The sequence below is a fragment of the Enterobacter sp. 186315 genome (assembly GCF_053290175.1).
In genome coordinates, this window is the sequence record NZ_JBPTTK010000023.1 from 1 (window position 1) to 55,853 (window position 55,853).

At 59.2% G+C, this 55,853-nt stretch carries 53 protein-coding genes and 1 riboswitch (1 of these 54 running past the window's edge); of the genes, 27 read left to right on the forward strand and 26 right to left on the reverse strand.

Annotated features, from left to right (window positions below; translation table 11 throughout):
• Positions 1–249 precede the first annotated feature (249 nt).
• On the forward strand, positions 250–1,293 hold the full coding sequence (nadA, locus tag ACSVHP_RS19460; protein WP_447552760.1) for a quinolinate synthase NadA: 1,044 nt from the start codon (positions 250–252) through the stop codon (positions 1,291–1,293).
• A 22-nt stretch (positions 1,294–1,315) separates the two neighbouring features.
• Positions 1,316–2,035 (forward strand): nicotinamide riboside transporter PnuC, encoded by a 720-nt coding sequence (pnuC, locus tag ACSVHP_RS19465; RefSeq protein WP_234676461.1) that lies wholly within the window; start codon positions 1,316–1,318, stop codon positions 2,033–2,035.
• Here the strand turns inward: pnuC and zitB are convergent.
• Positions 2,032–2,964, reverse strand: coding sequence for a CDF family zinc transporter ZitB (gene zitB, locus ACSVHP_RS19470; RefSeq protein ID WP_447552761.1), 933 nt, complete (start codon positions 2,962–2,964; stop codon positions 2,032–2,034). The two genes, pnuC and zitB, sit on opposite strands and share 4 nt — an antisense overlap.
• A gap of 107 nt (positions 2,965–3,071) precedes the next feature.
• Positions 3,072–3,461 (reverse strand): YbgS-like family protein, encoded by a 390-nt coding sequence (locus ACSVHP_RS19475; protein ID WP_234676457.1) that lies wholly within the window; start codon positions 3,459–3,461, stop codon positions 3,072–3,074.
• A gap of 302 nt (positions 3,462–3,763) precedes the next feature.
• On the opposite strand from ACSVHP_RS19475, the gene aroG reads away from it, so the two are divergent.
• Positions 3,764–4,816 (forward strand): 3-deoxy-7-phosphoheptulonate synthase AroG, encoded by a 1,053-nt coding sequence (aroG, locus tag ACSVHP_RS19480; protein ID WP_234676455.1) that lies wholly within the window; start codon positions 3,764–3,766, stop codon positions 4,814–4,816.
• A gap of 61 nt (positions 4,817–4,877) precedes the next feature.
• Here aroG and gpmA read toward each other — a convergent pair whose 3' ends face one another.
• The 7 genes from gpmA to modE all read right to left on the reverse strand — a co-directional run bounded on the left by gpmA (position 4,878) and on the right by modE (position 12,621).
• The gene (gene gpmA / locus ACSVHP_RS19485) at positions 4,878–5,630 is read right to left on the reverse strand and encodes a 2,3-diphosphoglycerate-dependent phosphoglycerate mutase (protein WP_234676453.1); all 753 of its coding nucleotides are present in this window, start codon (positions 5,628–5,630) and stop codon (positions 4,878–4,880) included.
• A gap of 205 nt (positions 5,631–5,835) precedes the next feature.
• The gene (gene galM, locus ACSVHP_RS19490; protein ID WP_447552762.1) at positions 5,836–6,876 is read right to left on the reverse strand and encodes a galactose-1-epimerase; all 1,041 of its coding nucleotides are present in this window, start codon (positions 6,874–6,876) and stop codon (positions 5,836–5,838) included.
• Positions 6,870–8,018 carry a galactokinase gene (gene galK, locus ACSVHP_RS19495; protein WP_234676448.1) on the reverse strand — a complete coding sequence of 383 codons (1,149 nt, stop codon included), beginning with the start codon at positions 8,016–8,018 and terminating at the stop codon, positions 6,870–6,872. Before galK ends, galM begins: the two co-directional genes overlap by 7 nt.
• A 3-nt stretch (positions 8,019–8,021) precedes the next feature.
• Positions 8,022–9,068, reverse strand: coding sequence for a galactose-1-phosphate uridylyltransferase (gene galT, locus ACSVHP_RS19500; protein WP_447552763.1), 1,047 nt, complete (start codon positions 9,066–9,068; stop codon positions 8,022–8,024).
• A gap of 9 nt (positions 9,069–9,077) precedes the next feature.
• On the reverse strand, positions 9,078–10,094 hold the full coding sequence (gene galE, locus ACSVHP_RS19505) for a UDP-glucose 4-epimerase GalE (protein ID WP_234676444.1): 1,017 nt from the start codon (positions 10,092–10,094) through the stop codon (positions 9,078–9,080).
• A gap of 198 nt (positions 10,095–10,292) precedes the next feature.
• Entirely contained in the window at positions 10,293–11,765 is a 1,473-nt protein-coding gene (gene modF / locus ACSVHP_RS19510; protein WP_447552764.1) for a molybdate ABC transporter ATP-binding protein ModF, read from the reverse strand.
• A gap of 67 nt (positions 11,766–11,832) precedes the next feature.
• Complete coding sequence (gene modE, locus ACSVHP_RS19515) at positions 11,833–12,621, reverse strand: molybdenum-dependent transcriptional regulator (RefSeq protein WP_447552765.1); 789 nt, start codon at positions 12,619–12,621, stop codon at positions 11,833–11,835.
• A 127-nt stretch (positions 12,622–12,748) separates the two neighbouring features.
• On the opposite strand from modE, the gene ACSVHP_RS19520 reads away from it, so the two are divergent.
• The 4 genes from ACSVHP_RS19520 to modC all read left to right on the forward strand — a co-directional run bounded on the left by ACSVHP_RS19520 (position 12,749) and on the right by modC (position 15,600).
• Entirely contained in the window at positions 12,749–12,898 is a 150-nt protein-coding gene (locus ACSVHP_RS19520; protein WP_072241805.1) for an AcrZ family multidrug efflux pump-associated protein, read from the forward strand.
• A gap of 179 nt (positions 12,899–13,077) precedes the next feature.
• On the forward strand, positions 13,078–13,854 hold the full coding sequence (gene modA, locus ACSVHP_RS19525) for a molybdate ABC transporter substrate-binding protein (protein ID WP_234676438.1): 777 nt from the start codon (positions 13,078–13,080) through the stop codon (positions 13,852–13,854).
• Positions 13,851–14,540, forward strand: a complete 690-nt coding sequence (gene modB / locus ACSVHP_RS19530) for a molybdate ABC transporter permease subunit (RefSeq protein WP_234676436.1) — start codon at positions 13,851–13,853, stop codon at positions 14,538–14,540. Before modA ends, modB begins: the two co-directional genes overlap by 4 nt.
• A gap of 1 nt (position 14,541) precedes the next feature.
• Positions 14,542–15,600 carry a molybdenum ABC transporter ATP-binding protein ModC gene (gene modC / locus ACSVHP_RS19535; RefSeq protein WP_417316457.1) on the forward strand — a complete coding sequence of 353 codons (1,059 nt, stop codon included), beginning with the start codon at positions 14,542–14,544 and terminating at the stop codon, positions 15,598–15,600.
• Here the strand turns inward: modC and ACSVHP_RS19540 are convergent, their stop codons facing one another.
• Positions 15,601–16,419 (reverse strand): pyridoxal phosphatase, encoded by an 819-nt coding sequence (locus ACSVHP_RS19540; protein WP_447552766.1) that lies wholly within the window; start codon positions 16,417–16,419, stop codon positions 15,601–15,603.
• Between the two features lie 140 nt (positions 16,420–16,559).
• Here ACSVHP_RS19540 and pgl point away from each other — a divergent pair, with 140 nt between their 5' ends.
• Positions 16,560–17,555, forward strand: a complete 996-nt coding sequence (gene pgl / locus ACSVHP_RS19545; protein WP_447552767.1) for a 6-phosphogluconolactonase — start codon at positions 16,560–16,562, stop codon at positions 17,553–17,555.
• A gap of 88 nt (positions 17,556–17,643) precedes the next feature.
• Here pgl and ACSVHP_RS19550 read toward each other — a convergent pair whose 3' ends face one another.
• Positions 17,644–18,927, reverse strand: a complete 1,284-nt coding sequence (locus ACSVHP_RS19550) for a putative acyl-CoA thioester hydrolase (protein WP_417316454.1) — start codon at positions 18,925–18,927, stop codon at positions 17,644–17,646.
• Positions 18,928–19,151: 224 nt separating this feature from the next.
• Here ACSVHP_RS19550 and hutI point away from each other — a divergent pair, with 224 nt between their 5' ends.
• The 5 genes from hutI to hutH all read left to right on the forward strand — a co-directional run bounded on the left by hutI (position 19,152) and on the right by hutH (position 25,392).
• Positions 19,152–20,375, forward strand: coding sequence for an imidazolonepropionase (hutI, locus tag ACSVHP_RS19555; RefSeq protein ID WP_447552768.1), 1,224 nt, complete (start codon positions 19,152–19,154; stop codon positions 20,373–20,375).
• Positions 20,372–21,310: a formimidoylglutamase gene (gene hutG, locus ACSVHP_RS19560; RefSeq protein WP_447552769.1), complete on the forward strand. Its 939-nt coding sequence runs from the start codon at positions 20,372–20,374 to the stop codon at positions 21,308–21,310. The genes hutI and hutG overlap by 4 nt, the downstream gene beginning before the upstream one ends.
• Positions 21,311–21,328: 18 nt before the next feature.
• Positions 21,329–22,060, forward strand: a complete 732-nt coding sequence (locus tag ACSVHP_RS19565) for a histidine utilization repressor (RefSeq protein ID WP_417316448.1) — start codon at positions 21,329–21,331, stop codon at positions 22,058–22,060.
• A 126-nt stretch (positions 22,061–22,186) separates the two neighbouring features.
• Positions 22,187–23,872, forward strand: a complete 1,686-nt coding sequence (gene hutU / locus ACSVHP_RS19570; RefSeq protein ID WP_447552770.1) for a urocanate hydratase — start codon at positions 22,187–22,189, stop codon at positions 23,870–23,872.
• Positions 23,872–25,392, forward strand: a complete 1,521-nt coding sequence (gene hutH, locus ACSVHP_RS19575; RefSeq protein ID WP_447552771.1) for a histidine ammonia-lyase — start codon at positions 23,872–23,874, stop codon at positions 25,390–25,392. The genes hutU and hutH overlap by 1 nt, the downstream gene beginning before the upstream one ends.
• Positions 25,393–25,495: 103 nt before the next feature.
• On the opposite strand, the gene ACSVHP_RS19580 is transcribed toward hutH, so the two are convergent.
• On the reverse strand, positions 25,496–25,972 hold the full coding sequence (locus ACSVHP_RS19580; protein WP_447552772.1) for a kinase inhibitor: 477 nt from the start codon (positions 25,970–25,972) through the stop codon (positions 25,496–25,498).
• A 48-nt stretch (positions 25,973–26,020) separates the two neighbouring features.
• Positions 26,021–27,328: an adenosylmethionine--8-amino-7-oxononanoate transaminase gene (gene bioA, locus ACSVHP_RS19585; RefSeq protein ID WP_447552773.1), complete on the reverse strand. Its 1,308-nt coding sequence runs from the start codon at positions 27,326–27,328 to the stop codon at positions 26,021–26,023.
• Positions 27,329–27,396: 68 nt separating this feature from the next.
• Between bioA and bioB the strand changes: the two genes are divergently transcribed.
• Genes bioB through bioD form a run of 4 tightly spaced genes read left to right on the forward strand, consistent with a single transcriptional unit; the run spans position 27,397 to position 31,024 of the window.
• On the forward strand, positions 27,397–28,437 hold the full coding sequence (bioB, locus tag ACSVHP_RS19590) for a biotin synthase BioB (RefSeq protein ID WP_447552774.1): 1,041 nt from the start codon (positions 27,397–27,399) through the stop codon (positions 28,435–28,437).
• Positions 28,434–29,591 (forward strand): 8-amino-7-oxononanoate synthase, encoded by a 1,158-nt coding sequence (bioF, locus tag ACSVHP_RS19595; RefSeq protein ID WP_447552775.1) that lies wholly within the window; start codon positions 28,434–28,436, stop codon positions 29,589–29,591. Before bioB ends, bioF begins: the two co-directional genes overlap by 4 nt.
• Entirely contained in the window at positions 29,575–30,330 is a 756-nt protein-coding gene (bioC, locus tag ACSVHP_RS19600; protein WP_447552776.1) for a malonyl-ACP O-methyltransferase BioC, read from the forward strand. Before bioF ends, bioC begins: the two co-directional genes overlap by 17 nt.
• Positions 30,323–31,024 carry a dethiobiotin synthase gene (gene bioD, locus ACSVHP_RS19605; RefSeq protein WP_447552777.1) on the forward strand — a complete coding sequence of 234 codons (702 nt, stop codon included), beginning with the start codon at positions 30,323–30,325 and terminating at the stop codon, positions 31,022–31,024. The genes bioC and bioD overlap by 8 nt, the downstream gene beginning before the upstream one ends.
• On the opposite strand, the gene ACSVHP_RS19610 is transcribed toward bioD, so the two are convergent.
• A complete protein-coding gene (locus ACSVHP_RS19610) occupies positions 30,987–31,709 on the reverse strand; it encodes an ABC transporter ATP-binding protein (protein WP_234674185.1) in 723 nt (240 codons plus the stop codon). The genes bioD and ACSVHP_RS19610 overlap by 38 nt on opposite strands.
• A gap of 752 nt (positions 31,710–32,461) precedes the next feature.
• Here ACSVHP_RS19610 and uvrB point away from each other — a divergent pair.
• Positions 32,462–34,477: an excinuclease ABC subunit UvrB gene (gene uvrB, locus ACSVHP_RS19615; RefSeq protein WP_234674186.1), complete on the forward strand. Its 2,016-nt coding sequence runs from the start codon at positions 32,462–32,464 to the stop codon at positions 34,475–34,477.
• 64 nt (positions 34,478–34,541) lie between these two features.
• Here the strand turns inward: uvrB and yvcK are convergent, their stop codons facing one another.
• Positions 34,542–35,450 (reverse strand): uridine diphosphate-N-acetylglucosamine-binding protein YvcK, encoded by a 909-nt coding sequence (gene yvcK, locus ACSVHP_RS19620; RefSeq protein ID WP_417315863.1) that lies wholly within the window; start codon positions 35,448–35,450, stop codon positions 34,542–34,544.
• 225 nt (positions 35,451–35,675) lie between these two features.
• A riboswitch (molybdenum cofactor riboswitch) is annotated at positions 35,676–35,810 on the forward strand.
• On the opposite strand from yvcK, the gene moaA reads away from it, so the two are divergent.
• The 6 genes from moaA (at position 35,798) to ACSVHP_RS19650 (ending at position 39,271) form a co-directional block, all read left to right on the forward strand.
• Positions 35,798–36,787 (forward strand): GTP 3',8-cyclase MoaA, encoded by a 990-nt coding sequence (gene moaA, locus ACSVHP_RS19625; protein ID WP_447552778.1) that lies wholly within the window; start codon positions 35,798–35,800, stop codon positions 36,785–36,787. It overlaps the preceding riboswitch by 13 nt.
• Positions 36,788–36,811: 24 nt before the next feature.
• On the forward strand, positions 36,812–37,324 hold the full coding sequence (gene moaB / locus ACSVHP_RS19630; protein WP_447552779.1) for a molybdenum cofactor biosynthesis protein B: 513 nt from the start codon (positions 36,812–36,814) through the stop codon (positions 37,322–37,324).
• 3 nt (positions 37,325–37,327) lie between these two features.
• On the forward strand, positions 37,328–37,813 hold the full coding sequence (gene moaC, locus ACSVHP_RS19635) for a cyclic pyranopterin monophosphate synthase MoaC (protein WP_234674190.1): 486 nt from the start codon (positions 37,328–37,330) through the stop codon (positions 37,811–37,813).
• Positions 37,806–38,051: a molybdopterin synthase sulfur carrier subunit gene (gene moaD, locus ACSVHP_RS19640; RefSeq protein ID WP_447552780.1), complete on the forward strand. Its 246-nt coding sequence runs from the start codon at positions 37,806–37,808 to the stop codon at positions 38,049–38,051. Before moaC ends, moaD begins: the two co-directional genes overlap by 8 nt.
• A 1-nt stretch (position 38,052) precedes the next feature.
• Positions 38,053–38,505, forward strand: coding sequence for a molybdopterin synthase catalytic subunit MoaE (gene moaE, locus ACSVHP_RS19645; protein ID WP_417315855.1), 453 nt, complete (start codon positions 38,053–38,055; stop codon positions 38,503–38,505).
• A 58-nt stretch (positions 38,506–38,563) separates the two neighbouring features.
• On the forward strand, positions 38,564–39,271 hold the full coding sequence (locus ACSVHP_RS19650) for a Bax inhibitor-1/YccA family protein (RefSeq protein WP_447552781.1): 708 nt from the start codon (positions 38,564–38,566) through the stop codon (positions 39,269–39,271).
• A gap of 127 nt (positions 39,272–39,398) precedes the next feature.
• On the opposite strand, the gene ACSVHP_RS19655 is transcribed toward ACSVHP_RS19650, so the two are convergent.
• From ACSVHP_RS19655 to ACSVHP_RS19665, 3 genes are read right to left on the reverse strand one after another with little or no spacing between them, the layout of a single operon-like run.
• Positions 39,399–40,361: a lysylphosphatidylglycerol synthase domain-containing protein gene (locus ACSVHP_RS19655; RefSeq protein WP_234674194.1), complete on the reverse strand. Its 963-nt coding sequence runs from the start codon at positions 40,359–40,361 to the stop codon at positions 39,399–39,401.
• Positions 40,361–41,599: a cardiolipin synthase ClsB gene (gene clsB / locus ACSVHP_RS19660; RefSeq protein ID WP_234674195.1), complete on the reverse strand. Its 1,239-nt coding sequence runs from the start codon at positions 41,597–41,599 to the stop codon at positions 40,361–40,363. Before clsB ends, ACSVHP_RS19655 begins: the two co-directional genes overlap by 1 nt.
• Positions 41,596–42,357 (reverse strand): endonuclease/exonuclease/phosphatase family protein, encoded by a 762-nt coding sequence (locus ACSVHP_RS19665; protein WP_234674196.1) that lies wholly within the window; start codon positions 42,355–42,357, stop codon positions 41,596–41,598. Before ACSVHP_RS19665 ends, clsB begins: the two co-directional genes overlap by 4 nt.
• A gap of 133 nt (positions 42,358–42,490) precedes the next feature.
• Between ACSVHP_RS19665 and ACSVHP_RS19670 the strand changes: the two genes are divergently transcribed.
• Positions 42,491–42,901: a YbhQ family protein gene (locus ACSVHP_RS19670; RefSeq protein WP_234674197.1), complete on the forward strand. Its 411-nt coding sequence runs from the start codon at positions 42,491–42,493 to the stop codon at positions 42,899–42,901.
• Here the strand turns inward: ACSVHP_RS19670 and ACSVHP_RS19675 are convergent.
• The 5 genes from ACSVHP_RS19675 to cecR form a co-directional block, all read right to left on the reverse strand.
• The gene (locus ACSVHP_RS19675) at positions 42,863–43,969 is read right to left on the reverse strand and encodes an ABC transporter permease (protein WP_417316138.1); all 1,107 of its coding nucleotides are present in this window, start codon (positions 43,967–43,969) and stop codon (positions 42,863–42,865) included. The genes ACSVHP_RS19670 and ACSVHP_RS19675 overlap by 39 nt on opposite strands.
• Before the next feature lie 97 nt (positions 43,970–44,066).
• Positions 44,067–45,200 carry an ABC transporter permease gene (locus tag ACSVHP_RS19680; protein WP_234674199.1) on the reverse strand — a complete coding sequence of 378 codons (1,134 nt, stop codon included), beginning with the start codon at positions 45,198–45,200 and terminating at the stop codon, positions 44,067–44,069.
• Positions 45,190–46,929, reverse strand: a complete 1,740-nt coding sequence (locus ACSVHP_RS19685; RefSeq protein ID WP_447552782.1) for an ATP-binding cassette domain-containing protein — start codon at positions 46,927–46,929, stop codon at positions 45,190–45,192. Before ACSVHP_RS19685 ends, ACSVHP_RS19680 begins: the two co-directional genes overlap by 11 nt.
• On the reverse strand, positions 46,922–47,917 hold the full coding sequence (hlyD, locus tag ACSVHP_RS19690; RefSeq protein WP_234674201.1) for a secretion protein HlyD: 996 nt from the start codon (positions 47,915–47,917) through the stop codon (positions 46,922–46,924). The genes ACSVHP_RS19685 and hlyD overlap by 8 nt, the downstream gene beginning before the upstream one ends.
• Positions 47,914–48,591 (reverse strand): transcriptional regulator CecR, encoded by a 678-nt coding sequence (cecR, locus tag ACSVHP_RS19695; protein ID WP_447552783.1) that lies wholly within the window; start codon positions 48,589–48,591, stop codon positions 47,914–47,916. The genes hlyD and cecR overlap by 4 nt, the downstream gene beginning before the upstream one ends.
• A gap of 238 nt (positions 48,592–48,829) precedes the next feature.
• Here cecR and rhlE point away from each other — a divergent pair, with 238 nt between their 5' ends.
• Positions 48,830–50,212 carry an ATP-dependent RNA helicase RhlE gene (rhlE, locus tag ACSVHP_RS19700; RefSeq protein WP_417312667.1) on the forward strand — a complete coding sequence of 461 codons (1,383 nt, stop codon included), beginning with the start codon at positions 48,830–48,832 and terminating at the stop codon, positions 50,210–50,212.
• A 97-nt stretch (positions 50,213–50,309) separates the two neighbouring features.
• Positions 50,310–52,493, forward strand: a complete 2,184-nt coding sequence (gene dinG / locus ACSVHP_RS19705; protein ID WP_447552784.1) for an ATP-dependent DNA helicase DinG — start codon at positions 50,310–50,312, stop codon at positions 52,491–52,493.
• Here the strand turns inward: dinG and ACSVHP_RS19710 are convergent.
• The 3 genes in view from ACSVHP_RS19710 to ACSVHP_RS19720 are tightly spaced (at most 19 nt apart) and all read right to left on the reverse strand, a layout consistent with a single transcriptional unit that may run on beyond the window.
• Entirely contained in the window at positions 52,474–52,983 is a 510-nt protein-coding gene (locus ACSVHP_RS19710) for a fimbrial protein (RefSeq protein ID WP_447552785.1), read from the reverse strand. The two genes, dinG and ACSVHP_RS19710, sit on opposite strands and share 20 nt — an antisense overlap.
• Position 52,984: 1 nt before the next feature.
• The gene (locus ACSVHP_RS19715; protein WP_447552786.1) at positions 52,985–53,962 is read right to left on the reverse strand and encodes a fimbrial protein; all 978 of its coding nucleotides are present in this window, start codon (positions 53,960–53,962) and stop codon (positions 52,985–52,987) included.
• Positions 53,963–53,981: 19 nt separating this feature from the next.
• Positions 53,982–55,853: the 3' portion of a fimbria/pilus outer membrane usher protein gene (locus ACSVHP_RS19720; RefSeq protein WP_447552787.1), read on the reverse strand. The gene runs 672 nt beyond the window's last position; only the last 1,872 of its 2,544 coding nucleotides appear in the window; the start codon falls outside the window, past its right edge; it ends in the stop codon at positions 53,982–53,984.

A 55,853-nucleotide genomic window follows, 5' to 3' on the forward strand; every position in this document is an offset into this window, starting at 1 on the left:
CTGCACGACCCACCAATGTAAAAAAGCGCCCTAAAGGCGCTTTTTTGCTATCTGCCATTCCTGAATTTTACCTTGTAGGTCGGGTAAGGCAACGCCGCCACCCGACAAATGCCTCATGCTTCTATTTCCGGTGACATTTCTGCTGATATTCGCTATCTTGTTTAGTATACAAAACACATTTGCCGTCGGTTTCGCCATGCTGGTCAAATCAAAGGCAAAATTGTTAAGCCAGTAAAACGAGATGCCATAATGAGCGTGATGTTCGAGCCTGAAGCCGCAATCTATCCCTTCCCGCCCAAGCCAGCGCCTCTGAGCCTGGATGAAAAGCAATTCTACAAAGAGAAAATCAAACGTCTTTTAAAAGAGCGCGACGCGGTGATGGTGGCCCATTACTACACCGATCCGGAAATTCAGCAGCTGGCGGAAGAGACCGGCGGGTGCATTTCTGACTCTCTCGAAATGGCGCGTTTTGGCGCGAAACATTCTGCCTCCACGCTGCTGGTGGCGGGCGTGCGCTTTATGGGTGAAACCGCAAAAATTTTAAGCCCGGAAAAAACGATCCTGATGCCGACGCTGAACGCCGAATGTTCGCTAGACCTCGGCTGCCCGATTGACGCATTCAGCGCCTTCTGCGACGCCCACCCTGACCGCACGGTGGTGGTTTATGCCAATACCTCGGCGGCGGTGAAAGCGCGCGCGGACTGGGTCGTCACCTCCAGCATTGCGGTGGAGCTGATTGAGCACCTCGATAGCCTGGGCGAGAAAATCATCTGGGCGCCGGACCGTCATCTGGGGAACTACGTCCAGAAGCAAACCGGCGCTGACGTTCTCTGCTGGCAGGGAGCGTGCATCGTCCACGATGAGTTTAAAACCCAGGCGCTGGCGCGGATGAAAGCGCTCTATCCGCAGGCGGCGGTCCTCGTTCACCCGGAGTCTCCGCAGGCTATCGTTGATATGGCCGATGCCGTGGGCTCAACCAGCCAGCTGATTAACGCTGCGAAAACGCTTCCCCACAAGCAGCTCATCGTGGCGACCGATCGCGGTATCTTCTATAAGATGCAGCAGGCGGTGCCTGGCAAAGAGCTGCTGGAAGCGCCAACCGCGGGCGAGGGGGCAACCTGCCGCAGCTGCGCGCACTGTCCGTGGATGGCGATGAACGGCCTGAAGGCGATCGCAGAAGGGTTAGAAACAGGCGGCGCGGCGCACGAGATCCACGTCGATGCCGCGCTGCGTGAGGGAGCCTTAATTCCTCTTAACCGTATGCTGGATTTTGCGGCTACACTACGTACTTAATTCATAACGCTCTGGGGAAAAGATGGATTTTTTTAGCACGCAGAACATTCTGGTTCATATACCGATTGGCGCAGGTGGCTACGACCTGTCATGGATTGAGGCTATTGGCACCCTGGCGGGGCTGCTCTGTATCTGGCTGGCAAGCCTTGAGAAGATCAGCAACTACGCGTTCGGGCTGATTAACGTAACCCTCTTTGCGATTATCTTCTTTCAGATCCAGCTCTACGCAAGCCTGTTGCTTCAGCTGTTCTTCTTTGCGGCGAATATTTACGGCTGGTACGCCTGGTCGCGGCAAAACAGCCAGCAGGAGGCCGAGCTGCAAATCCGCTGGCTGCCGCTGCCTAAAGCCATCGCCTGGCTCGCGGCGTGCGTGGTTGCCATCGGTTTCATGACCGTCTTTATCAACCCTGTGTTTGCCTTCCTGACGCGTATCGCCGTGTCGGTGATGTCTGCGCTTGGGCTGAATGTCACCATGCCGGAACTCCAGCCTGACGCCTTCCCGTTCTGGGATTCCTGCATGATGGTGCTGTCGATTGCGGCGATGATCCTGATGACGCGTAAGTACGTGGAAAACTGGCTGCTGTGGGTCATCATCAACGTGATTAGCGTGGTGATTTTCGCGCTCCAGGGCGTTTACGCCATGTCGCTCGAATATCTGCTGCTGACCTTTATTGCTCTTAACGGTAGCCGCATGTGGATTAACAGCGCGCGTGAGCGTGGCTCCCGCGCGCTTTCCCGTTAATGATGGTGATGATGTGAATGGTCGGACTGCCCCTCGTTCAGGCGGCAGTCCGCGCCGTTACAGGCCTGGTACTCCATCTGAATGGTCGAGTGGGCAATCTCGTAGTGATGTTCAAGAAAGTGCTGAATACGTTCCAGCAAGGCGTCATGGTCGTGAGGCGGGATCACCTGTACGTGCAGCGTCATGATCGGCTTTTCGCCCACCTGCCAGACGTGAACGTGGTGTACATTGCGCACCTCGGGGATTGAGCGGCAAAGATTGCGCTTAAGCGCCGAAATATCCAGCGAAGCCGGGGCTCCTTCCAGCAGTTCGTTTACGCTCTCCTTCAACAGCTGCCACGCGCTGCGCAGCACCAGGCAAGAGACCAGAACCGATAAAATAGGATCGATTGGCGTCCAGCCGGTATAGAGGATCACCAGCGCCGCCGCAATCGCGCCGACCGAGCCAAGCAGATCGCCCAGCACGTGCAGCGCCGCAGCCCGCACGTTAAGGTTCTTCTCACCGCTGCCCCGGTGCAAAATCCAGAACGCCAGAATATTCGCCAGCAGGCCGGCCACGGCAATCACCATCATCGTCGCGCCCGCGACGGGCTGCGGGTGGCGGAAACGCTGAACGGCTTCCCAGACGATAAGAATAGTGATCACTACCAGGGCAATGGCGTTCACGAACGCGGCGAGGGTGGTGAGCCTGAGCCAGCCAAACGTATGCCGGGCGTTAGGCGGGCGGCGGGCAAACTGAACCGCCAGCAGCGCAAAGAGCAGGGCGGCGGCGTCGGTGAGCATATGCCCGGCGTCGGCCAGCAGCGCCAGCGACCCGGAAACCAGCCCGCCGATTACCTCAATCACCATAAAGGTGGCCGTTACGCCAAATGCGAGCCTCAGCCGTTTGGCGTTGTCATTGCCGTCGGTGTGCGAGTGGGAGTGCGCCATAGTCTCTTTCCTGATTCGTTATTATTTTGAGTGTAGATTTTTTAATATTTTGCACAAAAAAGAAAGGAGAGCCGAAGCTCTCCTCATCATTCAACCCCAACAGGCTATTACTGAGTAGTGCCGTCGGTTTTGGTATCCGCGTCTTTACCGACTTTGTCGTTGGTATCAGGACACTTGCCGTCTTTACACATTGAATTTTTATGAACTTCGTCGGTAGTCATACCGTCATGGTTCATGCTGTCAGAGCTGGTACCGTTTTGATGCAGCATAGTACCGCTGGTGCCGCCAGTATTGGTATTACCGGTGTTGATTTGGCTGTTATCAACGCCGTTTGGCGCGATGTTCTGTTTCGCATCAGGGGCTGGCTGACCTGCCGCCGCTGCCGCATTCGCATCGCCGTTGCTGTCTGAACCGCTCGTATCTGCGGCGAATACGCTGCCGCTTGCCAGAGTCAGGGAAGCCGTAAGGAAGAGAGTTGCCAGTTTCGTCATTTTCATCATGCTGCTCCTGTTATTGTCATTGCGCTGGATAACATTCCAACAGTGCATCTCATATAAAGGCGAAAGATCCCGGCATACTGACTTATGCCAGCATGGAATCGTGTTTAACGAAAAAAAGTTAGCTGTTACAGTTAAAAAGCTTAGGCCAGATCTCATTTTTCGCTATTTTGTGGCGTTTTTTAGTCGAATTCCAGGAATTATCTGCCCGAAGTGTAAATGCCTGTTTACACTTCGGGGCCGAGCAGATAGATTGAAGGGATTGCTTTCACTACTAAAGATATGGCAAGGCCGGAACGAAGATGAATTATCAGAACGACGATTTACGCATTAAAGAGATCAATGAGTTATTACCGCCAGTAGCACTCCTTGAAAAATTCCCCGCCACTGAAAACGCTGCAAATACCGTTTCTCATGCCCGTAAAGCGATCCACAAGATCCTCAAAGGCAATGACGATCGTCTGCTCGTCGTCATTGGCCCATGCTCTATTCACGATCCCGCTGCGGCAAAAGAGTACGCGGCGCGCCTCATCACCCTGCGTGAAGAGCTGAAAGGCGAGCTGGAGATCGTGATGCGCGTTTACTTTGAAAAACCGCGCACCACCGTGGGCTGGAAAGGGCTGATTAACGATCCGCACATGGACAACAGCTTCCAGATTAACGACGGCCTGCGCATCGCGCGTAAGCTGCTGCTGGAAATTAACGACAGCGGCCTGCCGGCTGCCGGTGAGTTTCTGGATATGATCACCCCACAGTATCTGGCGGACCTGATGAGCTGGGGCGCGATCGGTGCGCGCACCACGGAATCTCAGGTTCACCGCGAGCTGGCGTCCGGTCTTTCCTGCCCGGTCGGGTTCAAAAACGGTACCGACGGCACCATTAAGGTGGCTATCGACGCGATTAACGCCGCAGGGGCGCCGCACTGCTTCCTGTCCGTGACCAAATGGGGCCACTCCGCCATTGTTAACACCAGCGGAAATGGCGACTGCCATATCATTCTGCGCGGCGGTAAAGAGCCGAACTACAGCGCAAAACACGTGGCAGAAGTGAAAGCCGGTCTGGAAAAAGCCGGTCTGGCCCCGCAGGTGATGATCGACTTCAGCCACGCCAACTCCAGCAAGCAGTTTAAGAAGCAGATGGAAGTGGGTGCGGACGTGTGTCAGCAGATTGCGAACGGTGAGAACGCGGTGATCGGCGTGATGATCGAAAGCCATCTGGTTGAAGGCAATCAGAACCTGGAAGGCAGCGAGCCGCTGGTTTACGGTAAGAGCGTGACCGACGCCTGCATCGGCTGGGAAGACACCGACACCATCCTGCGTCAGCTGGCGAATGCGGTAAAAGCGCGTCGCGGCTAACTCTGGTTCAGACAATAAAAAAGCGTGGAGGGCTCCACGCTTTTTTTATGTCCGGCGAAAATTACTTCGCTTTACCCTGGTTCGCTACCGCCGCCGCTTTTGCAGCGATTTCGTCAGCGTTACCCAGATAGTAATGTTTGATTGGCTTGAAGTTTTCGTCGAACTCATACACCAGCGGCACGCCGGTTGGGATGTTCAGTTCGAGGATCTCGTCTTCGCCCATGTTGTCCAGGTATTTCACCAGCGCACGCAGGGAGTTACCGTGAGCCGCGATAATGACGCGCTCGCCGCTTTTCAGGCGTGGCAGAATAGTTTCGTTCCAGTAAGGCACAACGCGATCGATGGTCAGCGCCAGGCTTTCCGTCTGCGGCAGCTCTGCATCGGTCAGCTTCGCGTAACGCGGATCGTGGCCCGGATAGCGCTCGTCGTCTTTGGTCAGCTCTGGTGGAGTCACCGCGAAACCGCGACGCCACTGTTTAACCTGCTCGTCACCGTATTTTTCAGCAGTTTCAGCTTTGTTCAGACCTTGCAGCGCACCGTAGTGACGCTCGTTCAGTTTCCAGGATTTCTCAACCGGCAGCCAGGCCTGATCCAGTTCGTCCAGCACGTTCCACAGGGTGTGGATGGCACGTTTCAGCACAGAGGTGTAAGCAAAATCAAAGCTGAAGCCTTCTTCCTTCAGCAGTTTACCTGCCGCTTTCGCTTCGCTTACGCCTTTCTCGGACAGATCAACGTCGTACCAACCGGTGAAGCGGTTTTCGTTGTTCCACTGGCTTTCGCCGTGGCGCACCAGAACCAGCTTAGTAATAGCCATTTCTTACTCCTCAAGCATTTTAGAATGATAACAATTCTCATTATATTGCCGTGCGACTGCCAGCGGCAACGCTTAACCATAACCATAGCGAAAATAGTCCCTCAGTGTAAGGTGCTTGTGAATTCAGGGTTACGTTTTTGTCTGCAATCGGCGGTAATTTCAGCAAGGTGCGCAGAAAAAAGCCCTCCGGACGGAGGGCTAAAGATTAACGAGGAATAAAGTGATACTCGGTGACGCTGACGTACTCCGCACCCGGATGCAGAACGCAGTCCGGCTGAGGCCAGTCGGCGTGGTTTGGGCTGTCGGGCAGGAACTCGCTTTCCAGCGCCAGACCCTGCCAGTCGCTGTACTCGTCATGTTCGCGCGCCGTGGTGCCGCCGAGGAAGTTGCCGGAATAGAATTGCAGGGCAGGGGCGGTGGTGTAGACCGTCATTTGCAGCTTTTCATCCGCTGACCAGACGTGCGCGGCGGGCTGTTTCACGTCGCCTTTCGCCTCAAGCAGGAAGGCATGATCGTAGCCGTTTACCTTGCGCTGATCGTCATCGCTGAGGAAATCCTGCGCAATCGCTTTAGCCTGGCGGAAATCAAAGCTGTTGCCGTCTACCGCTTTCAGCCCCTGATACGGGATCCCCATTTCATCCACCGGCAGATAGCGATCCGCCAGGATCTGAAGCTTGTGGTTGCGAACGTCGCACTGGTTGCCGTCGAGATTGAAATAGGCGTGGTTGGTCAGGTTGACCGGGCAGGGCTTATCAACCGTTGCGCGATACTCGATAGCGATACGGTTATCGTCGGTCAGGGTAAAACGCGCGGTGGCCGTGAGGTTGCCCGGGAATCCCTGATCGCCGTCGGGGGAGTCCAGGGAAAACAGCGCTTCGCCGTCGTTCTGGCGCACAATTTTCCAGCGGCGCTTATCAAAGCCGTCCGGCCCGCCGTGCAGCTGGTTTTCGCCCTGGCTTGGCAGCAGCGAATAGCTCACGCCGTCCAGCTCAAAGCGGCTTTTAGCAATGCGGTTAGCGTAACGGCCAACCGATGCGCCGAGGAAAGCCGACTGGTTAATGTATTGCTCCGGCGACGCGCAGCCGAGCAAGGTTTCACGCACGCTGCCGTCAGGCAGAGGCACGCGCGCGGAGAGTAACGTTGCGCCCCAGTCCATCACCGTCACCACCATCCCCGCGCCGTTGCGCAGGGTTAACAGGCGATAAGGCAGACCGTCCGGTGCGAGGGTTGGCGTTTCGTTTAGCACTGTCCTGCTCCTTGCGATGCTTTACATACATAGAAGGTTTCTTTGATCCCGGTTTTGGCTTCGTACTGTTTCGCCACCGCGTCCTGTACGACGGGAACTAACGCCTCCGGTACCAGCGCCACCACGCAGCCGCCAAAGCCGCCGCCGGTCATGCGCACGCCGCCTTTGTCGCCGATGGCCTCTTTCACGATTTCAACCAGGGTATCGATCTGCGAAACGGTAATTTCAAAATCATCGCGCATGGAGGCGTGAGATTCTGCCATCAGCTCGCCCATGCGTTTCAGGTCGCCTTGCGCCAGCGCTGAGGCCGCTTCCACGGTGCGGGCGTTTTCCGTCAGAACGTGGCGCACGCGCTTCGCCACTACCGGGTCAAGCTCGTGGGCCACTTTGTTAAATTCTTCGAGCGTGACGTCGCGCAGGGCAGGCTGCTGGAAGAAGCGCGCGCCGGTTTCGCACTGCTGGCGGCGGGTGTTGTACTCGCTGCCTACAAGGGTGCGCTTGAAGTTGCTGTTGATGATGATGACCGCCGCGCCTTGCGGCAGGGGAACCGCTTTGGTGCCGAGCGTGCGGCAGTCGATCAGCAGCGCGTGCTCTTTCTTGCCGAGCGCGGAGATCAGCTGATCCATAATGCCGCAGTTGCAGCCCACGAACTGGTTTTCTGCTTCCTGACCGTTAAGCGCGATTTGCGCCCCGTCCAGCGGCAGATGATACAGCTGCTGGAAGACGGTACCGACCGCCACTTCCAGAGAGGCAGACGAGCTTAACCCCGCCCCCTGCGGCACGTTGCCGCTGATGACCAGATCCGCGCCACCGAAGCTGTTATCCCGCTGTTGCAGATGCTTCACCACCCCGCGCACGTAGTTTGACCACTGCTGCGTATCGTGAGCGATAATCGGCGCATCGAGAGAAAACTCGTCGACCTGATTGTCGTAGTCGGCGGCAACTACGCGCACCGTGCGGTCGTCGCGCTTCGCGCAGCTGATGACCGTCTGATAATCAATCGCGCAGGGCAGCACGAAGCCGTCGTTATAGTCGGTGTGTTCGCCAATCAGGTTAACGCGGCCTGGTGCCTGAATCACATGGGTGGCAGGGTAGCCAAAAGTTTCAGCAAACAGGGATTGTGTTTTATCTTTCAGACTCATTTTTTAGACTCCTGATTCGCGGTAATGGACGTCGCTAACGGCGCGCAGGCGCTCTGCTGCCTGTTCAGCCGTCAGGTCACGCTGGGTTTCCGCCAGCATTTCATAGCCCACCATAAACTTACGCACCGTCGCGGAGCGCAGCAGGGGTGGGTAGAAATGGGCGTGCAGCTGCCAGTGTTGATTCTCTTCGCCGTTGAACGGCGCGCCGTGCCAGCCCATTGAGTAAGGGAAGGAGCACTGGAACAGATTATCGTAGCGGCTGGTCAGCTTTTTCAGCGCCAGCGCAAGGTCGTCGCGCTGGGCGTCGTTCAGATCGGTGATGCGCTGAACGTGGGCTTTCGGCAGCAGCAGCGTTTCGAACGGCCACGCCGCCCAGTAGGGGACAACCGCTAGCCAGTGTTCGGTTTCGACCACGGTACGGCTGCCGTCGGCCAGCTCGCGCTGGGTGTAATCCACGAGCATCGGCGAGCCGTTCCCGGCGTAATAGTCTTTTTGCAGACGGTCTTCGCGCTCGGCTTCGTTCGGCAGGAAGCTGTTGGCCCAAATCTGGCCGTGCGGGTGCGGGTTAGAGCAGCCCATCGCCGCGCCTTTGTTTTCAAACACCTGCACCCACGGGTAATGCTGACCCAGCTCGGCGGTCTGCGTCTGCCAGGTGCTGACCACCTCTTTCAGCGCCTCGACGCTCAGCTCCGGCAGCGTTTTGCTGTGATCCGGCGAGAAGCAGATCACGCGGCTGGTCCCGCGCGCGCTTTCGCAGCGCATCAGGGGGTCGCGGCTTTCCGGGGCGTCCGGCGTGTCGGTCATCAGCGCGGCAAAATCGTTGGTAAAAACGAAGGTGCCGGTGTAATCGGGGTTTTTATCACCGGTGACGCGCGTATTGCCCGGACAGAGGAAGCAGTCGGGATCGTGCTGCGGAAGCGTTTGTTTCGCAGGGGTCTCTTGCGCCCCCTGCCAGGGGCGCTTGGCGCGATGCGGAGAAACTAAAATCCATTGCCCGCTAAGCGGGTTAAAACGACGATGCGGATGATCGACGGGATTAAATTGCGTCATGACGGATCCTTAATCCGGATAACCCTGCGGATGGCGTGACTGCCAGTGCCAGGTATCCTGTGCCATTTCATCGAGCGTGCGCGTGACACGCCAGTTAAGCTCTTTATCGGCTTTGGTTGCATCTGCCCAGTAGGCCGGGAGATCGCCCTCGCGACGCGGCGCGAAGTGGTAGTTCACCGGTTTACCGCAGGCCTTGCTGAAGGCATTCACCACGTCCAGCACGCTGCTGCCAACGCCTGCGCCGAGGTTATAGATATGCACGCCCGGCTTGCCCGCCAGCTGCTGCATGGCCGCAACGTGGCCGTCGGCCAGATCCATGACGTGAATATAGTCACGCACGCCGGTGCCATCTTCGGTCGGGTAGTCGTTGCCAAAAATCGCCAGCGAGTCGCGACGGCCCACGGCCACCTGCGCGATATACGGCATCAGGTTGTTTGGAATGCCCTGCGGATCTTCACCCATATCACCGGAAGAGTGCGCGCCGACCGGGTTGAAGTAGCGCAGCAGGGCGATGCTCCACTCCGGCTGGGCTTTTTGCAGGTCGGTCAGGATCTGTTCAACCATCAGCTTGCTTTTGCCGTACGGGCTTTGCGGCGTGCCGGTCGGGAAACTTTCAACGTAAGGGATTTTTGGCTGATCGCCGTACACCGTCGCCGAGGAGCTGAAGATGAAGTTCTTCACGTTGGCGGCGCGCATGGCGGACACCAGGCTCAGCGTCCCGGTGACGTTGTTATCATAGTATTCAAGGGGTTTTGCGACCGATTCACCAACCGCTTTCAGGCCGGCAAAGTGGATCACGGCTTCGATAGCGTGATCGTGCAGGATTTCGGTCATCAGCGCTTCGTTGCGGATGTCGCCTTCGATAAAGGTCGGTTGCTTGCCGCCAAGACGTTCAATGACGGGCAGCACGCTGCGCTTACTATTACACAGGTTGTCGAGGATGATGACGTCATGACCGTTTTGCAGCAGCTGCACACAGGTATGACTTCCGATGTAACCGCTACCACCTGTTACCAGAACTCGCATATTTCGCTCCATTGGGCTTATGGTATGTATTAACCATAGCATAACAGAGTCGTTAAAAGTGTGACATGAGATAAAATTGTGGAATCGTTTACACTGATGATGACACCCGATTTTTGAACAGATTCACCCATTCTAGATCAAAGAGATAGCGTTGTAATGTTGCAGCTTGTCTGAAAAGGGGGCAGCGCCCCCGGTGAGTTAATCGATTTTACTTAGCAGGTAGCCGTAGCTCTCGCCGTCGGGAATAAATTCCAGACGGTGGGTAATGCAGGCGGGGGCGTCCTCCGCGTGGTGGGATACAAACAGCAGCTGCGTTTCACCTTCGCCAATCAGCACATCAACAAAACGGCGTATCAGCTGGCGGTTAAGCGGATCCAGCCCCTGCAACGGCTCGTCGAGAATCAGCAGCGTAGGGTGCTTGACCAGCGCGCGCACGATCAGCGCCAGACGCTGTTGCCCCCACGACAGGCTATGAAACGGCGCGTCCGCCACCCAGCTATCCATCCCCAGAATATCCAGCCACTGCTGCGCCAGCTTGTGCTGTTTATCCGATACCGCCTGATAAATGCCGATGGAGTCGAAATAGCCGGAGAGGATCACGTTGCGCACCGTGGTGCTCACCCGGTAGTCGAGATGCAGGCTGCTGCTGACGTACCCGATGTGCTTTTTGATATCCCAGATGGTTTCACCGCTGCCGCGACGGCGGCCAAATAGCGTTAAGTCGTTGCTGTAGCCCTGCGGGTGATCGCCGGTTATCAGGCTCAGCAGGGTGGATTTTCCCGCGCCGTTCGGGCCGACAATCTGCCAGTGCTCGCCGGGATTAACCGTCCAGCTTAGCTGATTAAGGATCGGGCGATCGTTATAGGAGACCACGCCGTTATGCAGCACGATGCGCGGCTGCTGCGGATCAAGCCCGTGGCGGGCGGAAGGCGCATCTGGCTCCGGCAGGGCGATGCCGTCGAGCTTTTCGCTGTGCGCGAGCTGGGCAATCAGCGCCTGGTTGAGCAGGGCCGCCTTTTCGCCGGTTTCCGTCAGGCTGCAATCTGCCAGCACCCCCGCGTTTTGCACGAAGTCCGGGATCTCGTCAAAGCGATTGAGCACCAGCACGATGGTGTAACCCTGCTGATTCAGCGTGCCGAGCAGCGCCGCCAGCTGGGCGCGGGACTGCACGTCCAGCCCGTCGAAGGGTTCATCCAGGATCAGCAGCTCCGGCTCGCTCATCAGCGCCTGGCACAGCAGGGTTTTGCGCGTTTCGCCGGTAGAGAGGTATTTAAAGCGCCTGTCCAGCAGGTGGGAAATGCCGAACTGTTCCGCCAGCCGCCGACAGCGGGCGCTGTCGCTGACCTCATCCTGAATAATTTCCGCCGTGGTGCGGCCGGTATCTTCTTCTCCAGGACTGAGCAGATCGGTGTTGTTACGCTGCCACTCGTCGCTGACCAGCTTTTGCAGCTGCTCAAACGAGAGGCGGGTAAGACGGGTGAAATCGCACTGGCGCTCGCCCTTCAGCTGCGTAAGCTCGCCTGCCAGCGCGCGAGCCAGCGCGGATTTCCCGCTGCCGTTGGTGCCGACGAAGGCCCAGCTTTCACCCGCGCGTAACGTTAAATCAGGCAGGGTCAGCGTTCGGGTATCGCTAAGACGAAACGTGCCTTGCGAAATATGCAATGATGACATGATTTATCCCATTTTTTGCAGCAATATGCGTCAGGGATACCCACTGTCGAAACGATTGTCAATGCACTCAGCACAATGTGGCGATAATTACCCGGTCAGCGTTAAAATATGCGGTCACTTCAGCACCTTCTTCTAAATCTCCGGCGTCTGCCACCGGCACCGTGGCGCAAAGCATCTGGCCGTCCGGCAGGGTCATGAGCACTTCGCACTGCTCTTCACCGCGCTCAATGTGGCTGATGGCTCCGTGCAGCTGGTTGTCCGCGTCGCTCGCCTGCGCCGGATCGCGCGTGATGTTTACCCACGGCGCCTTCAGGAGGATCAGCACCTCTTTGCCTTCGTCCAGCCCCAGACGCTGCCCGCTTTGCGCGGTGATGGCGGCCTTCAGGCGGGTGGTGCCATCGGCAAGCAGAATGTCGATATGCTGCTGCACCTGCGAATTATCGCGCGCGGTCACGGTGCCGAACCACTGATTGCGGGCGCTGGTTTGCAGGGAAAAACGAGAGATGGCGGCCAGCAGGCTGTCCAGCGGCAGGTTGTCGTCGTCGCTCAGCACGTCAAAGGCTTTTTGCTGGATGGTGCCCAGCAGGTCGTAAAGCTGGATCAGGCGCTGGCCGTAGCGGGTCAACGCCGCGCCGCCGCCGCCTTTACCGCCCGTGGCGCGGTCGACAATCGTCTGCTCGCTCAATGTATTCATGTCATTGATGGCATCCCAGGCACTTTTGTAGCTAATGCCCGCGTTTTTCGCCCCCTGGCTAATTGAGCCGGTTTGCTCTATTTGTTTAAGCAGGGCGATACGTCGCGGATCGGCGAAAAGCTTCTGCTGAAGTCGTAATGTGAGGAGAATTTCGGCCTGCATAACAGTGTCCTGGCAAAAAGCGTATTGTGAACCAAATGCCGCAGCGGGCAAAGTCCACCGCACAAAAGGGGATGTTTTTCTCACTTTTCAGGGTAGAATGGTTCGTTCACAATGTCTGGAGAAAACCATGTTAGAGTTGTTGAAAAGTCTGGTATTCGCCGTGATCATGGTACCAGTAGTGATGGCAATCATCCTCGGTGCAATCTACGGCCTGGGTGAAGTGTTCAACGTATTTTCGAACATCGGTCATAAAGACCAGCCTAAAAAGCAGCATTGATTCCCTACAAAACGCCCGGCTCGTCCGGGCGTTTTGCTCTCAAGTTTTTGTCTCTCCCGCCGATATCATTTACACCACCAGGTAGCTTTACTCCCTAATCGGTACGATTTAACGCTAGGATATCCCTGCGGTTGTCGTTATATTTATAAGTATATAACGGTATGCACAGGAGCTAAAAAATGGCACGTAACTGGATACGCCTTTTCGCAGGGGCAACGCTGACGCTCTCTCTCGCGGGCAACGCGCTGGCAGACGAGGGGAAAATCACGGTCTTTGCGGCGGCGTCGCTGACCAACGCGATGCAGGATATTGCGGCGGCGTATAAGAAAGAGAAAAACGTCGATGTTGTTTCCTCGTTTGCCTCTTCGTCGACGCTGGCTCGCCAGATTGAAGCGGGCGCGCCGGCTGACCTGTTTATTTCTGCCGATCAGAAGTGGATGGATTACGCGGCGGAGAAAAAGTCTATCGACACGGCAACCCGCGAAACGCTGCTGGGGAATAGCCTGGTGGTAGTTGCGCCAAAAGCCAGCGCGCAGGGCGACATTACCATCAACAAAGAGACAAACTGGACCCGCCTGCTGAACGGTGGCCGTCTGGCGGTGGGCGATCCTGAGCACGTGCCTGCGGGCATTTACGCCAAAGAGGCGCTGCAAAAGCTGGGGGCGTGGAATACGCTGTCGCCGAAGCTGGCCCCGGCTGAAGACGTTCGCGGCGCGCTGGCGCTGGTAGAGCGTAACGAAGCGCCGCTGGGGATCGTGTACGGCTCTGACGCCGTGGCGAGCAAAGGCGTGAAGGTGGTAGGGACCTTCCCGGAAGACTCCCACAAGAAAGTGGAATATCCTGTTGCGATTGTTGATGGACATAAAAATGCGACCGTGACGGCCTTCAGCGACTATCTGAAGGGGCCGGAAGCGTCTGCAATCTTTAAACGTTACGGATTTACGACTCACGAATGATATTGACCGATCCTGAATGGCAGGCCGTGCTGCTGAGCCTGAAAGTCTCTTCCCTGGCAGTCGCGTTAAGTTTGCCTTTTGGGATCTTCTTTGCCTGGTTACTGGTTCGCTGCCGGTTTCCGGGCAAAGCCCTGCTTGACAGCGTTCTTCATCTTCCTCTCGTCTTACCGCCCGTCGTGGTGGGCTACCTGTTGCTGATTGCGATGGGCCGACGCGGTTTTATCGGCGAATGGCTCTACGACTGGTTTGGCCTGACCTTCGCCTTTAGCTGGCGCGGCGCGGTGCTGGCGGCGGCGGTAATGTCCTTCCCGCTGATGGTGAGGGCGATCCGCCTGGCGCTGGAAGGGGTCGATATCAAACTCGAACAGGCGGCGCGCACCCTCGGGGCCGGGCGCTGGCGCGTCTTCTTCACCATTACGCTGCCCCTGACCCTGCCCGGTATTATCGTCGGTACGGTGCTGGCCTTTGCCCGCTCGCTCGGGGAATTCGGGGCGACCATCACCTTTGTGTCTAACATTCCCGGCGAAACGCGCACCATTCCCTCGGCGATGTACACCCTGATCCAGACGCCGGGCGGAGAGGGCGCGGCGGCGCGTTTATGCATTATCTCGATCGTGCTGGCGCTGGCTTCACTGCTGGTATCGGAATGGCTGGCGCGCCTGAGCCGTGAACGGATGGGGAAATAAGATGCTGGAGCTTAACTTCACCCAGACGCTCGGCAACCACTGCCTGACGCTGAACGAAACCCTGCCCGCGAGCGGGATCACCGCCATTTTTGGCGTATCGGGCGCGGGAAAAACCTCGCTGATTAACGCCATCAGCGGCCTGACGCGTCCCCAGTCCGGGCGCATCGTGCTGAATAACCGCGTCTTAAACGACGTGGAAAATAAAATTTACCTGTCGCCGGACAAGCGCCGCATTGGCTACGTGTTCCAGGACGCTCGCCTGTTCCCGCACTACAGCGTGCGCGGCAATCTGCGCTACGGCATGGCGAAAAGCATGGCCGTGCAGTTCGATAAGCTGGTGGAGCTGCTCGGGATCGGCCAACTGCTCGACCGTCTTCCCTCATCGCTTTCCGGCGGGGAAAAGCAGCGCGTTGCCATTGGCCGGGCGCTGCTCACCGCGCCGGAGCTGCTGCTGCTCGACGAGCCGCTGGCCTCGCTGGATATCCCCCGCAAGCGCGAACTGCTGCCCTATCTGCAACGCCTCGCCCGTGAAATCAACATTCCGATGCTCTACGTCAGCCACTCGCTGGATGAAATTCTGCATCTTGCCGACAAGGTGCTGGTGCTGGAAAACGGCAGCGTTAAAGCCTTCGGCAATCTGGAAGAGGTGTGGGGCAGCAGCGTGATGCACCCGTGGCTGCCGCAGGAGCAGCAGAGCAGCATTCTGAAGGTCAGCGTGCTGGAGCACCATCCGCACTACGCCATGACCGCGCTGGCGCTCGGCGATCAGCACCTGTGGGTCAATAAAATCGACAGGCCGCTACAGTCGGCGCTGCGCATTCGTATTCAGGCGTCGGATGTCTCTCTGGTGCTGCAACCGCCGCTGCAAACCAGCATACGAAATATTCTGCGCGCCAAAGTCGCCGAGTGTTTTGACGATAACGGGCAGGTGGAAGTGAAGCTCGAGGTGGGCAGCAAGACGCTGTGGGCGCGCATCAGCCCGTGGGCCAGAGATGAACTGGGGATCAAACCTGGCCTGTGGCTTTACGCGCAAATCAAGAGTGTCTCGATTACCACCTGATCACAGCAGGTGGGTGTAGAGGTACTGCGCGATGCTGTCGGTAGTGTTATCACCAATCACCACGTTGGCGCGCGCTTTCACCGCGTCATCGGCGTTGCCCATCGCCACGCCGGTGCCTGCGGCTTCCAGCATACTGATATCGTTATAGTTATCGCCGAAGGCAATCACGTCCTGCATCGACCAGCCCTGAGACTCCACGTACCGGGTCAGGCGTTTGCCTTTGCTGTTGCCTTTACGGGCAATATCCACCTGATCGTGCCAGGACCATTCGCACTCCAGCCCCAGCGTCTGTTCAACGTGTTTGGCAAACGCGTTCAGCCGGGTGGTGTCTTCGTCCGTCAGGGCGAATTTCCAGATAGCCTCAACCTCCTGTGCCGCCTGGCGCAGGGAAGGCACCTGAGTAAAGACCGGACGCTGCGCTTCAGGCAGGGATAACGCCCAGTTGCTGGTGCGGATAACGTGCCCGGTCGGGCGCTCGTAGACCATCGCGTTATCCACATACATCAGGCCGTGAATGGCATGTTCATCCAGCAGGTCGATCAGTTGCAGCGCCTGTTCAGCGGGTAGCGGATCGGATTCTAAAACCTTTTTTGCTTGATAATCATACAAATAGGTGCCATTACAACAAATTGCAGGTGTATCTAACGCCAGTGCCTGATAAAAAGGATGAATGGCAACGTGATGTCGACCCGTTACGATGAGGAGTTGATATCCCGCTTCTTTGGCGCGTTTCAGCGCATCGAGGGAAGAGGGCAGCAGGGTTTTTTGAGGGGTAAGCAGTGTTCCGTCTAAATCCAGTGCAATCACACGCGAGGTCATTTGGTCTTCCGGGTTAATGTTGAATTTAAGGTCTTACGGGATGGTACACCGAGAGAAGACCGCTGCAACATTCCAGACTAGAATTCAGCATTCACCGTTAAAAATAATCACTTTCACGCGCAGTGAGGAAAGGAGTATTCATGAAACAAACCGTTTATACCGCCAGTCCTGAAAGTCAGCAGATCCATGTCTGGCGTTTAAATGCAGAAGGCTCACTCACGCTGGTTCAGGTTGTTGATGTTCCGGGGCAAGTCCAGCCAATGACCATCAGCCCGGATAAACGTTTTCTCTATGTTGGCGTGCGCCCGGAATTTCGCGTGCTGGCGTACCGTATCTCCCCGGATGATGGCGCGCTGACCTATACCGCCGAGGCGCCGCTGCCGGGCAGCCCGACCCATATCTCCACCGATCGCCACGGTAAATTCATCTTCAGCGGCTCTTATAACGCAGGCTGCGTGAGCGTGACGCGCCTGGACGATGGCATTCCGGTTGAAACCGTCGAGGTGGTTGAAGGACTGGAAGGCTGCCACTCCGCCAACATCACCCCGGACAACCGCACCCTGTGGGTGCCTGCGCTGAAGCAGGATCGTATCTGCCTGTTCACCCTGAGCGACGACGGTCATCTGGTGGCGCAAACCCCGGCGGAAGTGACCACCGTTGAGGGCGCTGGCCCGCGCCATATGGTGTTCCATCCAAACCAGCAGTACGCCTACGTGGTGAACGAGCTGAACAGCTCCGTGGACGTGTGGGAGCTGAAGGATCCGAACGGTCAGATCGAGTGCATCCAGACCCTGGACATGATGCCGTCTGATTTCTCCGACACCCGCTGGGCGGCGGACATTCACATTACCCCGGACGGTCGTCATCTGTACGCCTGCGATCGCACCTCAAGCCTGATCACCGTGTTCAGCGTGTCTGAAGACGGCAGCGTGCTGGCGATCGAAGGCTTCCAGCCGACCGAAACCCAGCCGCGCGGCTTTAACGTCGATCACAGCGGAAAATACCTGATTGCGGCGGGGCAGAAATCTCACCACATCGCGCTGTATGAAATCAAAGGCGTGCAGGGGCTGCTGGAAGAGAAAGGACGTTACGCCGTCGGCCAGGGGCCAATGTGGGTGGTGGTTAACGCGCACTAAGCGGCTTAAAACAAAAAACCTCGCCAATGCGAGGTTTTTTTATATCCGTAGGCCGGGTAAGGCGAAGCCGCCACCCGGGACCCACAGATTACTGCTTAGGCTCAGCCACCACTTTGCTACCCACGCCGCGGTTGTTGTATTCCCACATGCGGTTGAAGTTAGCGTCGTTCAGGTTGCGCTGTACGTTACCTTTATCATCCACGGTGCCGGTGTTGCCGGAGAATGGACGTTTAGAGATAGCGGCGTCAGCCCACGGCTTCGCCATGTTGAAGCCTTCGTTGATCACGCTGTCACGAATCACAACCTGACCGTTGGTGTTGGCATCAACATCCAGCGAACGACCCAGCTGCGCTACGCCTTCACCGGCGGCGGTAAAGCGGCTGTTCACGGCCAGGAAGCCGTAATACAGGTTGGACTGGGTGGCAGGGGCAAACACGTAGCCTTCCTGCTGCGTGCGGGAGTTCACCACGCGGAACTCGGTGTTATCAAACACCACCGCGCCGCGACCGGAAACGAGATCCACATCGCCTTCAACGTAGCTGTTAGTCACCAGCGTGCGGGTCAGACGGTTGTTTTGCAGAGTGTTTTGCACGCCGCTGTTGGTCACGAAGAAGGTGTTCTGACGGCCCAGAATGTTGACGTTGTTCAGCTGAACGCGATCGCCATCGCTGCGCAGCGCCACGGCCTGATGCGTACCTGCATCCACGCTGTCACCCAGGGTGTTCTGAATGGTCAGGTTTTGCAGCTGCAAGCCGTTATTCTGCGACCAGAATACCGCAGAGCACATCACGCCCACGGTCGCGGTGCGCTTGCTCTGGCAGTTATCAAACATATACCAGGCCGGTTTGCCCGGCATGTATTTCCCGGCCGGGTTGACCAGATGACGCCAGGTGTTGCCGTCGATTTCGGAATCGATCGCCAGACCAATCTTCACGTCGATCGCTTTTTCGCCTGTACCGTACAGGGTAATGCTGCCCGGTGCGGCGGGCACGTACACGGTACCTTCATATTCGCCAGGCAGGATCGCAATGTACTGACGCGATGCGCTGTGCTTAGTGATGGCTGCATCCACCGCCGCCTGAATTGAGGTGTGGGTTACGCCCTGCGCACCTGCCGGGCCGACAACGAAGTCAGGCTGTTTTGGTAAATTAATAGAAGAAGGGGTCCACGGCGCGGCGTTGGGATCCATCGCGGTGAAGTAGTTTGCCTTGACGAAGTTTTTCGCTTCATCGGCAGAAAGAATCGGACGCGATGCCGTGCCCGGTGCAGCCTGCTCAGAAGGCTGCTGATCCGGCGGGGTCGAGCTACATGCGGATAATGTCACGCCAAAGGCAAGTGCTAACGCCAGACGGGAAATCCTGGAAATGTTCAAGGTAAAGCTCCTGGGTATGCAAGTCTTGTGTAGATAGACGAAATAGCCTGCTTTTTTATACTAAGTTGAGCGAAACGGGAAGATAAAAAGGGTAAAAGTTGCATTTTCCGCCAGCGGCAGGGTGGTGATTCATCACAAATAAATAACATTTATCCACCACGCGGTTGACAGGCGTCGGCAGATGAAAATAAATGTCTATACAACCCATGACAAGTGGAAGGCCCATGCAGCAGCTTCATTCCGACGACGTGATATGGCGTAACGCGCGATTCGCCACGATGGATCCTGGAAATCCCGCCCCCTACGGACTGCTCGAACACCACGCGCTGGTTGTCCGTAATAGGACAATTGTGGCAATTATTCCCGATTCCGACGTACCCTCTCAACATGGCAACTGCATTGATTTACAGGGCAAACTGGTTACGCCGGGGCTGATCGACTGCCATACCCATCTGGTCTTTGGCGGCGACCGCGCGGCCGAGTGGGAACAGCGTTTAAACGGCGTCTCTTACCAGACCATCAGCGCGCAGGGCGGGGGCATCAACGCCACCGTGACCGCCACGCGCGGCAGCACGCCGGAAACGCTGCTGCACCTTGCGCAGCAGCGCCTGCAACGGCTGATGAATGAAGGGGTCACGACGATTGAGATTAAATCCGGCTATGGGCTTAACGCCGAATCAGAAGAGCAGATGTTGCAGGTCGCGCGTCAGCTGGGCCGGGATAACCCGGTTGAAATAAGCCCGACGCTGCTCGCGGCGCACGCGGTGCCTGCGGAATATCGTCAGGATCCGGATGCGTATATCGCGAAGGTGTGCGACGAGATCCTGCCCGCGCTGTGGGAAAAAGGGCTGTTCGAGGCGGTGGATGCGTTTTGCGAGAACGTCGGGTTTACGCCTGCCCAGACGGAGAAAGTGTTCCAGGCCGCCGCCGCACGGGGGATCCCCGTCAAAGGGCACGTGGAGCAGCTGTCGAATCTGGGCGGTGCGGCGCTGGTCAGCCGTTACCGCGGATTATCTGCCGATCACATTGAGTATCTCGACGAAGCCGGGGTCGAAGCGATGGCGCAACACGATACCGTGGCGGTGCTGCTGCCCGGTGCGTTCTACTTTTTGCAGGAGCGCCAGCGCCCGCCGGTTGCGCTGCTCAGAAAGCAGGGGGTCGCGATGGCGGTCGCCACCGATTACAACCCCGGCACCAGCCCCTTTGCCAGTCTCCATCTGGCGATGAACATGGCCTGCGTGCAGTTTGGCCTGACGCCGGAAGAGGCCTGGGCTGGCGTGACGCGCCATGCGGCGCAGGCGCTGGGACGGGGCAACACCCACGGGCAGCTCAAGGCCGGGTATGTGGCCGATTTTATCGTCTGGGACGCGACGCATCCGGTGGAGATGGTGTACGAGCCGGGGCGTAACCCGCTGTATCAGCGCGTTTTTCGTGGAGAAATCGTATGAAGCTATGGCGTCCTGTCGCAGAGGGCATCTGGCAAGGGCGTGACGACCGCGCGGAGGCCAGCAACGCAAAGCGTCTTTTCCAGACCATCGTCCGTCAGGAGAGGTTTGCCCCCGTGCGCGAAGGTATCGCGCTGATAGGCTTTGCCTGCGATGAGGGGGTAAAGCGCAACCACGGCAGGCTGGGTGCGGCAGAAGCCCCCGACGCGCTGCGCAAAGCGCTGGCGAATATGGCGAGCCATCCGGGGCACGAGCGGCTGGTGGATATGGGATCAATATTCGTTGAGGGCGACGCGCTGGAGGCGGCGCAGCAGGCGTTGAGCGACGCGGTGGTGACGTGCCAGCAGGCCGGGATGCGCACGCTGGTGCTGGGCGGCGGGCACGAAACCGCGTGGGCGCACGGGCGCGCCGTGCTGGATGCGTTTGCGGGCGAGCGGGTCGTTATTGTTAACCTCGACGCGCATCTCGATCTGCGTAAGGCCGAGCGCGCTACCTCGGGCACGCCGTTTCGCCAGCTTGCGCACTACTGCGCGGCGCAGTCGCGCGAGTTTCACTACGCCTGTTTGGGCGTAAGCCGCGCGGCGAACACCCAGGCGCTGTGGGATGAGGCGCAGCGCCTTAACGTCCTGATGGTAGAGGATATTCTTTTCAGGCGTGATGCATTACCCTCACTGAAGACGATTCTGGCGCAGGCGGACAGCGTTTATCTGACCATTGACCTCGACGTGCTTCCGGCGGGTGAAATGCCTGCGGTATCGGCACCGGCGGCGCTGGGCGTTCCGGCGCTGGATCTGCTGCCGGTGATTGAGCACATCTGCCGGAGTGGAAAGCTGCGGGCGGCAGATCTGGTTGAGTTTAATCCGCAGTACGACAGGGATGGACAGGGGGCGAAACTCGCCGCGCGTCTGGCCTGGCAAATTGCTCACTGGTGGGCATAACACCCTTAAGGAGTCACTATGTTTTCACGCTCACCCCGGGCGCCCAGCCCTCCGGCGCCCTTTTATGAAAAGGTGAAACAGGCGATTAGCGAGAAAATCGCGGCGGGCGACTGGCGCGCTCACGACCGTATTCCCTCCGAGGCGGAGCTGGTGGCGCAGTTTGGGTTTAGCCGCATGACCGTTAACCGCGCCCTGCGCGAGCTGACCGACGAGGGGCTGCTGGTGCGTCTGCAAGGGGTTGGCACCTTCGTTGCCGAGCCAAAAGGCCAGTCGGCGCTGTTTGAAATCCGCAGCATCGCCGACGAAATTGCCGCGCGGCATCATCATCACCGCTGTGAGGTGCTGGTGCTGGAGGAGACTCAGGCCAGCGCGGAGCAGGCGCTGGAGCTGGCCGTGAAAGAGGGGACGCGCATTTTCCATTCGGTGATGGTCCATTTTGAAAACGACATCCCGGTGCAGATTGAAGACCGCTGCGTCAACGCGGAGCGCGTGCCGGATTATCTTCTTCAGGATTACACCCGAACCACAGCGCACGCCTATCTGTCGCAGATCGCCCCGCTGACGGAAGGGGAGCACATCGTGGAGGCTATTTGCGCCACGCCGCACGAGTGCGAACTGCTGCGTATCAAAGAGCATGAACCCTGCCTGCTGATCCGCCGCCGCACCTGGTCTTCGTCACACATCGTGTCGCAGGCGAGACTGCTGTTTCCCGGAAATCGCTACCGCTTGCAGGGCCACTTTATGCCCTGATTTTTAAAACGTGATAGCTAACGCAATATAACAAAATTGTATATTTTTTGTTAAATCCAGCCTTGTGTGTGCTTGTCTATACAAGTATATCTTACTGCATCATCTGTCCCGTATGAGGAGCACACAATGTCGTCAGGTAAATACCGCCAGCAGGACGTTCGCGCCCCGCGCGGCACCACGCTTACCGCCAAAAGCTGGCTCACCGAAGCCCCGCTGCGCATGTTGATGAACAACCTCGATCCTGAGGTGGCCGAAAATCCCCACGAGCTGGTGGTGTACGGCGGCATTGGCCGCGCCGCGCGGAACTGGGAGTGCTACGACGCCATTGTGAACGCGCTGACGCAGCTGGAAAGCGATGAAACCCTGCTGGTGCAGTCCGGCAAGCCGGTCGGCGTATTCAAAACCCACGCCAACGCGCCGCGCGTATTGATTGCCAATTCCAACCTGGTGCCGCACTGGGCCACCTGGGAACACTTCAACGAGCTGGACGTCAAAGGGCTGGCGATGTACGGCCAGATGACGGCGGGCAGCTGGATCTACATCGGCAGCCAGGGCATCGTGCAGGGCACCTACGAAACCTTCGTTGAGGCCGGTCGCCAGCACTATAACGGCTCCCTGAAAGGGCGCTGGGTGCTCACCGCCGGGCTGGGCGGGATGGGTGGCGCACAGCCGCTGGCCGCGACCCTTGCCGGGGCCTGCTCGCTGAACATTGAGTGCCAGCAGAGCCGTATCGATTTCCGTCTGCGTACCCGCTACGTGGACGAGCAGGCTGACAGTCTGGACGACGCGCTGGCGCGGATCGAGAAATACACCGCCGAAGGCAAAGCCGTGTCGATTGCCCTGTGCGGCAACGCGGCGGAGATCCTTCCTGAACTCGTCGCCCGTGGCGTGCGCCCGGATCTCGTCACCGACCAGACCAGCGCCCACGATCCGCTGCACGGCTATCTGCCCGTGGGCTGGACGTGGGACGCCTACCAGCAACAAGCCGAAACCGACCCGGAAGGGACGGTTCAGGCAGCCAAACGCGCGATGGCGCAGCATGTCTCGGCCATGCTGGCCTTCAGCCAGAAGGGCATCCCGACCTTCGATTACGGCAACAATATTCGCCAGATGGCCAAAGAGACGGGCGTGGCAAACGCATTCGACTTCCCCGGCTTTGTGCCTGCCTATATCCGTCCGCTGTTCTGCCGCGGCATCGGCCCGTTCCGCTGGGTGGCGCTCTCCGGCGATCCGGAAGATATCTACAAAACCGACGCGAAGGTGAAAGAGATTGTCGCCGACGACGAACATCTGCACCGCTGGCTGGACATGGCGCGCGAGCGGATCAGCTTCCAGGGGCTGCCCGCGCGTATCTGCTGGGTAGGGCTGGAATGGCGGCAAAAGCTCGGCCTCGCGTTTAACGAAATGGTGCGCAGCGGCGAAGTGTCCGCGCCGATTGTGATAGGGCGCGACCATCTGGACTCCGGCTCCGTCGCCAGCCCGAACCGCGAGACCGAAGCCATGCGCGACGGCTCGGACGCGGTATCCGACTGGCCGCTGCTGAACGCTTTACTGAACACCGCCAGCGGCGCGACCTGGGTGTCGCTGCACCACGGCGGCGGCGTGGGGATGGGCTTCTCCCAGCACGCCGGGATGGTCATCGTCTGCGACGGAACCGACGAGGCGGCGGCGCGTATCGCCCGCGTGCTTCACAATGACCCGGCGACCGGCGTGATGCGCCATGCGGACGCGGGCTATGACATTGCCATTGATTGCGCCAAAGAGCAGGGGCTAAACCTGCCGATGATCCCTGCCACACAAGGAAAGCTTTGATGAACGCTCTGACACTGACTCCCGGCTCGCTGACCCTGAAACAGCTGCGTACAATCTGGCGCCAGCCGGTGGCGCTCACGCTGGATGAAAGCGCCCACGCGGCGATTAACGACAGCGTGGCCTGCGTCGAGGCCATCGTGGCCGAAGGGCGCACCGCCTACGGCATTAACACCGGGTTTGGCCTGCTGGCGCAGACCCGCATCGCGACCCAGGATCTGGAAAATCTACAGCGCTCGCTGGTGCTCTCCCACGCGGCGGGCGTCGGTCAGCCGCTGGACGATGAGATTGTCCGCCTGATGATGGTGCTTAAGATCAACAGCCTGGCGCGCGGCTTCTCGGGCATTCGTCTGAGTGTGATCCAGGCGCTGATGGCGCTGGTGAATGCAGAAGTCTATCCATGGATCCCGGCGAAAGGCTCCGTGGGCGCGTCCGGCGATCTGGCACCGCTGGCGCATATGTCCCTGCTGCTGCTCGGGGAAGGGAAGGCGCGCTGGCAGGGCGAGTGGCTGCCTGCGAAGGAGGCGCTGGAAAAAGCCGGGCTGGAGCCGATTACCCTGGCGGCAAAAGAGGGGCTGGCGCTGCTGAACGGCACCCAGGCGTCGACCGCCTTTGCCCTGCGAGGATTGTTTGAGGCGGAAGATCTGTTCGCCTCGGCGGTGGTGTGCGGCGCGCTGACCACCGAAGCGGTGCTCGGCTCGCGTCGTCCGTTCGACGCGCGCATTCACGAGGTGCGCGGCCAGCGCGGGCAGATTGACGCCGCCGCGATGTATCGCCATCTGCTGACCGATTCCAGCGAGATTTCGGATTCGCATCACAACTGCGACAAGGTGCAGGACCCTTATTCCCTGCGCTGCCAGCCGCAGGTGATGGGAGCCTGTCTGACGCAGCTGCGCCAGGCGGCGGAGGTGCTGCTGGTGGAAGCAAACGCGGTATCCGATAATCCGCTGGTCTTTGCCCAGGAGAACGAGGTGGTGTCCGGCGGGAACTTCCACGCCGAGCCGGTGGCGATGGCGGCGGATAATATCGCGCTGGCGATTGCCGAAGTCGGCGCGTTGTCCGAGCGGCGTATCGCGCTGATGATGGATAAACATATGTCTCAGCTGCCGCCGTTCCTGGTGCGCAACGGCGGGGTAAACTCGGGCTTTATGATTGCCCAGGTCACGGCGGCGGCGCTGGCGAGCGAGAACAAAGCCCTGTCGCACCCGCACAGCGTGGACAGCCTGCCAACCTCGGCTAACCAGGAAGATCACGTTTCGATGGCCCCGGCGGCCGGACGCCGACTGTGGGAGATGGCTTCCAACACGCGCGGCGTGCTGGCGGTCGAGTGGCTGGCGGCCTGTCAGGGGATCGATCTGCGCGAAGGGTTAACCTCCAGCCCGCTGCTGGAGCAGGCGCGTCATGCGTTGCGCGAGCACGTCACCCATTACGACGACGATCGGTTCTTCGCGCCGGACATTGATAAGGCGATCCAGCTTCTGGAAGAGGGAAGGCTGGTGGGGTTGTTGCCTTCAGTGCTGTGATTTTTGCCCTCACCCTAACCCTCTCCCACGGGGAGAGGGGATAGTTAGGTTTTCTCCCTCTCCCTGTGGGAGAGGGCCGGGGTGAGGGCATCAGCCCGCACTATTATAAATACATCGCCGTTATCGACGCGCTGCCAAGCGTGTGGAAATGCACGTTAAAGCCCACCATCGCGCCGCTCGCGCCTTCGTCCACCTCAATCTTGTCCACGTCCAGCGCGTGTACCGTGAAGATATAGCGGTGCGTTTCCCCTTTTGGCGGCGCCGCGCCGCCGTAGCCCGCTTTGCCGAAATCGGCACGCGTCTGCACGGCACCTTCCGGCAGCGCAACCAGATCCGAGCCGGAGCCTTGCGGCAGCACGCGCGTGTCGGCGGGCAGGTTGGCGACAATCCAGTGCCACCAGCCGGAGCCGGTCGGGGCGTCCGGGTCGTAGCAGGTCACGACGAAGCTTTTGGTGCCAGCGGGCACCTCGTCCCAGGCCAGGTGTGGAGAGATATTATCCCCCTGATAGCCCATGCCGTTGAAAACGTGGCGCTCGGGAAGCTTTTCGCCGTCGCGCAGATCTTTACTGATGATTTTCATACGGTTTACCCTCGTTATTCACTCGTTCAGAAAGTGTAACGCATGGGGTTAAATCGCGAAATGCGCGGGAATGTTAACGGCTGTAACCACCGCATCCGTTAATTTACGCAGCTGCTCCGGGGTAATGACGTACGGCGGCATCAGGTAGATAAGCTTGCCGAAAGGCCGCACCCAGACGCCGCGCGCCACGAAGAAGCGCTGGAGCGCCGCCATGTTCACCGGATGGGTGGTCTCAATCACGCCAATTGCACCCATCACGCGCACGTCCGCCACGAACTCCGCATCAGCCGCCGCGCTCAGTTCCTGTTTAAGCTGCGCCTCGATGGCCGTCACCTGGGTTTGCCACTCGCCGCTTTCAAGGATCGCGAGGCTTTCGCTCGCCACCGCGCAGGCCAGCGGGTTGCCCATAAAGGTCGGGCCGTGCATAAAGCAGCCCGCGTCGCCGTCGCTGATGGTATCGGCGACGCGGCGGGTGGTGAGGGTCGCGGAGAGCGTCATGGTGCCGCCGGTCAGCGCTTTGCCCAGACAGAGAATGTCCGGCGCGATCCCCGCGTGCTCGCAGGCAAACAGCCTGCCGGTGCGGCCAAAACCGGTGGCGATCTCGTCGGCAATCAGCAAAATCCCTTCCCGATCGCACATCTTCCGGATGCGCTTCAGCCACTCCGGGTGATACATGCGCATTCCGCCCGCGCCCTGAACAATCGGCTCAAGAATAACGGCGGCGATCTCGTGGCGATGCGCCGCCATCAGGCGCGCAAAGCCCACCATGTCCATCTCGTTCCACTCGCCGTCGAAGCGGCTCTGCGGCGCAGGCGCAAACAGGTTCTCCGGCAGATAGCCCTTCCACAGGCTGTGCATGGAGTTGTCCGGATCGCACACCGACATCGCGCCAAAGGTATCCCCGTGATAGCCGTTGCGGAAGGTGAGGAACCGCTGGCGCGGCTCGCCCTTCGCGTGCCAGTACTGCAACGCCATTTTCATGGCCACCTCAACGGCCACCGAGCCGGAATCCGCGAGGAAAACGCACTCCAGCGATTCGGGCGTCATGGCGACCAGACGACGGCACAGGTCAACCGCAGGCTGATGGGTGATCCCGCCAAACATCACGTGCGACATCTGGTCGATCTGCGCTTTCATCGCCGCGTTCAGGCGCGGATGGTTGTAGCCGTGGATCGCTGCCCACCAGGAGGACATGCCGTCGACCAGCGCCTCGCCGCTGGCGAGATGCAGCTCGCAGCCGTGAGCGGAGGCCACCGGATAGACCGGCAGAGGGCGGGTTGTGGAGGTGTAAGGGTGCCAGATATGCTGTCTGTCGAAGGCGAGATCGTCCGGGGTCATAATCGACTTGTAAACCATTTTGAAAACATTTAGGTTTACAAGTATAAACCGAACCGAGAATTAACAAAACCCTTTGGAGAAGCCCGATGGCTCACCACGCACGCTGGACGATGTCGCAAGTCACTGAATTATTCAACAAACCCTTCCTGGAGCTGATGTTTGAAGCGCAGCAGGTGCATCGTCAGCACTTCGATCCGCGCCACGTTCAGGTCAGCACGCTGCTGTCGATCAAGACCGGGGCCTGCCCCGAAGATTGCAAATACTGCCCGCAGAGCGCGCGCTATAAAACCGGCCTTGAAGCCGAGCGTTTGATGGAGGTGGAGCAGGTGCTCGACTCCGCGCGTAAGGCCAAAAACGCCGGGTCGACCCGTTTCTGCATGGGCGCGGCGTGGAAAAACCCGCACGATCGCGACATGCCCTATCTGGAGCAGATGGTTAAAGGCGTGAAGGAGATGGGGCTGGAAGCCTGTATGACCCTCGGCACGCTCAATGAGCATCAGGCGCAGCGCCTGTCGGCGGCGGGACTGGACTATTACAACCACAACCTCGACACCTCGCCGGAGTTTTACGGCAACATCATCACCACCCGCACCTATCAGGAGCGTCTGGACACGCTCGATAAGGTGCGGGACGCCGGGATCAAAGTCTGCTCGGGCGGCATTGTTGGCCTGGGGGAAACGGTGAAAGACCGCGCGGGGCTGCTGCTCCAGCTGGCGAACCTGCCGACGCCGCCGGAAAGCGTGCCGATCAACATGCTGGTGAAGGTGAAAGGCACGCCGATGGCGGACAACGACGACGTGGATCCGTTTGACTTCATCCGCACCATCGCCGTGGCGCGCATCATGATGCCAACCTCGTTTGTGCGCCTCTCCGCAGGCCGCGAGCAGATGAGCGAACAGACGCAGGCGATGTGCTTTATGGCCGGGGCCAATTCCATCTTCTACGGCTGCAAGCTGCTGACCACCCCGAACCCGGAAGAGGACAAAGACGTTCAGCTGTTTCGCAAGCTGGGGCTAAACCCGCACCAGACCGAGGTGCTGACGGGCGATAACGAGCAACAGCAGCAGCTTGAACAGCAGATTTTCAACGCCGACACCGACCAGTTCTACAACGCGGCAGCCGTATGACCTGGCAGCAGCGCATCCATACCGCGCTGGAGGAACGCCGGGCGGCGGACGCTTTTCGCGTGCGCACCGTGGTGGAGAACGGTGCAGGCCGTTTTCTCACCCGCGACGGTCGGCGGTTCTGCAACTTTTCCAGCAACGATTATCTCGGCCTGAGCCAGCACCCGCAGATTGTGCGTGCCTGGCAGCAGGGCGCTGAACGCTACGGCGCGGGCAGCGGCGGGTCGGGCCACGTCAGCGGCTACACCACGGCGCATCAGGCGCTGGAGGAGGAGCTTGCCGACTGGCTGGGCTATCCGCGCGCGCTGCTGTTTATCTCCGGCTTTGCCGCCAATCAGGCGGTCATTACGGCGCTGATGGGCAAGGATGATCGGATTGTGGCCGACCGTTTAAGCCACGCCTCCCTGCTGGAGGCGGCAAACCTCAGCCCGGCGCAGCTGCGGCGCTTTGCCCATAACGACGCCCGCCAGCTTGCCTTACTGCTTGATAAACCCTGCGCAGGGCAGCAGCTGGCGGTGACGGAGGGGGTGTTCAGCATGGACGGCGACAGCGCGCCGCTCGCGCAACTCCAGGCCACGGCTGCGCAGAAAAACGCGTGGCTGCTGGTGGACGATGCCCATGGTATCGGCGTGGTCGGTGACGAGGGGCGCGGCAGCGCCTGGCAGCAGGGCGTAAAGCCCGAACTGCTGGTCGTCACCTTCGGCAAAGGATTTGGCGTCAGCGGGGCGGCGGTGCTGTGCAGCAAATCGGTCGCCGATTACCTGCTGCAATTCGCGCGACACCTGATTTACAGCACCAGTATGCCTCCGGCGCAGGCCGTGGCGTTGTCCGCCTCGCTGGCGGTCATTCGCAGTGACGACGGGGCGCAGCGCCGCGCTCGGTTAGCCGAGCGCATCGGGCGTTTCCGTCAGGGGCTGAGCGCGCTGCCGTTTCAGACCACCGATTCGCAGAGCGCGATCCAGCCGGTTATCGTCGGTGATAACGCCCGGGCGCTGCGTCTGGCGCAGGCGTTACGCGAGCGGGGCATGTGGGTTACGGCGATCCGTCCACCCACGGTGCCGCCGGGCACGGCGCGTCTGCGCCTGACGCTCACGGCGGCTCACGAAACAGACGATATTGATACGCTGCTGGAGGCGCTGCATGTCGCCAGTCAATAAACGCGCCGTCGCCGCCGCTTTCGGCCGCGCCGCGCAGCGGTATTCACAGCACGATGCGCTGCAACGTCAGAGCGCCAGCGGCCTGCGGGCGACCCTCGGCGAAGGCCATTTTCAGCAGGTGCTGGACGCGGGATGCGGGCCGGGCGGCAACAGCCGCGACTGGCGCGAGGCCGGAAGCTGCGTGACGGCGCTCGATCTCTCGCCGCAGATGCTGGACGAGGCGCGCCAGCAGCAGGCGGCGGATCGCTATCTGGTGGCGGATATCGAGGCCATACCGCTGGCGGACGCGCAGTTTGATCTGGTCTGGAGCCATCTTGCGGTGCAGTGGTGCAGCAGCCTGCCGCAGGCGTTAGGCGAGCTGTACCGCGTCACGCGCCCCGGCGGGAAGGTTGCTTTTACCACGCTGCTGGAAAGCTCCCTGCCGGAGCTAAATCAGGCGTGGCAGGCGGTAGACGCCCGGGCGCACGCCAACCGTTTTCTCTCGCAGGAGGCGGTGCTTCAGGCGCTGCGCGGCTGGCGTTATCGCTACAGGGTGCAGACCATCACCCTTGCCTTTAACGACGCGCTCAGCGCCATGCGATCGCTTAAGGGCATCGGCGCCACGCATCTGCATTCCGGGCGCGACAACAAGCCGCTGACGCGCGGCGAGTTGCAGCGTCTGGAGATGGCCTGGCCGCAGCAGGAGGGGGCGTTCACGCTCTCTTATCAACTTTTTCATGGGATTATCGAACGTGACTGAACGTTATTTTGTGACCGGCACGGATACCGAAGTAGGTAAAACCGTCGCCAGCGCCGCGCTGCTTCAGGCGGCGAATCTGAAGGGATACCGCACCGCAGGCTACAAGCCCGTTGCCTCCGGCAGCGAGATGACGCCCGACGGGCTGCGCAATACCGACGCCCTGGCGCTACAGCGTCACAGTAGCCTGGCGCTGAGCTACGACGAGGTTAACCCCTATACCTTCGCCGAGCCGACCTCGCCGCATATCGTCAGCGCGGACGAAGGGCGCGATATCGATTTTGCCGTGCTGTCCGGCGGCCTGCGCGCGCTGGAGCAGCAGGCCGAATGGGTGCTGGTGGAGGGGGCGGGCGGCTGGTTTACGCCGCTTTCAGAAAGCCACACCTTCGCCGACTGGGTGCAGGCGGAGCAGCTTCCGGTCATTCTGGTGGTGGGCGTTAAGCTCGGCTGCATCAACCACGCGATGCTCACCGCGCAGGCAATTCGGCAGGCCGGACTGCGGCTGGCGGGCTGGGTGGCGAACGACGTTACGCCGCCCGGCAGGCGTCATCAGGAGTATCTGGCAACGCTTAAACGCCTGCTCCCCGCGCCGTTCCTCGGTGAAATTCCGTGGCTTGCGGGCGGGGCAGAAAACGCCGACACCGGGCGGTATCTCGATCTCAGCGCCTTGCCTCACGCGTCATCCAGTGGGCTATAAGCTCATCGTTAAGCTCGTTAACGTGGCCCTGCGCCACGTTACGCCCGCGATAAAGCAGACAGAAGCGGTCAGCCACCCGGCGAATAAACGACAGCTGCTGCTCTGCCAGTAACACCGTCATCCCCAGCTCCTGACTCAGCCGCACCAGCAGCTGCCCTAACTTCTGGGCGAAACTCGGTTCCGCGCCGTGCATCGGCTCATCCAGAATCAACACGCGTGGGCGATTCACCAGCGCATTGGCGAGCGCCAGCTGGTACTGCACATCAGGCGTCAGCCCATTAGCACGCTGCTGGCGCAGGGGATAAAGCTGCGGGAAAAGGTCAAAGATGTCGCCTGTGGCACCGGCGTCGCGCTGCCCCGTTGCCCGCAGGGCGATATGCAGATTCTCTTCGATTGTCAGCTGCGAGAATATCCGCCTGTCCTGCGGCACGTAACCAATGCCGGGGATACGGGGCAGTTCCGGCGGCTGGTGCAGCAGGTCGCAGGGCGGTGCGCCCGCCTCGTGCCAGATGATGGTGCCGCTGTCGACGGGCACATTGCCGACGATGCAGTTCATCAGGGTGGTTTTCCCCATCCCCGGCAGGCCAATCACCCCGGTACACTGGCCTTGCGGAAAATCTAAATCCACGTTCCATAACGTATGTTGGCTTCCGTAGAACTGGTTCACTGCACGCAGACTCAACATCTTTCTCTCCTTAAAAATCGTTGTGGGCAAGGCTCGTTTCAGATACTGCAAAAGACCTGCCAGAAACACGAAGTTGATTAAAAAAGCCCCTTTTTTAGGAATGCGCCTCGGGTTCAGGTGAGCGGTCGGAGAGAGTTGCACAGCGGCAGTGCTGACGGTGTCGGGTGGTGGTGCAACGGTAAAAATAGGCGAAATGTGATTAAGATCTCACCAAATGTTATCTGTGGTTCAACTGATTACCATCAAAAAAGAGCTATAAAAATTTTTTGTTAACCCGCCGCTGGGAAAAACCGGGAATCGCCCGAGTGGCGGTCCATACGGGCTGGAAGCAGTTATCCACTATTCCTGTGGATAACCATGTGTATGAGAGTTAGAAAACACGCGAAAAGCGAGAGAATACGCGGGTTACGCCTGAATTGGTGCGAAACGCGGCTTTAGGAAATATCTGTTAAAAATTAACTGGTTAAATAAAAGCAATTAGCGTAATGAAAGTGTCACCTGTTCCCGGGAATCTGACTTTACATCCCTTGACAAATGTTAAAAAAGAAAAAGTTCTGGGGATAACCGGGTCAGGGCAGCGTTTTATCTTGTCACAGTTCAAATTTTATCCCCGATCCCGCTAATCATTCGAACGCTACTCCATAAAGCCTGACATGCTACTGGTTTTTCATCCAGTATTAATTACTGGCAATCCTGGCAACTGCGAGTAAAATTACAGACCTGCCGCTAATAACGTCATCAGGTCATCGCCCATGAGTAAACCGTTTAAACTAAATTCTGCTTTCCGTCCGTCGGGCGACCAGCCTGAGGCGATTCGTCGTCTGAAAGAGGGGCTGGAAGACGGTCTTGCACATCAGACCCTGCTGGGTGTGACCGGCTCCGGTAAAACCTTTACCGTGGCAAACGTCATTGCGGATCTGCAACGCCCTACGATGGTGCTGGCACCCAACAAAACCCTCGCCGCGCAGCTGTACGGCGAGATGAAAGAGTTCTTCCCGGACAACGCGGTGGAGTATTTCGTCTCCTACTACGATTACTACCAGCCGGAAGCCTACGTCCCGAGCTCCGACACCTTTATCGAAAAAGATGCGTCGGTGAACGAACACATTGAGCAGATGCGACTGTCGGCCACCAAAGCGCTGCTGGAGCGGCGCGACGTGGTTGTGGTGGCGTCGGTGTCGGCTATTTACGGTCTGGGCGATCCGGATCTCTATCTGAAGATGATGCTGCACCTGACGCAGGGGATGATCATCGATCAGCGCGCCATTCTGCGCCGTCTTGCCGAGCTGCAATACACCCGTAACGATCAGGCGTTCCAGCGCGGGACCTTCCGCGTGCGCGGCGAAGTGATCGACATCTTCCCGGCGGAATCAGACGATATGGCGCTGCGCGTGGAGCTGTTTGACGAAGAGGTTGAGCGCCTGTCGCTGTTTGACCCGCTCACCGGCCACGTTGAATCGACCATTCAGCGCTTCACCGTCTATCCGAAAACCCACTACGTAACGCCGCGCGAGCGCATCGTGCAGGCGATGGAAGAGATCAAAGTCGAGCTGGCCGACCGGCGTAAGGTGCTGCTGGCGAATAACAAGCTGCTTGAAGAGCAGCGCATCAGCCAGCGTACCCAGTTTGACCTGGAGATGATGAACGAGCTGGGCTACTGCTCGGGCGTGGAAAACTACTCCCGCTACCTGTCCGGCCGCGGGCCGGGCGAGGCGCCCCCAACGCTGTTTGACTACCTTCCGGCAGACGGCCTGCTGGTGGTGGACGAATCCCACGTCACCATTCCGCAGATCGGCGGGATGTACCGCGGCGACCGCGCCCGTAAAGAGACGCTGGTGGAGTATGGCTTCCGCCTGCCGTCGGCGCTCGATAACCGTCCGCTGAAGTTTGAAGAGTTTGAAGCGCTGGCCCCGCAGACCATCTACGTATCGGCCACGCCGGGCAACTACGAGCTGGAAAAATCCGGTGACGAAGTGGTGGATCAGGTGGTGCGTCCGACGGGCTTGCTCGACCCGATTATCGAAGTGCGTCCGGTGGCGACGCAGGTCGACGATCTGCTGTCGGAGATCCGCGCCCGCTCCGCCATCAACGAGCGCGTGCTAGTGACGACGCTGACCAAGCGCATGGCCGAAGATTTGACCGAATACCTGGAAGAGCACGGCGAGAAGGTGCGTTACCTGCACTCCGATATCGACACCGTCGAGCGCATGGAGATCATCCGCGATTTGCGCCTGGGCGAGTTTGACGTGCTGGTGGGTATCAACCTCCTGCGAGAAGGTCTGGACATGCCTGAGGTGTCGCTGGTGGCGATTCTGGACGCCGATAAAGAGGGCTTCCTGCGCTCCGAGCGATCGCTTATCCAGACCATCGGTCGCGCCGCGCGTAACGTCAACGGGAAGGCGATCCTCTACGGGGACAAAATCACCCCGTCAATGGCGAAAGCGATTGGCGAAACCGAGCGTCGCCGCGAGAAGCAGCAGGCCTACAATGAAGAGCACGGCATCACGCCGCAGGGTCTGAACAAGAAGGTGGTGGATATTCTGGCGCTGGGCCAGAACATTGCGAAGACCAAGTCGAAAGGGCGCGGCAAAGCGCGTGCCGTGGTGGAAGAAGATACCGTCGCGCTGACCCCGAAAGCGTTGCAGCAGAAGATCCACGAGCTGGAAGGGCAGATGATGCAGCACGCGCAAAACCTCGAATTCGAAGAGGCGGCGCAGATCCGCGACCAGCTGCATCAGTTACGGGATCTGTTTATTGCGGCGTCGTAGGTTTTTTCTCCCTCTCCCTATGGGAGAGGGTTGGGGTGAGGGCATCAGGCCGCACAAAACGACCTTATCCCAGCGCCTGAATCGCCTTCTCCAGCGCCTCGCGCAGCAGGTGGCGGTCATGGCGGTATTTGATGTCGCTGGCCTCCAGCGGCTCCTGTACCACCATCCGATCGCCAATACCGGACACATCCACGTTCGGCCCTACAACCACGCCGTCAATAATTTTTTTGCCGACGTACTGCTCCATCATATTGAGCTTATCCGCCAGCGACAGGTTCGCCGCCGCCGGGCTGAGTTCGCGCCCCAGATTGCCGATATAGACCATCGGAGCAGGGGTTCGGCGCAGCGCCTGCGCCAGCTCTTTTACCAGCAGGCCGGGCATCAGGCTGGTATAAAAACTGCCGGGGCCAATCAAAATCACATCCGCTTCGCTGATGGCGTCGATCGCTTCCCGCGTGGCCGGCACGCTCGGGTAAATCATCAGCTCTTTCGGCGGGAGCGTCAGCTGGTCGATATTTACCTCGCCGTAAACTTCATGCCCTTCCGTATCAATGGCCATCAGGTCAACCGGATGTTCTGACATCGGGATCAGGAACGCGTCCACTTTCAGCAGGTTTCGTATTAAATTGATCGCCTCTAACGGCCGCACGCTCAGGTGATCGAGCGCCTTTAGCATCAGATTTCCGAGGTTATGCCCGGAAAGTTCGCCGTTACCGCCAAAACGATACTCAAACATCGCCGAAGCGACGCTTGGTTCCGTAATTAACTGGTTCAGACAGTTGCGCATATCACCCCACGCGATGCCCCCTTCCGAACGACGAATACGCCCGGTAGAGCCGCCGTTATCGGTGGTGGTGACGATCCCGGTTAGCCTGGAACCGAGCGAAGAGAGCGAAGACATCACCCGTCCCAGGCCGTGACCGCCGCCAATGGCTACAACCCGGTCGAGATCCGCAAAAGTGCGATTGCGCATACCTATTCCTTATCACGATTTATCTGCGTCACAGTACCCTAACTACCCCTAAAAGACGATGCCTCACCCGGTCCAAAATGACGTATATCAATGCGAAAGACCCATTTTTGCGTATTCTGTAGCGAAAATGCACGAACAGGTCGTTATGTAGTTAATTATATAGCGAAACCGAGAATGGCGAAGTGGGGATTTCCGCGCTACTATCGCCATAACCACGTTTTCAATTTTGAAAACATACACTCTAGCCTTTGTGCCTGTGTCGAAAGATATGGCGCTCTGGCCGTGGCGGATTTGCCACCAGGGTACAGAAAGAAATGACTGTGCCTCCCGTATCTGGAAAGGTGTACATGGCTTCACAACTCACTGATGCATTCGCGCGTAAGTTTTTCTACCTGCGTCTGTCGATTACCGATGTGTGCAATTTCCGTTGCACCTACTGTCTGCCCGATGGCTATAAACCCGGCAGCACTACCAATAACGGCTTCCTCTCCGTGGATGAAGTGCGCCGCGTCACGCGTGCGTTCTCAGAACTCGGCACCGAAAAAGTCCGTCTGACCGGGGGCGAACCCTCTCTGCGTCGCGACTTCCCCGACATCATTGCCGCCGTGCGTGAAAACGACCGTATCCGTCAGATAGCGGTCACCACTAATGGATACCGCATGGCGCGCGACGTGGCGAACTGGCGCGACGCGGGGCTGACGGCGATTAACGTCAGCGTCGATAGCCTCGACGCCCGTCAGTTCCACGCCATCACCGGCCAGGACAAGTTCCGCCAGGTGATGGACGGCATCGACGCCGCGTTTACCGCCGGGTTTGACAAGGTGAAAGTCAATACGGTGCTGATGCGCGATGTGAATCATCATCAGCTGGACACCTTCCTGGCGTGGATAAAACCGCGCCGCATTCAACTGCGTTTTATTGAGCTGATGGAAACGGGCGAGGGCAGCGACCTGTTCCGCCGCCATCATATCTCCGGCATGGTGCTGCGCGACGAGCTGCTTAAACGCGGCTGGATCCACCAGATCCGCCAGCGCAGCGACGGCCCGGCACAGGTCTTTTGTCACCCGGATTACGAAGGGGAAATCGGGCTGATCATGCCCTACGAGAAAGACTTCTGCGCCAGCTGTAACCGCCTGCGCGTGTCGTCCGTCGGCAAGCTGCATTTGTGCCTTTTTGGCGACGGCGGCGTGGATCTGCGTGATTTGCTGGCAGACGATGCTCAACAGGACGCGCTTGAGGCGCGGATTTCCGAGGCGCTGACGCACAAAAAGCAGACCCACTTCCTGCATCAGGGCAACACCGGAATTACTCAGAACCTGTCCTACATTGGCGGGTAATCAGTCTTAAGAAGGAACCAGAAGATGAGTCAGGTAAGCGCCGAGTTTATCCCAACCCGTATTGCCATTCTTACCGTGTCCGACCGCCGTGGTGAAGAGGATGATACCTCCGGCCACTGGCTGCGCGACGCGGCAACCGAGGCCGGGCATCAGGTTATCGATAAGGCGATTGTGAAAGAGAACCGCTACGCCATTCGCGCTGAAGTTTCCCGCTGGATAGCGAGCGACGATGTGCAGGTGGTGCTGATCACCGGCGGTACCGGTTTTACCGCAGGCGATCAGGCCCCCGAAGCGCTGCTGCCGCTGTTTGACCGCGAAGTCGAAGGGTTTGGTGAAGTGTTCCGGATGCTCTCGTTTGAAGAGATTGGCACCTCCACGTTGCAGTCGCGCGCCGTGGCGGGGGTGGCAAACCACACCCTGATTTTCGCCATGCCGGGGTCGACCAAAGCCTGTCGCACCGCGTGGGAAAACATTATCGCCCCGCAGCTCGATGCCCGTACCCGTCCGTGTAATTTCCATCCTCATTTGAAGAAGTAAGCTATGTCGCAACTGACCCACATTAACGCCGCTGGCGAAGCGCATATGGTGGATGTCTCCGCCAAAGCTGAAACGGTGCGTGAAGCGCGCGCTGAAGCCTTTGTTACCATGCTGCCAGAAACGCTGGCGATGATTATCGACGGCAGCCACCACAAGGGCGACGTGTTTGCCACCGCCCGCATTGCCGGGATCCAGGCGGCGAAACGCACCTGGGACTTAATTCCGTTGTGCCACCCGCTGATGCTGAGCAAAGTCGAGGTTAACCTTCAGGCGCAGCCGGAGCACAACCGCGTGCGCATCGAATCCCTCTGCCGCTTAACCGGTAAGACCGGCGTAGAGATGGAAGCGCTGACGGCGGCCTCCGTGGCGGCGCTGACCATCTACGACATGTGCAAAGCCGTACAAAAAGACATGGTGATTGGCCCGCTGCGCCTGCTGGCAAAAAGCGGCGGCAAGTCGGGCGATTTTAAGGTGGACAGCAATGATTAAGGTGCTCTTTTTTGCCCAGGTCCGCGAGTTGGTGAATACCGACAGCCTGACGCTGGATACCCCTTTTGAGAACGTTGCCGCCCTGCGCGCGCATCTGGCAGGGCAGGGCGACCGCTGGGCGCTGGCGCTGGACGAAGGAAAGCTGCTGGCGGCGGTGAATCAGACGCTGGTGGACTTTTCCCATCCGCTGACGTCAGGCGATGAAGTCGCCTTCTTCCCGCCGGTCACAGGGGGTTGAGATGGCTGACACACGCATCGTAGTAAGTCCTGACCGCTTTAGCGTGGGGACGGAATACGGCTGGCTCGCAGAGCGCGACGAAGACGGCGCGGTGGTGACCTTTACCGGAAAGGTCCGAAATCATAACCTGGGCGACAGCGTGAAGGCGCTGACCCTGGAGCATTATCCGGGCATGACCGAAAAATCGCTTGATGAAATTGTCATTGAAGCGCGCAAACGCTGGCCACTCGGGCGCGTGACGGTTATCCACCGCATCGGTGAAATGTGGCCTGGCGAGGAGATCGTCTTTGTCGGCGTCACCAGCGCCCACCGCGGCAGCGCCTTCGCGGCGGGGGAGTTCATCATGGATTACCTCAAAACCAAAGCGCCTTTCTGGAAACGCGAAGCAACTCCGGAAGGAGACCGTTGGGTGGAATCGCGCGACAGCGATAAACAGGCCGCCAGCCGTTGGTAACAGGTTTATATTGTTGTGTTAATCTTAACGGGTAAGTCCACTTAATCAGGAGTTAATCATGGACCGATTTCCGCGTTCAGATTCAATAGTGCAGCAGACCCGTTCCGGGCTGCAAACGTATATGGCTCAGGTGTACGGCTGGATGACAGTCGGCCTGCTGTTGACCGCGTTTATCGCGTGGTACGCCGCAAACACCCCTGACCTGATGATGTTTATCTTTTCCAGCAAAATCACCTTCTTCGGCCTGATCATCGCCCAGCTCGCGCTGGTGTTTGTGCTCTCCGGACTGGTGCATAAGCTGAGCGCAGGGATGGCGACCACGCTGTTCATGCTCTACTCGGCGCTGACCGGGCTGACGCTCTCCAGCATCTTCATCGTCTACACCTACTCCTCCATCGCCAGTACCTTTGTAGTGACAGGCGGGATGTTCGGCGTGATGAGCCTGTACGGTTACACCACCAAGCGCGATTTAAGCGGCCTCGGCAGCATGTTGTTCATGGGGCTGATTGGGATTGTGCTGGCGTCGCTGGTAAACCTGTGGCTGAAGAGTGACGCGCTGATGTGGGCGGTGACCTACATCGGGGTGGTGGTGTTTGTTGGCCTGACGGCTTACGACACCCAGAAGCTGAAAAACATCGGCGAGCAGATCGACGTGCGCGACACTTCAACCCTGCGCAAGTACTCGATTCTGGGCGCGCTGACGCTGTATCTGGACTTTATCAACCTGTTCCTGATGCTGCTGCGTATTTTCGGCAACCGTCGTTAGTTATTTCCCCTCACCCTAACCCTCTCCCCATAGGGGAGAGGGAATTGCACGGTGCGGTCTTTTCTCCCTCTCCCTGTGGGAGAGGGCAGGGGTGAGGGCATCAGACCGCAGCGCTACCCGACTAAAATTATTTCGCCATTGCCTTCTCGTTCTTCGCCCGCAGCTTTTTCGCCCGACTCTCCAGCACCAGATAACACACCGTCGCCAGCGCCAGCGGCAGGAAGTAATAGAGCATTCGATAGGCCAGCAGCGCCGCGATAATCGTCCCCTGGGAGACATGCTCACCGGCCAGCAGCGCGATAAACACCGCTTCCAGCACGCCTATCCCCGCCGGGATATGAACAATCACCCCGGCAATACTGCTCACCAGCAGCACTCCCAGCACGAAGAAGTAATTTACGTCTTCGCCGATCAGCATCCAGATTATCGCCCCCATCGCCATCCAGTTGGCGCTGGACACCACCATCTGCAACAGCGCGAACTTCCACGACGGCAGCACCAGCTTTTGCCCCTTGATGGTCATATGGCGACGTTTGGCGAAGGCGCAGGCCCACAGATAGACCGCGATAAGCAACAGCAGCACGATGCCAATAATGCGCAGCGTGGTTTCATCGATATACCAGTGCGCGGGCAGCTGCACCACGCCGATGGTGAAAATCACCCCGCCGAGCAAAATGTAGCCCAGCCAGTTGGTCGTGATGCTCAACGAGAAAATGCGGGTGATGGTCCCACTGGGCAGCCCCAGACGTGAGTAAAGCCGGTAGCGCATCCCGATGCCGCCCACCCAGGTGCTCAGCGTCAGGTTAAAGGCGTAGCAGATAAACGACACCAGCATCACCTGGCGTTTGGCGAGCTTATGCCCGCAGTAGGCGCGCCCCAGCAGGTCGTAGCAGCCGTACATCAGATAGCTGACGATCACCAGCCCGACCGCCCCCAGCAGCACCGTCCGGTTGTAGTTGCGGATAACCTTCCACACCTCTTCCCAGTCGACCTTCTGGGCGTAAACCACCAGCAGCACCGCGACGGCGATAAAGAACAGCCAGGTAAGGATTTTCTTTGCCAGCCTCCAGCGAGGATGCGATTTGGACATCAGGGCTTCCCTCCGCTTTCCATTTCAACGCGGTCCTGGGTTTCCATTTCAGGCTGAACGGGCGGTTCTACCTGCGCCAGCTTCGGCGTGTGCGCGGGCAGCCAGCCGACCATCGCCGGGAAGTGGCGCAGGAAGTGGAACACCACCACCCCGATGCCCAGATTCCACCAGGTCCGTTTCGGCACCATCGTTTCATCCACCCGCACGCAGTCGTTAACGATAAGCCCCTGAAGGTTGTCGCGCAGCGTCTGGTTAAACTTGCGATCGTGGATGATCAGGTTGGCCTCCAGATTCAGCGACAAACTCAGCGGATCGAGGTTGCTGGAGCCCACGGTCGCCCAGTGATCGTCCATCAGCGCCACCTTGCCGTGCAGCGGGCGACGACGGTATTCGTAAATCTGCACGCCGCCCTTCACCAGATAGTTATAGAGCAGGCGCGCGCCCACTTTGACTATCGGCATATCCGGCTCGCCCTGCACGATAAGCTTCACCCGCACGCCGCGCCGGGCGGCATTGCGCATCGCATGTAAAATGCGGTAGCCGGGGAAGAAATACGCGTTGGCGATAATCACCTCGCGCTTCGCGTTCGCCAGCATCTTCAGATAGTGACGCTCGATATCGTCCCGGTGCTCGCCGTTATCGCGCCAGACGAACAGCGCCTGCGCTTCGCCGGGCATCCGGTTCTCTTCCGGGCGGTGGCGACGGCGCCACCAGCGGCGAACGGCCTCTTTGCCCGGCAGGTTTTCCAGCTCAAACAGCAAAATATCCTGCACTACCGGCCCTTCGATGCGGATCGCATAATCCTGCTTGGCCTCCGGGCCGTAGTCGGACATGTGCTCGGCGGAGTAGTTAATGCCGCCCACGAAGGCGATGGACTCGTCGATCACCACGATTTTGCGGTGCATCCGGCGAAAGAGGTTGGTGCGCATCCCGAACACGCGGGGGCCGGGATCGTAATAGCGGAACACCACCCCGGCGGCGGTCAGCTCGTTGACGAACTCATCGCTGAGATCGGGGGAGCCGTAGCCGTCCAGCAGCACCTCGATGGTGATACCGCGCTGGGCGGCGCGGAGCAGCACGGCGTGTAATTGTTTACCTACATCATCCTCAAACCAGATAAAGGTTTCGAGAATCACTTTTTTTTGCGCATGGCTAATCGCGTCAAACACCGCCGGATAGTAGTTATCGCCGTTTTCCAGCAGCGTGATTTGATTGCCTTCCTGCCACGTACATTTCATAGATGGATCTCCGCGCTCAGCGGGGCATGGTCAGACAGATGTCGCCAGTTCATGAGGGCCAGCGCCGTCGGGCTGCTGGCGTGTGCGTTTTTGACATAAATACGGTCGAGGCGCAGCAGCGGGAAGCGCACCGGGAAGGTGCGCGCCGGCCTGCCGCGCGCGCGGGTAAAAATCTCCTCCAGCCCGGCTTTCTCCTTCAGCGGATGATTCGCCCGCTGCCGCCAGTCGTTGAAATCGCCCGCGACCACCACCGGCTCGCCGTCGGGCAGGGCGTTTGTCCACTGGGCCAGCATGTCCAGCTGCGCCTGGCGGTGTGCTTCACGCAGGCCGAGATGAACGCAGCCAACGTGGAGGGGAATATCGAGCTCCGGCGGGGCGATGCGGCAATAAAGAAGGCCGCGCTTTTCGCTGTCGCCCACCGACACGTCGCGGTTCTCGTAATGTTCGATTGGAAAACGCGACAGCACCGCGTTGCCGTGATGGCCTTCCGGGTAGACGGCGTTGCGGCCGTAGGCGTAATCGCTCCACATGGTATCGGCGAGGAATTCGTAGTGCGGGGTGTCGGGCCAGTTTTCAAAATGCATCGGATGCACCTCGTGCGCGCCCATCACCTCTTGCAGGCAGACGATATCCGCGCTGACCGTGCGCACCGCGTCGCGCAGCTCCGGTAAAATGAAGCGGCGGTTAAATGCTGTGAAGCCTTTATGAATGTTTATCGTCAGCACTTTGAGTGAGAAATGCTGCGTTTTTTTGGTCATAAGCACCTTCCTGGGTCACTATCCCGATGAAAATAAAGTGTAGTAGGCGTCACAAAAAGATGCGTCGATACGGAATTTTCCGTAAAGTGCGGTAGTCTGAGTTAGCAGATAAAAATTCTTCAGGAGAGAAGCCATGAAGTGGCAACAACGCGTTCGTGTCGCAACAGGTCTAAGTTGCTGGCAGATAATGTTGCATTTACTGGTCGTGGCCGTACTGGTGATGGGCTGGATGAGCGGCACGCTGGTGCGTGTTGGTCTGGGATTATGCGTGGTTTACGGCGTGACCGTACTGGCAATGCTGTTTTTACAGCGCCACCACGAGGCGCGCTGGCGCGGGGTGGGTGACGTGCTCGAAGAGCTGACCACCACCTGGTATTTTGGTGCCGCCATGATTGTGCTCTGGCTGCTGTCGCGCGTGCTGCAAAACAACCTGCTGCTGGCCCTGGCCGGTCTGGCTATCCTCGCAGGGCCTGCGGTGGTCTCACTGCTCACCAAAGAGAAAAAGCTACGCAATGTTGCGTCTAAACATCGCGTAGGCCACTGATCCCGTCGTGGCCGCTATTGCCAGCAGCGGCCACAAGCTTCCCCAGATAATGTCCAGACTCGCATCCTTCAGATAAATTTGCTTGGTGATATCCGTGAAGTGCCGAATCGGGTTTATCCACGTCAGGTTTTGCAGCCATACCGGCATGTTCTCAACCGGGGACACGTACCCCGAGAGCAAAATCGCCGGCATCATAAAGACGAACACCCCAATAAACGCCTGCTGCTGCGTTGAGCAGAGCGCCGAAATCAGCAATCCAAAGCCCACCAGCGACAGCCCGTAAATCACCATCGTGAAGTAAAACAGCGCCAGCGATCCGGCAAACGGAATTTGATAGGCCCAGATCCCCACGCCGAGCACGATGGTGGCCTGGAAGGTGGCGACGATCAGCGCCGGAATGGCTTTGCCGACAAAAATCTGCCAGGTCGCCAGCGGCGAGACCAGCAGCTGATCCAGCGTTCCCTGTTCCCGCTCGCGGGCAACGGAGAGCGAGGTCACGATCATCACGCCGATGGTGGTGATCATGGCGATCAGCGACGGCACCACAAACCACTTGTAGTCCAGATTCGGGTTATACCAGTTACGCACCACCAGCTTGCTGTTGTTGGGTTTGGTCTTCCCGGTCATCAGCTCCTGCTGATAATCCTTCACCACCTGTTGCAGATAGTTGGCGGCAATCTGGGCGCTGTTGGAGTTACGCCCGTCGAGGATGAGCTGCATCGGCGCGGTCTGGAAGGTGTCGAGATTGCGCGAGAAATCCGCCGGGAAGCGCACCAGCAAGAGCGCCTTTTGCGTGTCGATAGTCGGCTTGATCTCCTGCGGGCTTTTCAGCAGCAGAATATGGGTAAACGCTTTGGCACGGGCAAAACGCTGCGTCAGCTCGACGGAATGTTTGCCGTTATCTTCGTTATAGATGGCGATGGTGGCGTTCGTCACCTCCAGGGTGGCGGCAAACGGGAACAGCAGCACCTGGATCAGCACCGGCAGCACCAGAATGGCGCGGGTTTGCGGCTCGCGCAGCAGGGATTGCAGCTCTTTGCGTATTAACGTCCATAAACGGTGAAACATTGCGTCGTCCTCCAGCCGGGTGGCGCTTGCGCTTACCCGACCTACAAATCGTAGGCCCGGTAAGCGTAGCGCCACCGGGCGAAATATCTGCACGGTGTTAATCTAACCGCCGTTTGGTTTTCATCCACGTCAGCCCGATAAACATCACCGCCGACGCCAGCAAAAACAGAATGTTAATCACCAGCACCACCGGGATATTCCCGGCGAGGAACAGGCTTTGCAGGGTGCTGACGAAATAGCGCGCCGGAATGATATAGGTCACCGCGCGGATCGCCGCAGGCATGCTGTCTATCTGGAAGATAAAGCCCGACAGCATAATCGACGGCAGGAAGGCGGCGTTCAGGGCCACCTGCGCGGCGTTAAACTGGTTGCGGGTGATGGTGGAGATCAGCAGTCCCATCCCCAGCGTGCTCAGTAAAAACAGACTGGTAATCAGGAACAGCAGCACCAGCGAGCCGCGATAGGGCACGCCGAGAATAAACACCGACACCAGCATACAGAGCAGCATCGCCAGCATCCCGAGGAAGTAATAGGGGATAAGCTTGCAGAGCAATAGCTCGACGCGCGTCACTTCAGTGGAGAGCAGCGCCTCCATGGTGCCGCGCTCCCACTCGCGGGCGATCACCAGCGAGGTCAGTATCGCGCCGATTACCGTCATGATGATGGTCACCGCCCCTGGAATAATAAAGTGCTGGCTGATGGCGGCGGGGTTAAACCAGTAGCGGGTCTGCACGTCGATCAGCGGCTCGAACTGCTCGCCCCGGTCTTCCGCCCGCTGCATCTGCCACAGCTGCCAGATGCCCTCGACGTAGCCCTGCACAAAGTTGGCGGTGTTGGGCTCGCTGCCGTCGGTGATCACCTGTATCGGGGCGTCGGTATTGTCCCGCGCCATGTTGGCGGCGAAATCCACCGGGATAACCACCAGCCCGCGAATTTGCCCGGCCTGCATCTTCTGGATTAGCTCCTGCCTGTTGTCGCTGATGGTGGCGTCAATGTAGGGCGAGCCGGTCATGGCGTGGGTAAAGTCCAGCGCCTCTTCGCTGCGCTGTTCCAGCAAAATCCCCACCCGCAGCTTGCTGGAGTCGAGGTTAATGCCGTAGCCGAAGATAAACAGCAGCAGCAGGGGGATCACCACCGCAATCAGCCAGCTGCTGGGGTCACGCACGATCTGGCGGGTTTCTTTAATGCACAGCGCGCGCACCCTGCGCCACGAAATTGCGCTATTGCTCATGGCTATGCTCCTTATCCCAGTCGTGGATCAGGGTGATAAACGCCTGCTCCATTGTCGGGTCCGGCTGTTCATCGTCGGCGGCCTGCGCTTTAAGATCGTCCGGCGTACCGTGGGCAATCAGCTTGCCGCGATAGACCAGCCCGATGCGGTCGCAGTATTCCGCCTCGTCCATAAAGTGGGTGGTGACCATCACCGTCACCCCTTTTTCCACCATGCTGTTGATGTGCAGCCAGAACTCGCGGCGGGTGAGGGGGTCAACGCCCGACGTCGGTTCATCAAGAAACAGGATGTCCGGCTCATGCATCAGCGAGCAGGCCAGCGCCAGGCGCTGCTTGAACCCGAGGGGTAGGTCGTCGGTGGCGTGAGAGGCGATGCTGTTCAGGCCGAACGCGTCGCTCATGCGGCTGATTTTCTCGTTCTGCGCCTTGCCGCGCAGCCCGTACACGCCGGAGAAAAAGCGCAGGTTTTGCTCTACCGTCAGGTTGCCGTAAAGGGAGAACTTCTGCGCCATATAGCCCAGATGCTGACGCGCCCTGCCGGAGCTGACCTTCAGATCCATATCCAGCACCAGCGCCTTGCCGGAGGTGGGCACCAGCAGGCCGCACATCATCTTAAAGGTGGTGGATTTCCCGGCGCCGTTCGGCCCGAGAAGGCCAAAAATTTCCCCGCGCTTTACGGCGAAATCCACGTTGTCGGTGGCGGCAAAATCGCCAAACTTTTTGGTCAAGGATTTGGCTTCAATCACCGTTTCGCCGGGCGTCCCTTCGACCGTATGCAATATCGCCCCCAGCGGAGACTCGGAGGTGCCCGCCCCGCCCAGCAGATCGATAAAGGCATCTTCAAAGCGCGGGGCGGTTTCGTTTATTTCGATATCCGGCATCCCCGGCGCGCGGCGGACGTCGTCGGCGCTGGCCTCTTTTTTCAGGATCAGGCGCACCGAGCGCCCCTGAATCATCCCGTCGCTCACCTGCGGCAGTTTCAGCACCCGCTGAAGCAGCCTGCGGTTGGACTCCTGCGGGCTGTGCAGCAGGAAGCTGCGCCCGGCCATGCTTTGGGTGAGCTTTGTCGGCTCCCCCTGATAGAGCAGCTCGCCCTCGTTCATCAGCAGCACGTCGCGGCACTGCTCGGCTTCGTCGAGGTAAGACGTGCTCCAGAGGATCAGCATGCCGTCCCCGGCCAGCTCGTGAACCATCTGCCACAGCTCCCGGCGCGAGATAGGGTCAACGCCCACGCCCGGCTCGTCCAGCAGCAGCACCTTCGGCTCGCCCACCAGCGTACAGGCCAGACCCAGCTTTTGCTTCATGCCGCCGGAGAGTTTCCCCGCCAGGCGGCCGGTGAAAGGCCCGAGCGAGGTAAATTCCAGCAGCCGGGCAAAGGTCTTCTGCCGGGTTTCCCCGGTGACGCTGCGCAGGTCGGCGTACAGATTCAGGTTTTCCATCACCGTTAAATCTTCGTACAGGCCAAACTTCTGCGGCATATAGCCGAGCATGGCGTGCAGGGCGCTGTCGTCTTTAATCGGGTCCAGACCCAGCACCCGGGCGGCGCCTTCGTCCGGCTTGAGCAGCCCGGCGAGCATCCGCATCAGGGTGGTTTTGCCCGCGCCGTCCGGGCCGACCAGCCCGGTCACGTAGCCTTTCTGGATGGTGCAGTTCAGCGGGGCCACCGCGGGCTTATCCATCCCGGCAAAGCGTTTGACTAACCCGTCGAGCTCGATAACCGCATCATTCATGTTTTTCCCCATCGCTGAAGGTGACGGTGACCGGCATCCCCTGACGCAGCGCGTCGTCGGCGTCCGTCACGATAATGCGCAGGCGATAAACGAGGTCGGTGCGCAGATCCGGGGTTTCAACGGTTTTCGGGGTGAACTCGGCGGTCGGGGAGACAAAGCCCACCCTGCCGTGATAGGGCTTGTCCGGGCGACCGTCGGTATAGAGCAGCAGCTCGCGGCCGGGCTGCACCTGGCTCAGATTCGGCTCGTCGATATAGGCGCGAACCCACACCGGACGCGTCAGCGAGAGCGTTAAAACGGTGCTGCCCGCGTTCAGCATGCTGCCCGGCTCCACGGCGCGGGTGAGGATGGTGCCGTCGGACGGCGCCACCAGCGTGGTGTCATGCAGATCTAACTGGGCCTGCGCCAGCTGCGCCTGAGCCTGCTCCAGGCTGGCTTTGGCCTGGGCGATATCCTGCGGACGATTACCGGTGTTGTACTGGCTTAATTTGTCCTGCGCCGATTTCAGCGTCGCCTGCGCCTGGTCGCGGGAAGAGCGCGCGTTTTCCAGGTCGTTGGCGGAAATAGTGCGGCTTTTCCACAGCCCCTGCTGGCGGTTGTAGAAGTTCTGCGCGTAGTCAAATGCCGCTTTGGCCTGCTTAACGGCGGCGGCGGCCTGAGAAATCTCTTCGTCACGATAGCCCGCCAGCATCAGGTCGTACTGCGCCTGGGCGACGGACACGCCCGCTTTGGCCTGCATCAGGGCGTTCTCATACGGGGCTTTATCGAGCATCCCCAGCGTCTGCCCGGTTTTGATGGCGTCGCCTTCGTCAACGCTAAGGGACGCCAGCCGCCCGCCGACGCGGAAGCTCATATTAACGGTTCGAATATCAACGTTGCCGTAGAGCGTCAGGCCCTTGTCCTGATGGCTCTGATACCACAGCCAGCCGCCGATCCCCGCAGCGAGTAACACAACAACCACCAGAACGATGGCGACAGGTTTTTTCATGACTTCAGGCTCCTTTGCGTTAAGCCTTGCAGGATCAGGTCAACGTGACAGGTGATGACCTGGCTAATTTGCGCGGCTTTATCCTCATCAAACTGTGTCCAGCCGGTGCGTAACAATATGGTTTCCCGCCCCAGGCGGAAGGCGAGCACTTCGCCGAGCAGGGCGTGGGTATGCAGAATGGTGGCGGTATCGTCCGCGTCGCGCCCGGTGTAGGCGGCAATCAGCCGGGTCAGATGGCTGTGCATGGGGGCGATCACCCGATCGTGTACCAGCTTATAGGCGGCGGAAGGCGAGAGCTGCTCGCGTGAGATAAACTTACTCAGGTTCAGCGTATCGTCATGGGTCAGCACGCGGATCATGTTATGGCAGGCGTTGAGGATCAGGGTGCGAATGGCCTCACGGTCGACGGTGGGCTGGTCGAGCAGGGCGGTGGCCTCTTCAACCTGCGGGCGAAACTGGGTGCCGATAAAGTCGGCGATCCATTGAGCGCAGGCGAGGTACAGATCCTCTTTTGAGCCAAAGTAGTAGGTGATGGCGGCAATGTTTTGTCCGGCCTGGGCGGCGATATCGCGGGTGGTGGCGTGCATACCGTACTCGCCAAACTGGGCCAGTGCGGCGGCGATAAGCTGGCTTTTCGCCTGTTCGCCTTTGGTGGTGGTCGGGGTCGTATTCATCGCGTCGCTCAGAATTAATCAATCGATTGATTAACTTTATGCCCGGTTCACTATTTTGTCCAGTCAGCGCCTTCAGCGAAACTATTTCGCTAAACCCGGCCGGAGGGATATTTTATGCGCCATGTCACAAAAGCTGCTACACTCCGCCCCTTCGCGACATTGTGGTTTTTGTCCTCTCAAATTCGTTATATCTCCCTGAAAACTACACCTGTGACGGTCGGGGCGGTTCGGAGTTTTTATGTCTTTTGATTCCCTTGGCCTGAACCCGGAGATCCTGCGCGCAGTGGCGGAGCAGGGCTACCTTGAGCCAACCCCGATCCAGAAGCAGGCGATCCCTGCCGTCCTGGAAGGCCGTGACCTGATGGCCAGCGCCCAGACGGGTACCGGTAAAACCGCAGGCTTTACCCTGCCGCTGCTGGAGCTGCTGGTAAAAAATCAGCCCCACGCCAAAGGCCGCCGTCCCGTACGTGCGCTGATCCTCACGCCAACCCGTGAACTGGCCGCCCAGATTGGTGAGAACGTGCGTGAGTACAGCCGCTATCTCAACATTCGCTCGCTGGTCGTGTTCGGTGGGGTGAGCATTAACCCCCAGATGATGAAGCTGCGCGGCGGCGTGGACGTGCTGGTGGCAACGCCGGGCCGCCTGCTGGATCTGGAACATCAGAATGCGGTTAAGCTGGATCAGATTGAAATTCTGGTGCTGGACGAAGCCGACCGTATGCTGGATATGGGCTTTATTCATGACATCCGCCGCGTGCTGGCTAAGCTGCCGGCGCGTCGTCAGAACCTGCTCTTCTCCGCGACCTTCTCGGACGACATCAAAGCCCTTGCCGAGAAGCTGCTGCATAACCCGCTGGAAATCGAAGTGGCGCGTCGTAACACCGCCTCCGAGCAGGTGACGCAGCACGTGCATTTCGTGGATAAGAAACGCAAGCGCGAGCTGCTCTCCCAGATGATCGGTCAGGGCAACTGGCAGCAGGTGCTGGTCTTCACCCGCACCAAACACGGCGCGAACCACCTGGCGGAACAGCTGAATAAAGACGGCATTCGCAGCGCGGCTATCCACGGTAACAAGAGCCAGGGGGCACGTACCCGCGCGCTGGCTGACTTTAAATCTGGCGACATTCGCGTGCTGGTGGCAACCGACATCGCCGCGCGCGGCCTGGATATCGAAGAGCTGCCGCACGTGGTGAACTACGAGCTGCCAAACGTGCCGGAAGATTACGTTCACCGTATCGGCCGTACCGGTCGTGCGGCGGCCACCGGTGAAGCGCTGTCGCTGGTCTGCGTAGATGAACACAAGCTGCTGCGCGATATCGAACGTCTGCTGAAAAAAGAGATCCCGCGCATCGAAACCCCGGGCTATGAAGTGGATCCGTCTATCAAGGCCGAGCCCATTCAAAACGGTCGTCAGGGCGGCGGTCGCGGGCAGGGCGGCGGCGGTCGCGGTCAGCAGCCGCGTCGCTCCGAAGGCGGCGCGCCGAAGTCATCCGGCAAACCTCCGCGTCGCGGCGGGGATGCCAAACCGGCGGGCGAAAACCCGTGGCGCAGCGGTGAAGCGAAGCCATCCGGCGAAGGGCAGCGTCGCCGCCGCCCGCGCAAACCGGCTAACCCGCAGTAATCTGGAAGCCCGGCCGTAAAGCCGGGCTTTTCTTTTTGCGACAAACCCAGGAAAGTGCCACAATAGTGGCTGTTTATACAGTATTTCAGGTCTCTTCATGGCTTTAACCGCTGCGCTCAAAGCGCAAATTGGCGCCTGGTATAAGGCGTTACAACAGCAGATCCCCGACTTTATCCCCCGAGCGCCCCAGCGGCAGATGATCGCTGACGTGGCAAAAACGCTCGCCGGGGACGACGGCCGGCATCTGGCGATTGAAGCCCCGACCGGCGTCGGGAAAACCCTCTCGTACTTAATTCCCGGCATCGCGATTGCCCGTGAAGAGCAAAAAACGCTGGTGGTCAGCACCGCCAACGTGGCGTTGCAGGATCAGATCTTCAGCAAAGACCTCCCCCTGCTGCGCAAAATTATCCCCGACCTGCGCTTTACCGCCGCGTTCGGGCGCGGGCGCTACGTTTGTCCGCGCAACCTGGCGGCGCTCGCCAGCAGCGAACCTAATCAGCAGGATCTGCTGGCGTTTCTGGACGATGAACTTACGCCGAACAACAAGGCCGAGCAGGAGCAGTGTGCGAAGCTGAAAGCCGATCTCGACGGCTATAAGTGGGACGGCCTGCGCGATCACACCAGCCAGGCGATTGGCGATGACCTGTGGCGCAGGCTCAGCACCGATAAAGCAAGCTGCCTGAACCGCAACTGCCACTACTATCGCGAATGCCCGTTCTTTGTCGCCCGCCGTGAAATTCAGGAGGCGGAAGTGGTGGTGGCCAACCACGCGCTGGTGATGGCGGCGCTGGAAAGCGAAGCCGTGCTGCCGGAGCCGAAAAACCTGCTGCTGGTGCTCGATGAAGGCCACCATCTGCCGGACGTGGCGCGCGATGCGCTGGAGATGAGCGCAGAAATCACCGCGCCGTGGTTTCGCTTGCAGCTCGATCTGTTCTGCAAGCTGGTGGCGACCTGCATGGAGCAGTTCCGTCCGAAAACCACGCCGCCGCTGGCGGTGCCCGAACGCCTGAGCGAGCACTGCGAAGAGGTCTACGGCCTGATCGCCTCGCTCAATAACATTCTCAATCTCTATCTTCCCGCTACCCAGGAGGCGGAACACCGCTTCGCGATGGGCGAACTGCCGGACGAGGTGATGGAGATTTGCCAGCAGCTGGCGAAGCATCTGGAAAAGCTGCGCGGGCTGGCGGAGATGTTTTTAAACGATCTGAGCGAGAAAACCGGCACGCATGACGTGGTACGCCTGCACCGCATATTGCTGCAAATGAACCGCGCGCTCGGCATGTTTGAAGCCCAAAGCAAGCTGTGGCGGCTGGCGTCGATGGCGCAGGCGTCAGGCGCGCCGGTCACTAAATGGGCCACCCGCGAGGTGCGGGAAGGGCAGGTGCATCTGTTCTTCCACTGCGTGGGTATTCGCGTGGCGGATCAGCTGGAAAAACTCATCTGGCGCAGCGTGCCCCACGTGGTGGTCACTTCCGCTACCCTGCGCTCCCTGAACAGCTTCTCCCGATTGCAGGAGATGAGCGGCCTGCGGGAAAAAGCGGGCGACCGCTTCGTGTCGCTGGACTCGCCGTTTAACCACTGCGAGCAGGGCAAGCTGGTGATTCCGCGCATGAAGTACGAACCGCTGATGGAAAACGAAGAAGACCACGTTGCCGAGATGGCGGCCTATTTCCGCGAACAGCTTGAGAGCAAAAAGTTTCCGGGCATGCTGGTGCTGTTTGCCAGCGGGCGTGCGATGCAGCGTTTTCTGGAGCACGTCACCGACCTGCGCCTGCTGCTGCTGGTGCAGGGCGATCAGCCCCGTTACCGGCTGGTGGAAACGCACCGCAAGCGGATCGATAACGGCGAACGCAGCGTGCTGGTGGGGCTACAGTCGTTTGCGGAAGGCCTCGATCTGAAAGGGGATTATCTGACGCAGGTGCATATCCATAAAATCGCCTTCCCGCCGATCGACAGCCCGGTGGTGATCACCGAAGGGGAGTGGCTAAAAAGCCTGAACCGCTATCCGTTCGAGGTGCAAAGCCTGCCTGCGGCATCGTTCAACCTGATTCAGCAGGTGGGACGCCTGATCCGTAGCCACGGCTGCTGGGGCGAAGTGGTCATCTACGACAAGCGGCTGCTCACCAAAAATTACGGCCAGCGACTGCTCAACGCGCTGCCGATATTCCCTATCGAACAGCCCGACGTACCCGAGGTAAAAAAACGCCCGGCGAAACAACCTGCCGGGCGTGGAAAAAGCATCCGTGCTAAGAGGCGCGGTCCTACTGGTAAGTCAAGGTAGCCTGTACCACACTCGCGAAGCTGCCGGCGCTGACCGGCGTACTGGTGGTGTAATAGCGGGCCGAAAACGGGAAGTCTGCGGTGTGGGTGGTGCTGTCGATCACCGCATTAAAGCTGGACTGCGGCGCGAGGGTAATGCTGTCGGTGCGGTCTGCCAGCTCCAGCGCCAGCCCCTTCGAGGTGCCGGTGTTGGCAAATTTGTTCGGGTGAATAGCGTCCGGCTGGCCGTTCACCGTGACGGTAGCCAGCATCAGGCTGGGCGGGCAGTTGGATAACGTCAGGTCGAAATTCTTCCACGGGCCGGTATCGCCCACGGATTTAAACTCACTGGAAATGGCCTGTCCCAGACTCACCACCATATTCCTGCTGGTGCTGTCCACCTGACAGGTGGTGTCGTAAATGTTGCCGACCACGTTGAGCGTCACGTCGGTGGCGTGCGCACCGGAACAGGCGAGCAGGGCAATAGCGGGCAGAAGTCTGTTCAGCGTCATCTTAGTTGTACTCCATGTCGATGGTCATCACGGTATTGGCTTTGCCAGCGGTGACCTGCGCGTCGGTCTGGAAATAATCGACCGCAAAAGGAATGCTGTCCGGTACGTTGGCTTCCGACTGACCGCCAACCGGGATCGGATAGTCGTATCGCAAATCCACGCCATCCAGCAGCACGCCCACCCCGACGCCCGTGGCGCTGTCCGGGCCCGGCGTCAGGTTGATCACGTCGCTGAACTGGCTATTAACGCCGTTGGCGCTGGTGATTCGGGCGGTGAAGGCCGTGGTGTTGTCGCAGGTTGTTGTGATATGAAACGTCTTCCAGCTGGTATAGGCGCCGACGTGCGTAAACTGGCTGACGGGGAAATCACCCAGCGTAACGGTCAGATTCTTCGGATCGACGGAACAGGTGGTGGTGACGGGGGCAATAGTCCCGTTATACCAGGTAGTGTTGCTTGTCCCCAGCGTGGCATCGTCGTACACGCGAAAACCGTATCGGGTGGTTGCCTGCGTTAATATCCCGTTACTCACCGAGGTTGCCGTTTTCACTAATCTGATCGAGTAGGTGAAATTAAAGTTCTGGCTGCCGTCTACCGTCCCCATTGGCGTAGCGGTGCTGTTGCAGGTGCTGCCTTTACCGCGAATGACCTGCCCGGCGCTGTTGAGCATCTGGATACCCACTCCCGGCACGCCGGATTCATATACCCCCGGCATCCCGGATATTTCGGCCCCCAAACCTTCGTAACAGGCGTTGATCGTCGTGTTGTTCAGCGTACCGCTACAGCTGCCGGTCACGCTGTGGGTTTCCGTTGAGCTGGGAATAATGCCCCCGACCGCGAGGCTCGGCGATACGGAGACTTTCCCTGCGCTAAGCGAATAGGGCAGATCGCTGGTGGTGCAGGTTGCCGCATACACCTGGGGCATGAAAAAGGTGCCCGCACACAGGGTTATCAGCAAAAAGGCATAGCGTAACAGAGACATAGAGCTTTCCGGGTTAGGGTCAGGTGCACTGCGCCGTGACGTTTATAATCTGGCTTCCGCCTGCGGACGGAAGGTGATACGAAGCGGTGCAGCGGGTATCGGCGGTTCTGCCCCAGCTGACCTTCAGCGTCCCTTTTTGATGCATCCCGGACAGGAAGACCTGCCCGTCATCGCCCACGATAAATTCACCGCTGTCCCCCGCGGCGGCGGCCGTTGCGCCAAACGGCACGGGACGGCCATCGGCACGGCGTAACGTCATCAGCACGCGGCTGCCCACGCGGGTATCAAAGCGGGCACGTACCACCGCGCCTCGCGTTGGCGTCACCACTTTCACTGCGTGGTCGACGTCGGCGGAATCCGGCAGCGTTTCGGTGTTCAGCGCGATGGTGTTGTGGCGATACGGAGAGACATACGGCACGATGGCGTAGCCGCGGAAGTCCGTATCCACCCCGGTCTGGTTGCTGATGTTGGTGCCGTCGGCGCCAGGGGCTTCCACCAGCGCGACGGTATCCCCCAGCGGTTGCCCGAAGGTCACGCCGTGTGCGTGGGCAATCACGCTGCCCTGAAGGCCAACGTTGACCTGACGCTGGCTGTTGTCCTGCGAATAGCCCGCCGTGGTTTCACCATAGGTGCCTTTGTAATCGGCATTCAGGTTGGTGGTGTTGCCGTTGGACTGGCTGTGCCCCTGCTGCATACTCCAGCTGAGGTTATTTTCCGCGAGCGACGTGCCGTTGATCCCGACGCTTTGCGTGGTGTCGTGCTTCGTGCTGTTCAGGTTATAGTTGGCCCAGGTGTTGCTCATCCAGCGGTCGAGCGGCACGGACACGTTGAGAGCAATAGTTCTGTCATTGCTGTAATCGTCGTCATCGTCGCCGTCGTACGTGTTCTTGTTATAGCCGTAGCTCACGCCATAGCTGATGCCGCGCCAGCTGTTGGTATAGCCGACGCTGACGGAGGTCATGTTTTGCTGGCTGTTCCAGTAGTTCTCTTTTACCAGGCTCAGGTTGATGGAGCCGAAGCCGCTCCCAAGAGCCTGATCGACCGTCGCCTCTTCACGGCTTCGACGGCGGTCCGGCGGCGTCCAGTCGTCGTTCTGCGTGTGGGAATCCAGCACTTCACCGAGGGTGTAAAAGCCAGCGGTGTTGTAGCGATAACCCGCCATCGAGAAATGCGTCCCGGTGGTGGCAAAATCTTTGCTGTAGCGCAGGCGCCAGGATTCACCCCGGGACGAGGTATCCACGCCGCCCAACTGCGCGCGGGCAACGGTGTCATCCACCGATATCGCCCCGAAGTCGCCGATGTTTTTGCCGATCCCCAGCGCCAGCGCGTCGTAGTACTTACTGCCCTGAACGCCGCCGTAGGCGGTTAATCCCCAGGGCAGACCGTACATGGCGGTGCCTTGCAGGAAGGGCGTTTTTTCCACGTCGTCGTCGTAGCTGCGATAGCGCCCGGCGGTCAGGCTGTATTTGAAACGCCCTTCGCGCTGCAAAACCGGCACCGAGGCGTAAGGCACCACAAAGTGCTGCTCGCTGCCGTCGGTCTCTTTCACCGTGACGTTAAGATCGCCGCTGCCGCCGGTGGGGTAGAGGTCATCGATCGTGAACGCGCCGGGTGCGACGAAGTTCTGGTAAATGACGTAACCGTTCTGGCGCACGGTGACCTGCGCATTGCTGTGGGCAATTCCACGGATCACCGGGGCGAAGCCCTTCATGCTGTCCGGCAGCATATCGTCGTCCGACGCCATCTGCGCCCCGGTAAACGAAATGCTGTCAAACACGTCGGCCGGGGACGAACTCTGCCCGACGGTCAGCTCGCTGTTGAGCGCCAGAATATCCCGCTGGCCGTAGCTGTAAACGGACGAAAAATCGCTCTGGTCGTTACCGTCGCCGCT

Excerpts from the sequence above, each read along its gene's own strand:
- nadA (WP_447552760.1), top strand. The coding sequence starts at position 250 with ATGAGCGTGATGTTCGAGCCTGAAGCCGCAATCTATCCCTTCCCGCCC.
- pnuC (WP_234676461.1), top strand. The coding sequence starts at position 1,316 with ATGGATTTTTTTAGCACGCAGAACATTCTGGTTCATATACCGATTGGC.
- zitB (WP_447552761.1), bottom strand. The coding sequence starts at position 2,964 with ATGGCGCACTCCCACTCGCACACCGACGGCAATGACAACGCCAAACGG.
- ACSVHP_RS19475 (WP_234676457.1), bottom strand. The coding sequence starts at position 3,461 with ATGAAAATGACGAAACTGGCAACTCTCTTCCTTACGGCTTCCCTGACT.
- aroG (WP_234676455.1), top strand. The coding sequence starts at position 3,764 with ATGAATTATCAGAACGACGATTTACGCATTAAAGAGATCAATGAGTTA.
- gpmA (WP_234676453.1), bottom strand. The coding sequence starts at position 5,630 with ATGGCTATTACTAAGCTGGTTCTGGTGCGCCACGGCGAAAGCCAGTGG.
- galK (WP_234676448.1), bottom strand. The coding sequence starts at position 8,018 with ATGAGTCTGAAAGATAAAACACAATCCCTGTTTGCTGAAACTTTTGGC.
- galT (WP_447552763.1), bottom strand. The coding sequence starts at position 9,068 with ATGACGCAATTTAATCCCGTCGATCATCCGCATCGTCGTTTTAACCCG.
- galE (WP_234676444.1), bottom strand. The coding sequence starts at position 10,094 with ATGCGAGTTCTGGTAACAGGTGGTAGCGGTTACATCGGAAGTCATACC.
- modF (WP_447552764.1), bottom strand. The coding sequence starts at position 11,765 with ATGTCATCATTGCATATTTCGCAAGGCACGTTTCGTCTTAGCGATACC.
- modE (WP_447552765.1), bottom strand. The coding sequence starts at position 12,621 with ATGCAGGCCGAAATTCTCCTCACATTACGACTTCAGCAGAAGCTTTTC.
- ACSVHP_RS19520 (WP_072241805.1), top strand. The coding sequence starts at position 12,749 with ATGTTAGAGTTGTTGAAAAGTCTGGTATTCGCCGTGATCATGGTACCA.
- modA (WP_234676438.1), top strand. The coding sequence starts at position 13,078 with ATGGCACGTAACTGGATACGCCTTTTCGCAGGGGCAACGCTGACGCTC.
- modB (WP_234676436.1), top strand. The coding sequence starts at position 13,851 with ATGATATTGACCGATCCTGAATGGCAGGCCGTGCTGCTGAGCCTGAAA.
- modC (WP_417316457.1), top strand. The coding sequence starts at position 14,542 with ATGCTGGAGCTTAACTTCACCCAGACGCTCGGCAACCACTGCCTGACG.
- ACSVHP_RS19540 (WP_447552766.1), bottom strand. The coding sequence starts at position 16,419 with ATGACCTCGCGTGTGATTGCACTGGATTTAGACGGAACACTGCTTACC.
- pgl (WP_447552767.1), top strand. The coding sequence starts at position 16,560 with ATGAAACAAACCGTTTATACCGCCAGTCCTGAAAGTCAGCAGATCCAT.
- hutI (WP_447552768.1), top strand. The coding sequence starts at position 19,152 with ATGCAGCAGCTTCATTCCGACGACGTGATATGGCGTAACGCGCGATTC.
- hutG (WP_447552769.1), top strand. The coding sequence starts at position 20,372 with ATGAAGCTATGGCGTCCTGTCGCAGAGGGCATCTGGCAAGGGCGTGAC.
- ACSVHP_RS19565 (WP_417316448.1), top strand. The coding sequence starts at position 21,329 with ATGTTTTCACGCTCACCCCGGGCGCCCAGCCCTCCGGCGCCCTTTTAT.
- hutU (WP_447552770.1), top strand. The coding sequence starts at position 22,187 with ATGTCGTCAGGTAAATACCGCCAGCAGGACGTTCGCGCCCCGCGCGGC.
- hutH (WP_447552771.1), top strand. The coding sequence starts at position 23,872 with ATGAACGCTCTGACACTGACTCCCGGCTCGCTGACCCTGAAACAGCTG.
- ACSVHP_RS19580 (WP_447552772.1), bottom strand. The coding sequence starts at position 25,972 with ATGAAAATCATCAGTAAAGATCTGCGCGACGGCGAAAAGCTTCCCGAG.
- bioA (WP_447552773.1), bottom strand. The coding sequence starts at position 27,328 with ATGGTTTACAAGTCGATTATGACCCCGGACGATCTCGCCTTCGACAGA.
- bioB (WP_447552774.1), top strand. The coding sequence starts at position 27,397 with ATGGCTCACCACGCACGCTGGACGATGTCGCAAGTCACTGAATTATTC.
- bioF (WP_447552775.1), top strand. The coding sequence starts at position 28,434 with ATGACCTGGCAGCAGCGCATCCATACCGCGCTGGAGGAACGCCGGGCG.
- bioC (WP_447552776.1), top strand. The coding sequence starts at position 29,575 with ATGTCGCCAGTCAATAAACGCGCCGTCGCCGCCGCTTTCGGCCGCGCC.
- ACSVHP_RS19610 (WP_234674185.1), bottom strand. The coding sequence starts at position 31,709 with ATGTTGAGTCTGCGTGCAGTGAACCAGTTCTACGGAAGCCAACATACG.
- uvrB (WP_234674186.1), top strand. The coding sequence starts at position 32,462 with ATGAGTAAACCGTTTAAACTAAATTCTGCTTTCCGTCCGTCGGGCGAC.
- yvcK (WP_417315863.1), bottom strand. The coding sequence starts at position 35,450 with ATGCGCAATCGCACTTTTGCGGATCTCGACCGGGTTGTAGCCATTGGC.
- moaA (WP_447552778.1), top strand. The coding sequence starts at position 35,798 with ATGGCTTCACAACTCACTGATGCATTCGCGCGTAAGTTTTTCTACCTG.
- moaB (WP_447552779.1), top strand. The coding sequence starts at position 36,812 with ATGAGTCAGGTAAGCGCCGAGTTTATCCCAACCCGTATTGCCATTCTT.
- moaC (WP_234674190.1), top strand. The coding sequence starts at position 37,328 with ATGTCGCAACTGACCCACATTAACGCCGCTGGCGAAGCGCATATGGTG.
- moaD (WP_447552780.1), top strand. The coding sequence starts at position 37,806 with ATGATTAAGGTGCTCTTTTTTGCCCAGGTCCGCGAGTTGGTGAATACC.
- moaE (WP_417315855.1), top strand. The coding sequence starts at position 38,053 with ATGGCTGACACACGCATCGTAGTAAGTCCTGACCGCTTTAGCGTGGGG.
- ACSVHP_RS19650 (WP_447552781.1), top strand. The coding sequence starts at position 38,564 with ATGGACCGATTTCCGCGTTCAGATTCAATAGTGCAGCAGACCCGTTCC.
- ACSVHP_RS19655 (WP_234674194.1), bottom strand. The coding sequence starts at position 40,361 with ATGTCCAAATCGCATCCTCGCTGGAGGCTGGCAAAGAAAATCCTTACC.
- clsB (WP_234674195.1), bottom strand. The coding sequence starts at position 41,599 with ATGAAATGTACGTGGCAGGAAGGCAATCAAATCACGCTGCTGGAAAAC.
- ACSVHP_RS19665 (WP_234674196.1), bottom strand. The coding sequence starts at position 42,357 with ATGACCAAAAAAACGCAGCATTTCTCACTCAAAGTGCTGACGATAAAC.
- ACSVHP_RS19670 (WP_234674197.1), top strand. The coding sequence starts at position 42,491 with ATGAAGTGGCAACAACGCGTTCGTGTCGCAACAGGTCTAAGTTGCTGG.
- ACSVHP_RS19675 (WP_417316138.1), bottom strand. The coding sequence starts at position 43,969 with ATGTTTCACCGTTTATGGACGTTAATACGCAAAGAGCTGCAATCCCTG.
- ACSVHP_RS19680 (WP_234674199.1), bottom strand. The coding sequence starts at position 45,200 with ATGAGCAATAGCGCAATTTCGTGGCGCAGGGTGCGCGCGCTGTGCATT.
- ACSVHP_RS19685 (WP_447552782.1), bottom strand. The coding sequence starts at position 46,929 with ATGAATGATGCGGTTATCGAGCTCGACGGGTTAGTCAAACGCTTTGCC.
- hlyD (WP_234674201.1), bottom strand. The coding sequence starts at position 47,917 with ATGAAAAAACCTGTCGCCATCGTTCTGGTGGTTGTTGTGTTACTCGCT.
- cecR (WP_447552783.1), bottom strand. The coding sequence starts at position 48,591 with ATGAATACGACCCCGACCACCACCAAAGGCGAACAGGCGAAAAGCCAG.
- rhlE (WP_417312667.1), top strand. The coding sequence starts at position 48,830 with ATGTCTTTTGATTCCCTTGGCCTGAACCCGGAGATCCTGCGCGCAGTG.
- dinG (WP_447552784.1), top strand. The coding sequence starts at position 50,310 with ATGGCTTTAACCGCTGCGCTCAAAGCGCAAATTGGCGCCTGGTATAAG.
- ACSVHP_RS19710 (WP_447552785.1), bottom strand. The coding sequence starts at position 52,983 with ATGACGCTGAACAGACTTCTGCCCGCTATTGCCCTGCTCGCCTGTTCC.
- ACSVHP_RS19715 (WP_447552786.1), bottom strand. The coding sequence starts at position 53,962 with ATGTCTCTGTTACGCTATGCCTTTTTGCTGATAACCCTGTGTGCGGGC.